Consider the following 49051-nt stretch of genomic DNA (forward strand, 5'->3'; position numbering starts at 1 on the left):
TTGTCAGAACAAAAAGTCATCACTTCTTTAATATGTCATGCGCCCATTGCTTTAACGTCTGCTAGACTCAGAATTGATGATAAAGGTAAACCGTATAATTATGACAAATCATTATACGAAGGCGCCCATATAACTACAGTACCTAAAATAGGTGAGTTGTTCATGTTAATATCTGGGTACCCTAAAATAAAAAATAAAAAGACGCGGTTACACTATTACGTAGATAAAAAGTTAATTTCCTATAATTTCAATGTTAAAACAACAAAAAACTTTACAAAATCGCTTGTTGTATATGATAAAACCAGAAAATTATTAACTGGTAATGGACCACAAGCTATAGATGATCAAACAGATAAACTGAAGGAAATTTTACCTAAATAATTAAAAGACCAGGTTTAGGAGTGGAAAAATGAAGAAAAGAGAAGTCAGCATGACAGAATTATTTTTCGATTTAATATTTGTTTATATTTTATCTACTATTAATCAGACTGCAGAAGGCATTTCACATAATTTAATGTCTTTAGAAGAACTAGGAAAAAGCTTCATGCTTTTTCTCGTCTTTTTCTCTATATGGGTTTACCGTACACTTTTAGTTAATAGGTTCTTCAATCAAAAATGGTATCAATACATCTTTGTGTTTATAGATATGTATTTAATCGTTATATTGTCTAAAGCTATAAATAGCGATTTTCAACAAACATTTCTTCCATTTGTTTTAATGTCAGCCTTGGTATATCTAAGTATTTTTATACAATACTTCATTAATTATAAATTTACCAATGCGAAAGTAGATATGAAATTGGTTAAAGTTTATATGATTGGTTTATTATTAACAATTATTCTTTCTATAATATCTATAATGTTGCCATCACCGATTAATTTTAGGGTGTATTTTATAGGAATTTTTATCGTAGCAGTCTTTCCGCTACTCTTTTATAAGACTTCATATCGTAACCCTATATTCTTTAACCATTTGACTGAACGATTAAGCTTATTAGTGATTTTATTATTTGGTGAAGGCCTAGTTTTATTAATACAAAATATTGAATTGACCCGCTTAAATATTTTATATGCATTATGTTTCGCCTTTATTACGTGTTTATTTGTTATATATGTTCATCACTATAAATCAACAGATAAAAACACAACAAACAAAACAGGATTCACAACAATTTATGTACATTTATTATTAATATTTTCATTAGATATGATGTTTTTAATTATGAATAAACTGTTATCTCATGAACATCTGAATACATCTGAAATATATGGATTCATACTATTCTTAGTTTTATTTATAGTCAGTATATTAACAAATATAGGCTTACATAAGGAGAAAGCATAAATTGCTCTTTACACTTTTCTTTTTATAGTTCTTTAACTTTATAGAAAAAAATTACGCGTGAGATATTATATTAAAATAAACTGCAAAAATCCTTCAGTTATAGCTGAAGGATTTTTACAATTTATTAGAGAAACTTTATGCAATAGAAAATGATATCCTCAATTTTATATTGAGAGATTTTGTATCACAAACAATCGTTTTAAAATTTGTATGAATTAAAGTCTTTAAATTAAAAATACCCCATAAATGAATGTGGAGTATTAAAATGAATTATCTTTCGTAGGTTTTATTCTAAATTAGCATGATTTTGTTGCATTGCTTCTTCATCAACTTTTAACTCAGTTATTAAGTCTAAAACAATACTATCTAAAAACACTTGTGATGCTTGTTCAAACAGGCTACCTAAGGGCTGTGCTGAACCTTCAGCATCATATTTCGTCCCTGCCGGTAATTCAATCACTGCATTTGCAAGTTCACCTATCGCTGAAGCCGGATTTGTCGACAATAATACAACTTCTGCACCTACAGCTTTAGCTTTATCTGCTAATAATCTTAAATGCTCTGTCGAACCTGACCCAGAGATAATAACAAACAAATCATTTTCAGTAATAGACGGGGTCGTAGACTCACCCACAACATGCGCGTATTTGCCTAATTGATTTAAACGCATTGCAAAACTATTTGCTACAAAACCAGAGCGACCTTTTCCCGCAACAAATATTTGATTCGCTTCAATCACTTGTGTTAAAAACGTTTTTGCTTCACTATCTTTAACGTGTGATAGTGTATGGTCTAATTCATCTAATATTAAGCGATAATTTGTAATTTCAGTCATATTATCTGCCTTCAATCGCATCTCTACATTGTTTAGCGGCTTCAACTGGATCGTCTGCGTTAGCAATACCACCACCAACTACAACCAAGTCTGGTTCTTCTGCTACAACTTCTTTAATTGTATCTGGTTTAATACCACCAATAACAGCTACTTTAGAATTAGAAATAACTGATTTAACTTTACGTAAACTTTCTAAAGGAGATTGACCTTCAGCTTGTAAGTCATAACCAGTATGCACAGCGATATAGTCTGCGCCTAAATCGTCTAATTCTTTAGCACGTTTTTCTAAATCTTGGACTGCAATCATATCTACTAACAGTTCTTTACCACTTTTATGTGCTTCTTCAACTGCCGCTTTAATTGATGCATCTTCAGCAACACCTAAAATTGTTATTACGTCTGCACCAAATTTAACTGCTTGGCTTACTTCATAGTCTGCAAGCATCCATAATTTTTAAGTCTGCAAGTACTTTTACGCCTTCTATATTATCATTTAAATGTTGAACCGCTGGTAAACCTTCATTAATAACGATTGGTGTACCAATTTCTACGATATCTACATAATCTTTAACTTTATTCGCAAGTTTTGTCGCTTCCTCTTTATTCAATAAATCAATTGCTAGTTGTAATTCCATATGTTATTACCTCCTATATATTATGTATTCATTATGGTATAATAAATTCGAAAATACAATACTGACAAATATGTCACTGAGGAGAAGAAATTGTTAATAGAATACAATAATAAATTATTTTACACTTCTAAAGATTTAGCTTTATCAGTAATTGGTGGTAGGTGGAAAATCCCTATTATTTACCATTTATTACAATCAGAAGTACTTAGGTTGAGTGAATTAGAAAAAAAATTACCAGATATTAATCAAAGAATGTTAATTAGACAATTAAGAGAGCTTGAAAAGGATATGATAATAAAAAGAACTATATATCCAGTAGTCCCTCCAAAAGTTGAATATCGATTAACTAGTGTTGGTTTGTCTCTCGACAATGTGGTCTATGGTATTTGTGAATGGGGAGATGAATATTTGAAATTAATTAACAATGAAAATTAGTTAATTTTTTTAAAAGAAGAAAAATTGAACCGAACTTTATATAATCTCTTTCAGGAATATTGATATGTTTTTATATGGACTAGTAGATCGATATAAATAGAGAACGACTCAAAGACATAGAAATACGCTCTAAACATACAAAATATTTTTTCTGATATTAATAGTGTATATAGGGTCATTAGATTCTATATTTAAAAAAGCGAAGTATAATTAATAATTATACTTCGCTTTAAGTTAATCTTAATAATGATTACTTATATTTTTGTCAAACCATGCTTTTGCAAGCAGTTTAACTGCTGCTTTTATTTGTTCTATGGACAGTACTGCAAAGCCAAGGAGGACGGTTTGGCCATCATTTTCCCCGTATTCAGAAACAGAATTTACTTTTATACCAAATTTTGTCTGCTTGATCAATAGCCTCTTGTTCCGTCATACCATTATTTAAACGTAGGGTTAAATGCAAACCAGAGTCTTGGCCTATAACTTCAACACTTTCTGGGAAATATTTTGAAATAGCTGTAATTAAAACATCTCTTTTTTTCGATAAACCACTTTCATTTTTTGAATATGTTTTTCCCAATGTCCTCTATTTAAAAATTCTTTTAAGATATTTTGGTCTATGCGAGAGACTGTTTGAGCATAAAAGAAAAAGTCTTCTTGATAAATCTTGATTAGAGAAATTGGTAAAACCATATAACTAATACGCAGAGAAGGTAATAGCAATTTGGAGAAAGTACCCATATAAATCACATTTTCTCCGGTATCTAACCCTTGAAGCGCAGGTACTGGTTTACCACTATATCGAAATTCACTATCATAATCATCTTCAATAATATAACGGTCTTTTTGCTCTTTTGCCCATTTCAATATTTGTAAGCGTTTTGAAACCGGCATAATCATACCACTAGGAAACTGATGGGACGGCGTCACAATCGCTACATCTGCATCAGATTTACTTAAATGGGAAACAAGCATACCTTCTGAATCGATTGGAACCAATTCTACTTGATTTGCTTCTTTTTCAAACAACATCATTTTCCTATGATAGCCAGGGTCTTCAACAGCAAATTTGCTCCTTGGTAATAATAGAAAAAGTATCTTCATTAAAGTTTGTGTGCCAGATCCGATAACAATTTGACTTGGATAACATTTTACTCCTCTTGCTTCGTAAATATAATCCGCAATCGCTCTTCGTAAATATAGCTCTCCTTGAGGATGGCCTAACTGTAATATTTGTTTGTTATCACTTTGAAATATTTCATTTATCAACTTTCTATAAAGGTTAAAAGGAAAAGATTCTGTATCAACACCAGTATATGCAAAATCATAGATATAACCATCGTTTTTATTTATTTTTTCCTCCACATACTGGGGATTTTGATGATTTATATTAAAATTCTCTTCCTCAATATCGCAAACATAATATCCTTTTCTAGGAAGTGACTTTAAGTAGCCTTCAGCAACTAATTGTCCATAGGCAGATTCAACAGTATTCTGACTAACGCAAAGATGCTTGGGAAAGTTTTCGTTTTGAAGGCAACTTCATTCCAGGTAATAGACTCCCTTTTTTTATCTCCTGTTTAATATACGAATATAATTGGATATAAATCGGATCTTTGCCTTGAATATCAAAACTCGGTGTTAACTGCAACATTAAATCTGGCCCCCTCTACTAATAAAATACTGGCACTTATAAAAGAGTCAGATATTCACTATAATACCTCAATAGTACAGTTTTTACATCATAGAAATATAAAGCAACAACTATGGAGGGTTAAAATGAATCAACAAAATCAACATATAGGATTTATTATGATTATTAGCGGAGCAACTCTTTGGGGCCTATCGGGTCCTATGATACAGTGGCTTTTTCAACATTCCACCATTTCATCCATAGATTTTCTTGTTTTTCGCTTACTATTAGCTGGAATTTTTCTTCTCTTGTATCTTTCCTTTTCAAAAAAACAAATCTTTGAAATTTGGAAGTACTCAGGTCATAGAATTCAACTCATATTATTTGGCGCTATTGGTATGCTCGGTGCTCAATACTTTTTTATCGAGGCAATCAATGTAAGCAATGCTGTCACGGCTATGTTGTTTCAGTTTTTTGCTCCAATCCTTATTACAATTTATGTATCTATACAAATCAAACAGCTACCGACTGCCAGACAATTTATTTCTATAATTATAGCTTTAATAGGGCTCTATTTTTTAATCACAAATGGTTCATATCAAAACATTCTTCTAACCAAACAGGGTATTATCTTTGGAATTCTTACAATGTTAGGTTTTACATTTTATACTATACAACCGGTTTCTTTAATCAAAAAATGGGGCGTCATTCTTGTGGTTGGATGGGGAATGTTAATCGCAGGTGTACTTTCCTTTTTACTAAATTTAAATTTTAGTATTCAAAGTTTTATTGAAGACTTAACAATCACAACAACTATTATGTTATTGGGTGTGATTATAAGTGGAACTCTTTCATTTCTTCTTTATATCGGAAGTTTAAAGTATTTATCCCCATCTGAAACAAGCATTTTATCCAGTATAGAACCTCTCGTTGCCATTATCATTTCAATTACTTGGTTGAATGAATCCTTTGGATACTATCAACTAGTAGGCGGACTATTTATTATTATAGCTGTCGTTGCTTTAACTACACCGAAAAAAGTAAATATGAAAATTAAACAAATTTTTCAAAAATTTTAAGCTATAAAGTAGTATAAAAAAGACACTTCTTTAAAAGAAGTGTCTTAATCATTTCAAAACATGCTCGTTAACGAACGTTTTATATTCCTGGTTAAATTATTAGTTAGATATAAACGATGGTTATTTAGACAATATTTAATCTAACGTCTGATAGGCATGGATTATATAATTATATTTCTTAACTTTATAAAAATAATAATTGACATAACTATTCGTATTTTGGATGAGTTACTTTTAATAATTCAATAATATCCTCTGCAGGTATTCCCATATTATAAAAAATGTACGCTTTATGTAACTGAAGAACATAGTTCATTTGATAACATTTGTATTTTCTTTATGGATTATTATCTCGTAAAGGAAATAAACAAAGAATAAAAATATTTCTACATTGTCTTTTAATTAAACTTTTCAAATTTAATTTTTGTCTCAATATCGATTTTGAATAGGTCGTTATCAGAACCTAAATGAACATCTTCTGTTATATGATTTTTATGTATTAATTTATTCACTTAATTTATAGTTATAAAGAGATGAATTAAAAAGACTCCTTTTAAATAAGGAGTCTTTTAACTGATATAAAATAACAGTTATCTAAATCAAAAAAATCGGTTTTCAATCACTACTTAAATTTCGATTTCTACCATGGTTTAAGTAGAATATTATAACCTAATTTATTCGTTTCTTAAAATTGCAATATCAATATGTCGTATCACATTTTATTTATTAATATAGCCCTTTTAACTCGTTACTTGTATCAATAAATATATTTTTAACTTGTTGATAATTACTTAAGGCTTCTTTATATGTTTCTCGGCCAATACCTGATTTTTTATAACCACCAAACGGCGCGCCTTCTGGTACTTGGTTATATGTGTTAATCCAAATGCGACCTGTTTTTACAGCTTTCGCAATATTCAACGCACGTGTAATATCTTGAGAGAATACGCCTCCTGCTAAACCATACTCAGAATCATTAGCAATTTTAATTGCTTCTTCGTCATCTTTTACTTTTATAATTGTTAAAACAGGACCAAAAATTTCTTCTTGCGCTAATTTATCAGCATTATCTTTAACAGCGATTAATGTTGGTTCTAGAAAGTAACCACTTTCTAAACCATCGTTAGTAATACGTTTACCTCCTGTGAGAATTTCAGCATTAGATTGTTCTGCATAAGTAATATAAGATTGGATTTTTTCCATCTGTTCTTGGCTTGTTTGACTACCCATTTGTGTGTTTTCATCCAATGGATCGCCTACTTTAATATTTGAAAAGGCTTCTTTTAGACGTGAAATTAACTTACTCTAGTAGTACTTTTTTAAAAATGTCTTTTCAAAATTCATGAGCTGATACATAAATTTTTCAAAATCTTCTCTAACAAAACAACTTAACAAAAGTAACTTTATTTCTTTTGTTAAGTTTATTTTCATTTCTTTTAATAAGCGTTCTCCATTATGCGTCAAACTCACTAATTTAGTACGTTTATCATTCGAATAAACTCGTTGCACATAACCTTTGCTTTCTAACTTCTTAACACGTTTTGATGCGACTGTCTTATAAGTACGTTGCTTATTTGCTAAGTAGTTAATCGATACTTTTTCATTATGCTGAATAAAATACATTGTTTCTATTTGTTCATAAGATAAGTAACGACCTGGTTCCAATTCTTTAACCATGTTAGTAATTGCTTTATTAATATTCGCTGTAGCATCATAGAATTGGTTAATTATTATTTCTAAGTTTCCCTCTTTATGCTCCATATTAACCTTCCTTACTAAACTATCGTTTTTCAACCATCATTTATTTTTTAAAAATTAAATATTACTTATTATAAGCATAATAACTTTATTCCATTACATCACTTTCTTCAGCTTTTTCAGTTGCTTTTCTCATCAGTGGATCAGTAATTGGTTTAAAGATAACACCAATTAATAAAAATCCTATACCAAATAATGAAAGTATCACTAATTTTTTAGTTAAAATTTCAGGTACAGGTCCTCCAACTGCTTCTCTTAAAGCATCTATTGAATAAGAGAAAGGTAAATAAGGGTGAATGACTTGGAAGAACTCTGGTGTAACTTGGATAGGGAAGGTTCCTCCACCACCTGCTATTTGTAGTACAAGGAAGATGATTGCAATTGCTTTCCCTGGATTTCCTAACAATGACACTAAAGTATATACAATTGAAATAAATACAAGTGATGAGAATACTGATATAGCAATAAACCATACAACAGATTCAACTTGCGCTTTCAGTATCACTATATCTCCAATTGATACGATGAGTGCTTGGATAATACCCAACGTGTAGAACAACCCACTCTTTCCTAGATAAATTTCTCTTGTCGTTAGATGTGGCTCTAATGATTTATGTTTATTATCTGTCGTTAATAAACTTACCAGTAATAAAGCTCCTACCCATATTGCTAATGCTGTGTAAAATGGTGTGCTTGCTGAACCGTAGTCTTTCACAGGAAATATGTCTTTTTGATCTATATTAATTGGATTTGCGATTACATTAGCTTGTTTTTTCAAATCATTTTTCAATAGGTCTACCATTTTATCCACTGCATCGTCGTCTTCAATCTCATCAAATAGTTTGTTCGCTTTAGCCAAATCTTTTTCAACATCTGGTAATTGATTACGTGCAAAATCTGCCAAATTGTGCAAGCTTTCTTTTGCACGTGGTTGATTTGTATCTAAAATATCTACCAAATTATCATAGCGATTAAACAGTGTAGGTATTGTATTGTTCACAGTTGCTGTTGTATCAGATAATTGTTGTTCTAAACCTGGCAAGTCATTTTCAATAAATGATGCTTGCGTTAGAAACACTTTGTTTAAATTGTGGATAATAATTTTGAGCAATAGACATTGCATCCATATATCTTTGTTCAATGACTGGTAGTGCACTTTGAATCGTCTCAATTCTATCCTTACCAGTAGTTAAAATACTTTCTCCTGAATTTATAACTTGATCAATTGTGTTTAATTTCGATTGAACAGTTGATAGTTTTATATCGCCGTCATCTAATAATGACATCACATCATTAGATACATCTAATAATTTTTGGTTTAGTTCTGACTTAATATAGTTTCTTAAATCATCTAAGCTACTATTCACGCGTGGAATTTCTTTAAGTAATTCTACTGCTTCTTCTTTACCAGAACTTCCATTCGAAAGTGCTTCACTAAGTTGATTTTGTGTCTTAATTAAATTATTAATTCTATTATTTGCTGATTCTAATTCCTTAATCTCATCAGAAAGATCTACATTTTCTCTATCTTCAAGCTCTGATAATATATCTATAAATTTTTGATTGGACTTACTTGTTACTTCAAGTCTAGATTTAATATTATCTAAAGTTTCTTTGAAATCTTTTGGCTTATCTGTAGATATAATACCGTAAGTGACATTTTTTAGCGCATTAATATCTTCTTGACTACTTTCCGCTTGTTTGTCGGTATAATTGGATAAAGATAATAATGATTTTGATAGTGAAGATTCCATTGCGCTTACATCTTCACTACTTATTGCTGTTCCATTTTGATTATTTCCAGCATTGTCGCTATTACCATTACTTATTTGCGAAGTTTTAATATTTGAATAACTATCTGACCCTTTAGAACTTTGTTGCTCAGTTTCAACATTTTCTTGTAATCGATTATTAGCATTTTGATTTGCTTCCTGTGCATTATCAACGACTTTTTGATAGCCTTCGACACGCTGTTGCACTGCAGGTAAATATCCTTGCGCTTCATTCAGGCTTTGTAGCCCTGCGTCAACCCCTGCGCTTGCAAGGTCTACACCACGATTAATTTTTGGAAAAGCTTCTGGTACATCATTAGATGCAACATTCAAGGCATTTTCAATATTTGGCATGTAGTCATTTAATGCCAATATCAATTTAGCTCGCTCATTTAATGTCGGAATGGCCGCATTAACTTGGTTTAATTTATCTGCAAGCATCTATAACTTCACCTTTATGATTTCCTAACGCTCTAAATTCATCAGCATAATTGTCAATTTCATCCTGATTTTCATCTAAATATATTATTTTATCAGCAAAATCATTAATTTTGGGTATAGAATCATTAGCTTTAGATACTGCATCTTCAATTTTATTTATGGTTGGAATTTCTTCCTCAAGTTTCACGCCAAGTCGATTTGCTTCATCTAATAATGCTTTTGTTACTGTCTCATTAAATTGTTCATTTGCTTTTTGAACAATGGCACTCGTCCCCGCATTTGTCATTTTAGGCGCAATCGCATTAAGTTTTTGATTCACTTTGTATTCTACGTCTGCTTGCTGTGGGTTTTTTCGAAGTGTGCCGGTAATTTGGTGTGTAAACTTCTCTGGTATGTAAATGGCCGCGTAATAATCGCCCATCTTCAAATCATGATCGGCTTTTTTTCGACTTACAAATTGCCAATCAAAGTTATCATCTTTCTTTAGTTTATTGGTAATTTTATTGCCCACGTTCACATTTTTATCTTTAACTGTATCTCCCTTATCCTCATTTACAACAGCCACTTTAATATTTTTAGTATTACCGTATGGATCCCATGTCGCTTCTAAGTTAAACCAAGCATAAAAAGAAGGAAGAAGTGCTAAACCTCCTAAAATCACTAAAACAGCAGGCGTCTTAGCAATCTTTTTCAAATCCATTATAAATAATTTTATTGCGTTCTTCATTTATACACCTCTAAAACTGTATCTATTGATTTTTCTTACATAAATTTAAAATTACTATTTGTTAATTTCATATAAGTTGATATACTGAATGCATTAACGAAGTCTATCCATTTTTAGTTGATACGTATCAACCAAATCTAAGTCTGTTTATAGTGTACCAAGACAAACCATAGTTTGTACATAGCAAAGTAATATATTTTAGAAAAGAGGTATTTTCATGAAGCAACAAAAATTATTAGTCTGTTTGCTTTCAACTTCTTTACTTATTCCATCATTTTCTATCAACGATGTTAGTGCCGAATCTTTAGAAAAAAGTGCCACAACTTCTGAATCAAATGACGTGTATAAGGAAAAAGATGAGGAGCAAGCTAAGCAATCACATTCATCAAAAAATGGAAATGATGAAAAGAATAAATCTAGTGATGAAAAGGAAAATAGTGAACGCAAGAGTAAGTTAAATAGTACAAAAGATGAAAGGACTACAGAAGATATTAATAATAAAAGACATAAAACTTCTGATAATGAATCATCCAACGAAAAAATACTGAGTTCATTTGAAAATTCATTTAATGATTCATCGTCTTATGATAGTTTGAATGTTTTCAAGCGAGAACCTTTTAAGAGTGACAATGATGGGCTATCTGAATTACTAAATCAACTGTTCTCTAATAATAAAACGAAACAAACTTCTACTATAGAGAATAACGATGTACAAAACGAGGAGAATGACAGTCAAAATGATGATACATCTATAGATCAAATAAATCCAAATACGACATATTCGGATGATAGTGACGAATCAAATACTAACAATTTAGAAAAAAATAGTGATAAGGGTTCAGATAAGGGTTCACTACAAGATGACATTGATGATGTACAGTCATCTGAGAAGTCAGAGAACGATGATATAGATAATAAGACTGAATCAAACAAACTTCCAGTTGATAAAAATCAAAAAAAGATGATGGTGAGTCAAAACAATCCTCCCAACAAGATCGATCTTATGAAGAAGCAAATAATGATGCTCGATGATCTAGACAACAAAGATAATGACACACCTGCTACTGAAAACGATAATGCCAACAGCGATAACGAAAATGCTGATAAATCAGATACAAAATCTGACGATAAAGTATTAGATGCAATTTTAGACGAGTATAGTGAAGATGCTAAAAATAATAAAAAACAATATGATGCTCAAAAAGATGATTTATCAAATGGAAATAGTAAAAGTAGGGAAAATAATTCTGAGAAACAGGCGTCGAATACAAATGCTAACCCTCAATTACCTTCTGAATCACAATTAGCTAAAAAAGAAAAGCCAGCTCAATCATTTGAAAACGACATAAACCAATCAAACATCAGATCTACTGCAACTTTCCAACAATTGCCAAATTTATCGGATGATAATAACAATTCTAACGATATAACAATTACTGAAAGTAAAAATACACGAGATTTTATTAAAACAGTTGCACAAGACGCTCACGACATAGGTCAAGATGAAGATATTTATGCATCTGTTATGATTGCCCAAGCCATATTAGAATCTGACTCAGGCACTAGTGATCTTGCTAGTTCACCACATTTCAATTTATTTGGAATAAAAGGAGCTTATGAAGGTCAGTCGGCTACATTTAATACACTCGAAGATAATGGCAACCATACGTTCCAAATTTCAGCAAACTTCCGCGACTATCCAAGCAAAAAAGAATCATTGGAAGATTATGCCAATTTAATCAAACATGGCATCGATGGTAACCAGGACATTTATAAACCAACATGGAAAAGTGAAGCTTATAGTTACCGTTCAGCAACAATGCATTTGGCTACCACATACGCGACTGATTCACAATACGCCGACAAATTAAATAGTATTATCAACCACTATGACTTAACACAGTTTGATAATAAAAAAATGCCTGATTTAGATAACTACAAAGCGAACAACGATGATTATGATTCAGCTTTCAAACCATTTTCAGAAACAACAAATGACTCTCCTTATCCTCATGGGCAATGTACATGGTATGTTTATAATCGCATGGCACAGTTCGACAAATATGTGAGTGGTGATTTAGGCGACGCACGAAACTGGAATAATCGAGCAGAAAGAAAAGATTATGCTGTTTCTTCAACACCAAAAGCTCACACTGCCGTTGTATTTGAGGCAGGTCAACAAGGGGCAGACCAGATCTACGGTCATGTAGCTTTTGTAGAAAAAGTTAACGATGATGGTTCTATCGTTATATCAGAATCAAACATTAAAGGACTTGGTATCGTTTCTTATAGAACAATTGATGCAGATGCTCGCAACTGAATTGAGTTACATTACAGGTAATAACTAGTAAATTTAAATATTCCCTTTATTTTATTTATTAAAGTGTTTAATTTAGCTTTTAATCATTCAAAATACAAATGCTCCATTCAAAGTTCCACTTACTAGTGTTCACTTTGAATGGAGCATTTTAAATATACTATATGAATTAACTCGTACTAAAATACGTTATAATTTAATATTTACAATTTTTCGATTTATTTCGTTTGGTGAACCATATTAATCCACCACCTATAATGAAAAGTAGAATCCCTAATGGAATTGTTGATTTTTTTACTACTGTTCCTGTATCAGGTAAAGAAAAATCACCATTATTGTCAAATAAACCACTTAAAAAGCTACCCGAGGAATCACCTAGAGATAAAGCACGACCAGGCGAAGGATTAGATATATCCTTAATTCCATCTAATATACTGTTTCTATTGAATAAATCGTCAAATAGACTTGGTGTACCAAGTAATTTTGAATTTCCACTTAATTTTCGCATCTGTTCACCTCTGTCTAACAAACTCCCATCAAATTTATTTGATAAACTTGGCGTATATTTTAATGGTTCAAACAAACCATGCATATCATCTTTAAATTTACTTATATCTTTATCAGCCTTTAATAAATCATTCAACTCATTATTAATTCCCGATTTCATTAGATTTAATAAGCTATGCTTAGAATCTTCTTTTTTGGCAATAACGTCGGCAAGCACTTTAGCTTTAGCATCATTTAATTTCGTAGCTAGCATTGTTTCTAAAGCTTTACGTTTATCATGAGATTGGTCCAATATATTTTCTAAAATATCATCGCTTGTAACATTGTCACCAAAATGATGTTTGATTAAAGCTACAATTTGTTCGTTACTCGGATTTTTACGCATTATTTCACCAACGATTTTTGATGTATCTATATGATCAAATTTAGTTAATAGTATCGTTTTAATAAGTTCTTGCTTATCAGATGTTTTATCAAACATAGATTTTAAAATATCATCACTCGTAGTAGTAGATAAGTTATCTAACTCACTAACAACTTGATTCGCGATTTGTTGATCTGTTTTACCTTTTGTATCTATACGTTCTAAAATAGATTGTGCACTCTTTTCATCAAAAGTACCACTAACAATATCTTTTACAGCTTGTTCTTTATTATTTACAGATTGTAAATGATTTAATACAACGTCATTTTGTTTCTTTAGACTTTGTTGCGTTTTTTCTATTTCTTTTTTCAATTTTTCTTTGTTTTTAGCAGATATGGAGTCTCGTTCAGAAAGCTTTGAATCCAATATCTTTAAATTATTTTCTTTATTTTCGACATAATAATCTAAATTATCTTTTACTTTTGAATGGTTTGTCGTAACTTTATCAATGTCTTTTTTAATTTCATCTGGTTGTTGTATTTGATTGCTCTCAGTATTAGATGTATCTTTAAATGTTAAACCGTCTTGGTTATTTTCTTTAACATCACTTTTTTTATTTAGTTTACCCCTATCAACTAAATTGGAAAAATCATCACTATCATCAAACAAATGAGCTATATTTTTCTTTGTATCTCTTTGATTTAAATTAGCATCAAACGTATTATCTTGCAGACCTTCTTGATCGAACAATTCATTACTATCTTGTTCTTCAATATGGTTAGAATTTTCTTTAACAGAAGAAGTTATATTTTTTTGGTCATCTAACTCACTTTTTACACTTTTCTTGTCTTCAGATACTTCCTTTTTGTCATTTTCAATTAAATGACTCGCACTTTATTCTGTTCAATGATTTTATTATCAACCTTTTTTGCTTTCTTCAATATTTCTTCAACTTCTTCTGTACTTTTAGCTTTTATAATTTCTTTAATAGAAGCATCTTTCTGACTATCTTTAATGTTTTTTAGCTTATCAATGTTCTCTTTACCTTCTTGAATGCGTTTTTCTAGCGTATTTTCACTATTCGAATGTGTCTCAATATTTAAATCAGCCTTATCTTTTGCTTCTACTGATGGCGTTGAAATCACACTATATCCCATTAAAGAAGTGCTAATAATAAGTGCCACACTAGAAAATTTAAAATGATGATTTAATCTGGTTTTATTATTTAAATTATTATACCTTAACTTTTTCATTAAATTCACCTTTCTTCTAATTATTCTTCCTCATTATATAGGTTATATAACTTTATTCAAATAGCAATATTGAAATACTATATCATTAAAAAATAAATATTATGTTCAAATTTATTGATAAATTAACTTAAATTTAAAATGAAAATGATTTTCACTATTGATTTATTAACATAATCCATGGTTTATCAGAAGTTCAATCTACATAAAGAGGCACGACAAGTTTATGACTTGTCGTGCCTCTTTAATTACAGTTAGTTACCAAATAAACGACTCCAAAACCCCTTTTTAGGTGGTTCCTCTTCCCTATCATCAGGTTCACTTTTGATTTCTTCAGATAGTTTATCATCTTTTGGTAATTCATCTTCTTTTATACTTTCACCTTTTTTCTCTTCAGGGATATCTTTATGTTCCACTTCAGTTTCTGATGGTTGATTTTCTTCTTGTTGTTGGTTGATATTTGGAGTTTCTTCAGTAAAAGTTACTTCTTGCGCATTAACGTTTTGTCTATCATTAGTCGTCTGTATCAAAAGAATAGTTAAGATGTCTTTCTTCTTCTAATTGATTTTCTAGCTTTTGAATTTTTTTATTACTCTCCAAAGCTAAAATTTGTTGATTTTCTAAAAGTCTATTAAGTGTATTTATTTGCTCTTTATCTCTATTTGATTGTTCTTTATATATATCTAACTGGTTATATAAATGTTTTATTGTCTCATCTTTCACCAGATTATCATTATTAGGTCTAGCTTCTTCTTCTTCTTTTTTTCATTTTCAAAATTATCATGTTTATTTTGATTTTTTCTTATTCGGTTTACCACTATAATTTCATCTTCGCTTGCTAAATAATTTACATTATCAACCTTTTGGAATTTTACATTTGCTTTTTTAGCATTATTATAAACAGTCATTTTTGTAACGTTTAACTCATCGGCAATTTCCTTCATACTCTTCATATAATGCCCTCCGTATAGTTATATATATAACATCCATATCATTATATAGTTATTATACTTGTTAATGCAACCCTATTCATATAAATATATAGGGTTATATATATAAATATACGTATATCTATATACCACAACTTATATAGGGTTATATACCTGCTATACTTATTGTATAGGCACTTATACAGCGTTATACGACTTATCCGTATAAGTTCATTATACGAAGTTTTAACCTTCTTTGAAAATGCATACATACAAATGTATATAAACAATTTAACAAAACTTTTAAAAGTGTTAATATAAGTATATATAAAAGAAACCCGACTACGGGAATAGTCAGGTTTCTTCGGTAATAAAACAAGTGGTTTGTCTGTTTATATAGTTGTTATATTCTTATTATATATATTAAGAATTATTAGTGCAAGTCGAATACATATAAACTTACTTATAGCTTATTTATTACCTCTTTTAAAATTCATATATGAAAGAGGTTTTTGTATGTCCAACTTTAATATTAAAGAAATCCAAAAAGAAAAATTTTACCAACTACCTAAAGTGTTTTTTACGAATCCTAAGTATACTAAATTGTCTAATGACGCAAAAATCACTTGGTCGATACTAAGGGATCGTTTAGATTTATCTATACGGAATAATTGGGTAGATAAAAACGGAGATATATTTTTTATTTATACCAATGAAAAGCTTAAGTCTATTTTAAACATTAGCAGTCCCAATAAGTTATCTAAAATAAAAAAAGAATTAACTCAAGCTGATTTATTTAATCAAATACGAGTAGGGTTAAATAAACCTAATAAATTATATATTAAAAAACCGGAAGTAACAGAAGCTGATGTATATCATATTTCACAACAAGAAAACGACATAGAACAGCGAGATAACACGGACGTATCATTATCATATATCCAGAAGTATGATAATGATACGTCAAGAGATATTAATAACATACGTCATGACGTATCAAAAGAATACACAAATGATACTGACTTAAGTAATACTGACTATATTGAGACTGAGAATAATGATACGAATGACTTGAATGATACATATACCAATTCAATAAAAAGTAATCATCCGGATCATACAAATCATCAACAAACCGAATTTAATAATGACGCACTTAAGTTCCAAGTTCTCGAAGAATTGCCTCAACAACTTCAAGACTATTTAAGTAAATTTGAAATTAGAGAAATTCGGATTATTAAAAGTGTGTTACTCAAAGGTAAGAAATCATTTAATAATGCACATGATACCTATTACCGTTTAGAAGATGTTGAGTTTGAAATTGTAAGTGTCTTGAAACGTTTTAAAGCGATGTTGCTACAAAAGAATGAAAGCGTTGAAGCTATGCAAGGGTATTTAATGCAATCCATTAAAGCTGAATTCGAAGAAACACATGCGCTTTATATGCGACGTCAAAACATGAAACAACATAATATCTTTAATCAATAATCAAAAAAATATCAAAATACTCAGTATCTCATCTGACTATTTAACAATCAGTGTCTTAAAAGAATGAAACGGATTTTGGTCAATTTCATAAACATAAAATTAGACTATACTTATTTGGTCCACATTTGCGTTTTAAGGAGGCATATAATATTTTTGGTATAAATCTATCTGTATAACGCTTAATTCTTCAAGACCCCTTTTAAAATCCAAATAAATGCATATAAAAATAGATATCTAACCCAGATAAAACGAAAGAGCTTTTTATTCTTAACAAGGACTGCTTTCTGTATTACTTTTTAAAAGGTATAGTAGCAATATTTATACTAATTAAATTCTATGTGTTTTTCTTCATCATTAGGCTTAATTTGAATACAGCAAAAATCTTTTAATCACTTTTAATTTTGAGTTACTCATATCTTTTGAGAATAAAGGAGGTTGTAAATGAAACTTGTATATGGTGTACATTTGAAGAATATATTAATTGCGACAATTGGGTCTTTTTTTACGGCCTTTGGTGTTAATTGTTTTGTTATTAGTTCTAATTTGGGGGATGGGGGGACCGTTGGTCTATCCTTACTTTTAAAGTATTCTTTAAATTTATCCCAGCGCTTACATCTTTAATTATTAATTTAATTGTTATAATGATTGGATGGAAATATTTAAGTAAAAAAACAGCTGTTTATACGTTGTTAACAATAATTACTACCTCGATATTTTTGGATCTTACGGAATCGTTATCTTTAAATTTAAATGATTCTATGGTTAATGCGATATTTGCAGGTGTTTTTATTGGTTTAGGTTCTGGGATGATTATTATTTCTGGTAGCACGATGGGTGGGCCATCAGTTATAGCTAAAATAATTAACAAGTATTTGAATATAAGAACAGCTCAGGCAATTTTTATATTAGATAGTATTATCGTATTATCATTTTTAAGTGTTCTACCAGTTATTAATATTTTGTTCACTATAATTATGCTGTTTGTTATAGAGAGAGTTTCAGCGTTTATTATTGAGGGGCTTAATCCCCAAAAAGCACTTACTATTATTTCAAATAAAAATGCTGTAATTAGTAGCAAAATAAATGAATTGACTGGTAGAGGTGCTACATTATTTAAAGCTACAGGTAGTTATGAACAGAAAGGTATAGCTGTTTTATATGTTGTTTTATCACAATCTCAAATAACTAAAGCGAAAAAAATTGTTTTAGCAGAAGATGAAAATGCTTTTTTGGCTATTCATGATGTAAGGGATGTTTTAGGTCGCGGATTTTTGAATTTATCATGATTTTATTTTGAGAATAATATTATGATAAATCGAGGTTCTTTTTTTGGTGTTTTGAAACGATTTTCTTCTTTCTTTGTTACTGTATAAAGACAATTATATTTTAAAATATAATTATTAATTAAAGGCATTTCTCAAAGAGAAATGCCTTTAATCGCTCCTTAAGAATGTTAATTTTCAAATAATCTTAAAAGCCATAAACAAGCCAACAAAATTAAAACAAAGAGTATATAAGGGACGATATAAGCTATATACCATAAGTAGCCCCATGCGGACTGTGTATGTGTAATCGTATGATGTAACGTACTGTACATGCTATCAATACCTAAAACGTGTCCAATCGGACCGGTCACAATGGAAACTAAGGCCATTAATAAAATAACGAAGTATAGGGCGCCGATACCATGCGTCATACTTTTGATACTCGATTTAAAAGTACTATTCAACTTTTGATTTTCTTTTAAACTGTTGTTCAATGCTTCATGCTGTTCTCGGTTGGCCATTCGAATACCTTTGAGATCCTCATACATCCCATCTTTTTCTTGTCTAAACGCCTTTGCGATATCCTCAGTCATATGCTTTGTATCAATTTTTGATAACATTTGATTGGAAATTTTAATTACTTTGGTTTCTGTTTTATCTAAGTAGTTTTTAAAGTTCGAGGTCGAAGCCTTTAGTTCGCTTACTAATTGTTGGTTCTGATTCAATCTGTTTTGCTCTCGTCGCTCGAGCTCGATCATCCTGTTCCCGAGCTTCGCGTTCTGCTCTTTCAGCTCGTTCACGACGTTTCCGTTCGTTGCGTTGGTCGTCGGTCGATTGTCCGAATCCTTCCCAATCAAACTCTGTTCCAGACGAACTATGCGTTGATTGATCTTTTGGAGTTCGTTCAGAAGTTGTTCGTTCTGATTCGTATTGGATGCGTCTGCGTTGTTTCTCGGACTCAAAGCCATCCATAATGCCTCCTTTATCATAATTATTACCTAATTTGCTGCCTCTTACTTTTTTATCTGCCTCAATGTGTCTATACGTAATGGTTTTGTCAGTTACACGTTCAATCGTAATCCCTTTGGGACGTAATTGTTCTTTTAAGCTGTCCATATCTGTCGCTTGTATTTCATCAATCGCAAGTCGAATTTCGTTTTTCCATGACCTTTTCTTTTTATCTATAATATTTTGTTCAGCTAACGTATAACGGTTTTCTGATGTGGGTTCTGGGATGGACAAACCATGTTTTAAACAGACGTCATCGTTTGCCTGTCTGACGTCTTTGAGTGCTTGTTTGTTGTTATTAAACTTTTTACCAGTTTCTAAGTTCACAGCATTAATCACAATGTGGTTGTGTATATGTTCTGTATCATCATGTGTATAAACGGCTACTTGATGGTTAGGCGCTATTTTTTCAGCAAGTTCTAAACCGAGTTTATTACATTGTTCGGGTGTGATTTCACCGGGTTTAAAAGACTGAATGATCACATGGCCTTGATTGCCACCTGTTTTACCGTAAACTTCGCGAGAAACTTTAAACGCACTTTTTGCATACTCGACATCACAATTTAAACCACTTTTTTCTTCTGCACGTTTTTCGGCATAGTTAATGGCCCGTGATGTTGATTTGGTAGAGCTTATTTTAGTTGTTGCCATATGTGATTCAACTCCTTGCGCATGATGGCGATATCTTTTTGCATCAATTCGATATTTGCGCGTTCGCCATACGTATTTAAAGCTTTAGCGATTTGGTTTAAGTTGTCGCCCAACTTACCCATATCTTTGGCCATCGATTGGCGCGTGACTTTGTCTAATTTGGGCGCCACTAATCGAGCCCCTTGTGCCTTGTTTTTAACAAACGAAGGCACACTCGTATTCAAAGTTTCAGCCGATGCCTGTAACTTTGAATATTCGGATTCGCTCACACGAAAACTAATTTGTTTCGGTTCCTTGCGGTCGGGGGTTTGGTTTTTCCCGACAGCTTCGTTCCCTTCAGTCATTGTTTTACGTTCGCTCATAATCCCACCTCGCTTTCTAACGAAAGACACGTTGTTCCGTTGATTGTATTATAACATAATACAATCTTCCTCACATCGTTATAGAGGTTTGGCAAGCAGTGGGAATGCTAGCCACTTCGTGCCTAGATACCCTGCTTGTTGGTGGATAAATCCCCCAAGCCCCCTGTGGTTTTTTTCTGCGAAAAAATAGCAAATACTACTGAGTATTTGCTTAGGACATACGCTCGAAAATGTGAGCGTAAATATGAGTAATTACTAATTGTATAAATGGTATTTATAATTAGCAATTACTCATTAAATATCCCCTCGTATGTTAGAATAATAACTAAGCAATCACTCAATAAAATACCTTATATTTTTTTGAGTATTTACTTAGTTATGGAGGGGATATCAATGCCAGATCAAAATCATAAAAAATCTAAAACAATCAATATCAATTTAACTGAAGACGAGTATGAAAAAGTAAAGCAACTTGCGGAAATAAGGGATTTAAATCCAACGGCATATACACGACTTACTGCATTAGGCAATCGAATTAAACCGACGATTGTATATCCTGCTGATGAACGCATTGATGCACTTGAAAAAGAAAATGAAGATCTTAAAATGAAACTTATGGCAGGTTATGGTCAATATGAAGTTTCAAAAGAAGATTTTGAGAACTTAGAAGAGCAATATTATCAGTATGCAAGTTATGTGAATACATTTAAATACTTCTTAAAGTATGTGCAAAACGATGCGGAATATATCAATTTAAATGGCTATAAGAATGATGAAAAATTAAAAGAAGAGATTAGGGATGCTATTAAAGAATTGAAAGATTGAATAAGGTAGCATTAAGGTTTAAATTAAATTTAAGGTGATTTAAACCTTAATGTTTGTAGTATCTTCTGTTAATAAAGTGAATTTTATGAAAGGATGATCTGAATGGATTTGGTTTCAAAATTAATTCAAGAAGATATAACTAGTAATCCAGAGGCAAAAGTATTATATGAGAAATATGATGAAAACTTAGATTTTGCAATAACGCTTGTTAATTTAAGAGAAAATTTGGGATGGTCTCAAAAAGATTTAGCAATATCATTAAATAAACCTCAATCAGCAATTGCCCGAATAGAAAACGGTGAAATAAAGCCTAGCTTAGATATAATGGAAGAAATTTATCGTGTAACCAAAAAGTAACCATTTAGTATATGCTTTGGAGAGTAACTAGAGGTTATTTTAATCGTATTTTTAATATGATCATTAGGGGGACGCGTTAGTGTATATTATCATCTTCTATGCATTTAAATTAATCACACTCACGTGCATACAATATACATGTATAACGTATGCACGTATATTGTATGCAAATAGGTATATAAATAATTACAGAGCAAAAGTTGCGTTGCTTTTGTTAAAAGAAGTTTAAACATTTTAGCCTTGAACTGACATAATTCAACTTATCTTAAGTGCATATGCTTCAAAAGATACAGATGGTATAATAGTGGAGTCGCCTTAACTTCCGGCGGTATTTTCGGCGGAAGGAGGTGAGCATCTGTGGACTTTTTATTCGTAACGGTTATTGCACCTGTGATAACTGGATGTATTGTAGCTTGGTTTACCTATTGGTTAAATCAACGCAATAAATAGGCGACTATCCATATCACATAAAGAGCCCCAACCTACGGCAATAGGTTGGGGCTCGGTGTATATCTATGGACTTTCTATTCGTTATTTGTATTATAACATCATAGTGGAGAGGAATGCAAAATAAGAACAAATATACATAGTTTAAATAAAAATCAATTTACTTGGTTTTACCCCACCTAATTCATTCACTACTAGTATAGCTTGCGCTATGTCTTCAGCAGTGAATTCATCACTTAAATTAGAAAAAGTATTGTTAGTATCTTTTGCTAATTCTTCTACTTTTATTAAGTTCTTAAAAGAAGCGTCGTGTAAACACATATTACTTAAACTTGTGATCGTTTCTAAGAATTTATCACTAATATCGCTAGATTTAAAACTCTCATTTATGTCTTTGTGTGTCAATGAAAATTTTTGGTATAATTAAGAAAAATGAAGTAGCACGTCGTTTTAAAAATAGGCGGATTTAATTTATAACTTATACATCTGTTAATTTGTATGAAGTTATTTTCTACGTAATTTACATTATAATTTTAAAAACATTTTTAATAAGGGAGACAACATGAATTATAAAAAAGAGATAGAAAAGATGGGCTGGAATGAAGAAGAAATAACCAAAAGGATGAACAGTTTAGCAGATGACGACCCATATTTTAATACAAATGATATAACTCTAAACGCAGAGGATTTGAAGAAACGTTATAAGAATTTCATTGAAACAAATGAAGAGCAAGAATTAGCAGATGTTTTTTTTAATCAAGAAGACAAATGACATGAGTATGTAAAAAGCACCTAAAAGGGTGTTTAAAACAAGGTGTATTCCTCTTGTCCATGTTTATCTTTTTTAGCAAGGGGCAGGGGTTGCAGTCAAAAGATAGGTAATAATAAAATCTTGTTAATGGGTACTATAATCAAAGAATTGACGCTAATGTGAGAAATTTCTGGATATTATTATAAATATTACGTTTTGGCTAAACAACCGCAATAAGTAAGGCGACAGAGCCTTACTATTAAAAGCCCCCCATTCACCGACCATAGATTGAGGGTCCGGTGATTGATAAGTCTAATATTCATCTCTATTTTAGCTGTTTTATTACTTGTATTATTATTTGGTTTTGTATATGAAGGATATTATCAACATTATTCGTATTTATATAGAAATAGTATGTAAATTTAAAGGCTTGGGCTATGAAATTAAAAAAGATCTTATTAGTATAACTGTTAAAGTATTAACCATTATTACTATAATGTTGACAGGTATAAAGGGGTTTATAGATTAGTCATTTAATAAGGATGAGCTTTCTGGATACGTCTTTATTGCCTTTAGTATTTAAAATTATTGAGTTTGCTTTGCTTTATAAAAACAAACTTATAGGCATTTTTCCGAAGAAGAGTGTTCAATAAAATTGGGAATTTACTATATACATATGATTATAATAATGTTTATTTTGTTTTTAGTTATGCTAAAAAGAGCGATAACTTGAAGTTTTAAATTCGTTAGATGAAACTAGTGACATACTCTAATTAAAGAGATATTAAAATATATTGCAATTTAAAATAATGTATCTTAAGGGGTTACTTTAATCATATAATAATTTAGAAACACTATATAAAAAGGTTAGTTTATTTGAAAGTAATTTTTAAGAGGAGTACTATTAAATTAATTAAAAGAAGGAGGTTTTATCAATGAAAGCAACAGTTTGGTATAGCCAAAAAGATGTACGAGTTGAAGACCGGGAATCTAAAGAGTTACAAGAGAACGAAGTGAAAGTTAAAGTGTCTTGGGCTGGCATTTGTGGTACAGACTTACATGAATACTTAGAGGGCCCCATATTTATTTCAACAGATAAACCAGACCCTTTTCTTGGTCAAAAAGCGCCTGTTACATTAGGCCATGAATTTGCGGGCGTAGTGGATGATATTGGTTCTAAGGTTACACAGTTTAATAAAGGCGATCGTGTTGTCATTAATCCTACAGTTTCAAATCGTAAAAAAGAAGAAAATATTGATCTTTATGATGGTTATTCATTTATAGGCTTAGGTTCTGATGGTGGATTTGCAGAATTTACGAATGCCCCAGAAGAGAACGTTTATAAGTTACCAGATAACGTTTCTGATAAAGAAGGCGCCCTTGTAGAGCCAACCGCTGTTGCAGTTCAAGCAATTAAAGAAGGTAAAGTTCTATTTGGAGATACAGTTGCTATTTTTGGTGCAGGGCCAATCGGTTTATTAACAGTAATAGCCGCCAAAGCTGCAGGTGCAAGTAAGATATTTGTTTTTGATTTATCGGAAGAAAGATTGAAGAAAGCTAAAGCAATAGGTGCTACTCATACTATAAATTCTGGTGAATCAAACCCAAGTGATGTTATTAATAAACATACAGATAATGGAGTTGATGTAGCATTTGAAGTAGTTGGTGTAGCACCAACACTTAAATCTGCTATAGACGTTACTAGAGCAAGAGGTACTGTTGTTATAGTGTCTATATTTGGTCATCCTATTGAATGGAACCCAATGCAATTAACTAATACAGGTGTAAAACTTACTTCAACGATTGCTTATACACCTACTACATTTCAACAAACAATAGATTTAATTAATGAAGGTAATTTAAAAGTGAAAGATGTTATTACTGATGAGATAGAGCTAGATGATATTGTGGAGTCAGGATTTGAAAAACTCGTAAACGATAAATCACAAGCAAAAATTCTCGTTAAGTTATAAAAGCTAATAAAAGAGTCACTCTAAATCAGAGTGGCTCTTTTATTAGCTAAAATATAGTTTCATTTAGTCAAATAATTTGTGAATTTTTATAATTTGTTAGTCTAAGCATTCTTAATGAATTTATTATTTATTATTTAATAATTGTATTATTAAATACAAAACCAGGTTCGGCATCTAAAATGATAAGAAATATTTGTGAGTAGTCCACATTTTGGAATTTTAATATCATATCTTTAAAAAACACAAAATTAGTATCTTTTTTAACTTTTGCAACTTCTTGTTCATATAATTTTAAAACAGATTCTCTTATTAAAGTTGGTCTCTCATTTTGAATATTTTCACGGTTATCTGAAAACATAAGTACTCCTAAATATTTATAATGGATACTTAATTGTCTTGTCAAACTAGCTATATATTCTAACTTTTCATACATACTAGGAAATTCGTTTCTTAGTTTTTTCAAATCTAACTTAATTTGGTTTAATTCTTCCATTTCATTAATCATTTTATCACTACTCCAATTCCCATGGCTTATTGATATCAAGAGAGTCAATTATATTTTTAGTTTGTGATCGTTTAATTTTTCGCATTTTAGCTCTTTCTTCGCCATCCATAAATAATAATTTTTCTTCTTTGGACTGAGGAGAGATTTTGGGTATTTTAATTGGTTTTTTATTTTCATCTAAAGCTACAAAAGTAAGAAAAGCTACAGCGGCAATTTTTCTTTCTGCAGTAATCATATCTTCTGAAATGACTTTACAAAATATTTCCATAGATTTTTCTCCTGTATAAACTACATAAGATTCTATACAAACGGAATCAGATTGGGTGATTGGATATAAAAATTCTACTGAATCTGTAGAAGCTGTAACACATTCTTTAACTCTTGCATGTCTTCTAGCTGATAGCGTTGCGTTATTATCAATTTTTTTCATTAATACCCCCCAAATAGTGTATTATAATTGTTTAAATCATTAATTAATACTTGATCCGTACTGACAATTTTACTATCTCTAGGAAATTTATAATTTTCCATAAAAAACTCCCGTTTCTATAATATTTTACGTTCTAATTATAGAGCGAGAGTGTATAAATATAAAATATCCTTTTTTTATATAGCTATAAATTTCTCAAATGCTTTTATATTTAATAGTTAATTAAGAAGTTTTCTTGGAGAAATTTAATCCAATTTTTTGTTAAAGAATCAACTATAATACCTTTTCTCCAAATAATACCAAGTTCCCATTTCATGGAAGGTTCATTAATATCGATGGCTTGTAAATTATTATCTAATAAGACTAGTATTCCTTCGGGTAATATACATATCCCTAGATTATTTAATAACATTTCTTCTATGAAGCTCCATTGGGTGGTTTCAAAAATTATATTAGGATTAAAGCCATAATTTCTACATGTATTTTTGATTTTATCGTTTAAATAGAAATCAGAATTAAATAAAATAAATTCTTGTTCTTGTAAATCTTCAATATCAATCTTTGTTTTTTTAGATAATTCATGATTTTTATGAACGACCAGTTTTAATTTTTCTTCTAAAAAAGAGAATATATCAAAGTTTTTATTATTTGTAGGAAGTACAGTAATTCCCATGTCCAAATCGCCATAATATACATCGTTTTCAATTTTTTTACTACCATTTTCAAAAAGTTGAAAAGTTATATTAGGATACATTTCATGAAATTCTGAAATTAAGCCAATTAATATCCTTATATTAATAATAGTAGGGATTCCAATTTTCAAATGTCCCTTTTTTAATTCTAATAAATTACTTAACTCATTAGGGATATTATCATACATTTTAAGCATTTCTTTACATTGGAAAAAGAAAGCTTCTCCTGCGTCAGTTAAGTATATTTGGTTTTTATACCTATTAAATAAATTTACATCTAATTCTTCTTCTAATAATTTAATTGTATTACTAATTGTGGGTTGTGTGATAAAAAGATTAGATGCTCGCTTTGGTCATACTTTTTTGCTTTACGACTTCTACAAAATACTGCATATGTCTAAGTTCCAATAAATTTCCTTCCTTTTTATTATTTCTTCACGTTACCAGTTTTTTAAACTAATTATTTTTTATTATTCTGTATACCGTTGAACGACTAACATCTGTCTGTTTAGCAATCTCTTCACCTGTAAGCTTTTGTTCATCATATAAGAATTTAATCTCACGTTTTTAGTGGTCAGGTAATGAAGGCCGTCCACCTTTGCGTCCTCTTGCTCTCGCAGACTTCTAAGCCTTTTTTAGTACGCTCACTTAATAAGTTAGCTTCCAGCTCTGCAAATGCACTCATCATGGTAAAAAACATCTTGCCCATAGCATCTTTGGTCGATACATTCATATCAATAATATGTAAATCAATGCTGTTTTCATCGAAGATTTACAAGAAAATAATTGGAATATTGTCCAAAGTAATGGTAATTCAGGTGAAGCAGATTTCGCTGATGACACCGTTATATTTTCTTCTTCTAATATTTTATCAATAACAACAGCTTATCAATATACATTAAATGAAGAAGAAACAGAAATAACATTTACACTTAATAAACCTAGTTATACTGGAAATAAATCAGAAGAAGTAGTTATGAAATATACTATTGAGAAAAAAGATAATGAATATTTACTTACTTTAATTAGTGATAGTTCAGAATATTTTGAAAAGGGGTTTACAATTATATTAATCCCTCAAGAATTAGAAAGTACAAGTTAAAAACAATAATAAAAAGAAAACGGCTAGCATTGCGACTGCTAGCCGTTTAGAGAATAAGCTTAAGATGAATGAGCATTTGAGCTATAAAAAGGAATTAAATGCTAACAAAAATTATATGAAAGAGTAAATAGTCAATAATAAAAATAATTAGGTCATGAGTATATGTCCTAGTTATTTATATATATCTATCTGTTTAAGCCTAAATATTATTCGCTATATTTATTAGATAAGATTGATATAGGTCAAGTTTATATTTCTTAAAAACGAATACACTATGGTTAAACTAAAGTGTAGGAGAGGTTTATATGCAACAGACTATTTTGAAACATAAAAATCATATTACTGTTATTAGTGGTTTACTTATTATTATAGGTTTTATTGCACATTTTATCTTTAGTAATATGGTTATCTTTAATAGTGCTTTTATAATTGCTTCTATATTGGGTGTTATACCAATCGCAATACAGGCTTATCAGGCTATGAAAGTAAAAGTAGTGAGTATTGATGTTTTAGTAACTATAGCGGTTATTGGTGCTTTCTTTATTCAAAATTACGAAGAGTCAGCTATTGTTACTTTCTTATTTTTATTTGGATCATATTTAGAACAGCGTACACTTAAGCAAACACGGTCTGCTATTAAAGAGTTGACGGAAATGGCTCCAGAGACTGCTTTTAAGCAATTGTACGACGGACAATTTGAAGAAGTAGATATTGATGAAGTAGAGGAAGGAGATATTCTCTTAGTAAAAACTGGGGCTAAGATTCCAGTAGATGGTAGGGTAACTACTGGAAAAGGACATGTAAATGAGGCTAATATCACCGGTGAATCTTTACCTCTAAAGAAAGAGAAAGGTGATGAAGTATTTGCCGGTACCATTATGGATAATGGGACTATTCAAATAGTTGCTGATAGAATTGGGGAAGATTCTACATTTGGTCGAATTATTGAGTTAGTAGAAGAAGCACAAGATTCTAAATCGGAAGCTGAACGATTTATTGACCAGTTCTCTCGTTGGTATACACCTGTAGTACTTATCATTGGGCTATTAGTTTGGGTATTAACTAAAGATACAGCACTTGCAGTTACTGTATTAGTACTTGGTTGCCCAGGGGCCTTGGTCATTGGTGTACCTGTTTCAAATGTCGCGGGTATAGGAAATGGTGCAAAGAATGGTATTTTGTTTAAAGGTTCTGAAGTGATTAGTCATTTTGCGAATGTAGATACAGTCCTATTTGATAAAACAGGTACCTTAACTGAAGGAAAGCCTGAAGTTAGCGAATTCGTTTACTATGGAAATAATCAAGAGGAGGATTTATCTTTATTATACTCGATTGAAAGGGAATCTGACCATCCCTTAGCTGTCGCTATTACAAATAAATTAGCGCAATATAAACTAAGACCTGTAGAGAGTACACAGGTTATAAAAGGTGGGGGTATAATTGCTCACGTTGACGGACACATTGTTGCAGTAGGGAATAAAACTTTAATGGAACAAGAAAGTATTCCACTATCTAATGATGTTCTTAAAGAATTAGATAAATTAGAAAGAGCCGGTAGTTCAATTGTATTAACGGCAGTTGATCGTCAGTTAATCATTTTAATGGAAATCCGTGACCAAGTTCGACCAAGCGTTAAACAAGACCTACAAAAATTAAAATCACTTGGTGTTAAAAATCTCATTGTATTATCAGGGGATAATCAAGGTACAGTTAATTTAGTTAAAAAGGAGCTAGGATTAACCGAGGCCCATGGCGATATGCTACCAGAGGACAAGCAAGCATTTTTAAAAGAAAGACAGTCTACTGGTGAAATTGTTGCTTTTATTGGTGATGGTGTGAATGATAGCCCTTCTCTAGCTATTGCAGAAGTAGGGATAGCTATGGGAAATGGGACAGATGTGGCTATTGAAAGTTCAGATATTGTTCTAATGAATTCCAATTTTAATCGTCTCCCCCATGCTTTAGGTTTAGCTAAAGGGACATACGCGAATATGCAACAAAATATTCTCATTGCTGTTGGTGTGGTGATAATATTATTGGGTAGTTTAATATTTAGTGAATGGATGTCTATGTCAATTGGTATGTTAGTTCATGAGGCAAGTATTTTGGTCGTTATTTTAAATGCAATGAGATTAAGAAGTTATCAATTAAGATAATTGATCCGTGTCAATTATTTTTAAAAAATACCTTATATAATTTATTTAAAGGAGTGATAGATATGACTAAAGCAACATTAAAATTAGAAACATTAACTTGTCCATCATGTTTACAAAAAATTGAAAGTGGTTTAAAACAGACTGCTGGTGTAGAAAAAGATTCTGTAAAAGTGCTGTTCAATGCAAGTAAGGTAAAAGTGGATTTTGATGAAGAACAAGTCAATTTGAATACAATTGAAAAAGCTATTGAAAACTTAGGATATTCCGTTATTAGTTCAAAAGTAAAGGAAGGCGTATAAAATGACAACAGTAAATGAAAGACAAGAAAAATTAGCTGCTGAACAAGCCTATAAAGAACACATTCATCATACTAAGATTAATGCAGCAGCTGTTACAGATCATGTACTGGCTAATATTCATACCTTGCATGTAAAATTACACCAATATCATTGGTATGTAAAAGGCACAAATTTTTATTCATTGCATGAGGTATTTGAAAAACTATATAATGAAAATGAAACATGGTTTGATAAAATTGCAGAACGTTTACTAGCTTCAGGATTTAAGCCAAGCATCAACAACTACCGAATTCCAAAAATTTACAACGATTTCTGAAAATCTGTCTGAAAAATATTATTCTGCTGAAGAAATGGTCTTACAGTTAGTAGAGGATTTTAGATCTAACCGTGAATTTACCATTCGTGCAATGCGTTTAGCCCAAGAAGAAGCAGATGATGCGTTAGAGGATTTACTAATTAGTTATAAAGATTATTTAGATGTAAATATTTGGCAACTTCAAGCCTTTGTTAACAAGGATGCGCTAGAAGACGATGACTATATAGATAATGATTAATTAGGAGGAAAGTTGTATGGCACACCATCATCACCATAGTCATGTAGATTGTATACGTTTAGTTCCGATTTTTAACCACCTAAATGAAGAACAAATGAGTTTAATTGCACAATCAGCGCATGAAGTACATTATGAAAAGAATGCGTTGTTATTTGGAAGTGGTGATAAAGATGACACACTATATATCGTAAATAATGGGCGTGTACGTATTTATAACTTAAATGAATCCGGTCGTGAACAAACTGTACGCATACTAAATCCTGGTGATTTTATGGGAGAAGTGGCTATTTTTCAAACTGAAAGTTACCATTCTAATTATGCTGAAGCAATATCAGAAGTAAGTATATGTAGAATTCATAAAAAGGATATGAATGACTATTTAGATGCTTACCCAGAAATTATGAGAAGAATCCTATCAGACGTTACGAAACGTTTACAGGTATCAGAAAAGCAAACGATGCAGGTTGGTATGGAGCAAGTAGAGTCTCGTATTATTGATTTTCTATCAGAATACGTTGAGAATGAAGAAAATCATACTTATGTGACCTTACCAATGTCAAAGAAGGATCTAGCTTCTTATTTGGGTACAACTCCTGAAACAATAAGTCGAAAGTTTTCAGCATTGGAAGAAAAAGGTTTAATTAAACAACATACGCATAAATATATTGAGATATTTGATTTAGATGAATTATTATTTTCATCAAGTTAAAGTGCCGAAAAAACCGTAAGAGGATAATACTCTCACGGTTTTTTGGGTATACAAAAAGGCCATGAAATCCTAAAATAAAGTAAATTACCACAATATACTTGAAAGCAGGAAACATTATAGAGGATCGAAAACAGCAGTCGTTAATTCGGTATTTCCATCGCTATTCTAAAGAAGCACGAGCCGCAGTAAAGACGATTTCAATGAACTTATATTCTCCATATATAAGTGTTGTTAAGGCTTTTTTCCCTAATGCAAAAATTGTTATTGATCGTTTTCATATCGTACAATTACTAAATAATACAATTAACTCAATGTGGATTGCAGTCATGAATGAAATCAAAAAAAGTCGCCCTACAGATTATCGAAAACTAAAAAATCAATAGAGATTGATATTAAAAAATGCTGATTATCTCGATTTTTCAAACTATTATTATCATCGCCTATACCATGAAAAGATGACTGAGCAACGTATGGTAGATTATTTATTAAGTCTTTCTCCGAAATTACAACAAGCTTACCAAGTGATGAATGACCTTAAATTTGCGACAGAAACTAGAGACTACAGTTACCTATTAGCCACTTTACAAGATTTAAAGAAAGTCAGATTAAATAAAAAGGTAAGAAAAACGATTAATACACTGGAAAGATTCTTACCATATGTCGAAAATGCTTTAATTTATCGTGTTTCTAACGGTCCTACCGAAGGTATGAATAACAAGATTAAGTTAATCAAACGTACAGGATATGGCTACGCAAGCTTTAGAAATTTCAGAGCCAGAATTCTATTACAATTTAAACTGATCTTTAAACCATCTAATCCACTACACTGCGACTTTCCAACCAGTTGCGGCTTAAATATTAGACGATGACACTTGTTAGCTTTCATTATTAATTATCCAACTCTTGATCCGACTTTCTCGCCTAAGGGCGAGAAAAGGGTCATGCTTATCTTGAAAATAAACATGGCCTTTCAGTTATTAAAAATTTCATTTAAATCTTAACTGTGATTATTTACTTTTGGTCCCCAACACTATTTGACACAGAACCTTTCTAATTAATTATCATTTACGGTTTTAATTTCAACAATATCAGATAAAATTTGTATTCTATCTTCTTGCGTTAATACATTCATTATCTATCCCACCTTTAATAAAATTCCCCTATAACGGCCTTATAAAAATATTATTATATTAAAAAATAAAATAATATTTTATTACTATTTTATATACTTATAAACCTTTAAATTTTACAATGTAAAATTTAAGTTTGGTCAGCTTGTCGGTGAATATTCCCAATTCCTTTAGGATTTTTCTAAAGAAAAAATAGAGACTTAATAAAATTTGGATCAATTATAAGAGAACATAGAATGAATTTATCTTTAAAAAAAGATACAAGGAGTTATTTCTTAGATGATCGAGTAAGACAAGGATTAATAGAATATGAAGATCTATCTGTAAAGACTTTAACTAATATTGAAAATGGATATAATTTACCTAGTTTATCAACTTTGAAAATATTATCAACTGCTCTAGAAATTGACTTCTTTCAAATATTAGCAGAGGTGTATGACTATATTCCAAGGCAATGAAATGTGATTATACTCAATTATATTTCATTGCCTTTCTATTTTTTTGATTTCATTTGTTTTTGAATGAAGGGATCATAAAGATAAAAGCTATTAATGGACTCTACTTTATCGTATAGAAAATAAATATATTAACTTCGAGAAGTTTATCTATTTAAGGTACACCCTAATCATACAAATGAAGTTGTTGAATTTATAGCAACTTGTCAATTTACTTGCTATATGAGAATTTTTTAACTTTATAAATAAGAAAGAGAAGTACAAATATTAGTTGTACTTCTCTTTCTTATTTATAAAACAATTTGAATAATCGCAATAATAATTAAAATACTGATGATCCACTTTTGTACAAAACTAGGGACTTTTTTACCTAATTTTAAACCTAACGGAGCGAAAATAATACTCCCTATTATTAAAAATAACGCATCTTCTAAAGGAATGTAACCTTGTATAAGTTTAATGATAAAGGCGCCAATTGAAGATATAAAAGCAATTACTATACTATTAGCAACCACCGTATTCATTGGTAATTTGAATAAAACTAATAATATAGGAATAATAATAAAGGCGCCGCCTGCTCCAACTATACCCGAAATGATGCCAACGAAAAGACCCACAATAACCAGTAAAGGCTTATTAAAGGAAGATTGGTCTGAACTAGGTTTTACGTTAATAAACATTAATATTAATGCAAGTAAAGCAATGATAATATACACCATATTTACAAATGTAGCATCAAATAAATTTGCTAGCAAAGCCCCTAACATGCTCCCTATAATCATACCTCCTCCCATATAAAGGACCAACTGGGGTGAGAATTCTGGTTTTTTTCTTGCTTTCAAAGAGCCACTTAAGGTACTGAAAAAGACTTGGCTAGAAGTAAGTCCTGATGCGATATACGCGCTATATGCAGGAGCCCCAAATAGTGGCGGTAACAATAAAATGGCTGGGTAAATAATAATAGCGCCACCTATACCTACTAGACCAGATATAAATCCTCCGAACACTCCGATGAGCAACATAATGATAATATTTATAATATCCATTATTTACTTTTCACTAATAAGTTAACAGCTTCATTAATGATTTCTTGTGAATCTTCATTGTTGTCATCAGCTGAATTGACGCATTCAATTAAATTTTCGCTAATAATAATCCCCATTAATCTTTGTAATGAACTTTTTGAAGCACTAAGTTGCGTAATCACATCTTTACAATGCTTTTCTTCTTCCATCATTTTTACAACGCCATTTAATTGCCCTTGTACTCTATTAATACGATTGATCATGTTTTTATCATAATTCATAGTAATTTCCTCCACTTTTAATTGAATACAGTCATAATAATAAATTAAAACAAGTTTGTCAAATACGTGCGGGGGTATTTGACAAAAAGAGTTATATCTTTTAACATACCCTTATAGGTATTTAACAGGAGGTTATTATGAAACAATATAATGAAAAACATATTAATGATTTAAGTAAATCAGAATTAGAAAAATTAACTTCTCAAGGTCAATTGATTGATGTAAGAACACAAGAAGAATATGAATTGGGGCACATCAATGGTTCCACACTGCATCCTGTAGATGAGATTGAGTCGTTCAATAAAGACAAAAATAAAACCTATTATGTACACTGTAAAAGTGGTAACAGAAGTGCTAAAGCTAGTAAATATTTAGCTGAACAAGGTTATGACGTTGTAAATTTAGACGGCGGCTATAAAGCTTATGAAGAAAAAAACGTCAGCGATGATACAAAAGAAGAAAACACAAATGTAGAAATTAAAGCAGAGCGTAAACAATTAAACTATAGTGGTCTTCAATGTCCAGGCCCTATTGTAAATATCAGTAAAGAAGTAAAAAATATTCAAGAAGGTGACCAAATTGAGGTTACAGTCACAGATCCAGGATTCGCAAGTGATATTAAAAGCTGGGCGAAACAAACGGGACACACATTAGTAAAACTTGATGGGGGTGACAATGAAATTAAAGCGATTATTCAAAAAGAACAACCCAAAGATTTAGAAGTGAGTCATACGTCTAAAGGCACTACAATTGTACTATTTAGTGGAGAATTAGATAAAGCAGTGGCGGCAATGATTATTGCGAATGGTGCTAAAGCTGCAGGAAGAGATGTAACCATCTTTTTCACTTTCTGGGGACTTAACGCGTTGAAAAAAGCGCAAACAGCTAACGTTAAAAAGAAAGGTATCGCAAAAATGTTTGATTTTATGTTGCCAAAAACACCCTTGAAAATGCCACTCTCTAAAATGAATATGTTCGGTTTAGGTAATATCATGATGCGCTACGTAATGAAAAAGAAAAATGTTGATTCATTACCATCACTTATCGACCAAGCAATCGACCAAGATATCAAATTAATCGCATGTACGATGAGCATGGATGTCATGGGCATTAAGAAAGAAGAATTAAGAGACGAAGTTGAGTACGGCGGTGTAGGCACTTATATAGGTGATACTGAAAACGCGAGTCATAATTTATTTATTTAATTAAATCTATTAAAATAAGGAGTTCTTTATATGTTTTTTAAACAATTTTACGATAACAATTTATCTCAAGCATCTTATTTAGTTGGCTGTCAACGCACAGGAGAGGCAATAATAATTGACCCTGTACGTGACTTAACAAAATATATGGAAGTTGCAGATAGCGAAGGTTTTACAATTACACAAGCTGCAGAAACCCATATCCACGCTGATTTTGCTTCAGGCATTAGAGATGTGGCAGAACAATTAAATGCAAACGTATATGTATCTGGCGAAGGTGACGATGAATTAAGTTATCGTAATATGCCAGAACAAACACATTTTGTTAAACATCAAGATATTATTCATGTAGGTAACATTAAATTAGAAGTATTGCATACACCTGGTCATACCCCAGAGAGTATTAGTTTCTTACTCACGGATGAAGGTGGCGGCTCAAGTGTTCCAATGGGTTTATTTAGTGGTGACTTTATTTTTGTTGGTGATATCGGTAGACCCGATTTACTAGAAAAATCAGTTCAAGTCGAAGGTTCTACAGAAGTTAGTGCGAAACAAATGTATCAATCTATAGAAAGTGTTAAAGATTTACCAGATTATATTCAAATTTGGCCAGGCCACGGTGCTGGAAGTCCTTGTGGTAAAGCATTAGGCGCCGTACCAATGTCTACGCTAGGTTATGAAAAAATAAATAATTGGGCATTTAGTGAAACTGATGAAATTAAATTCATTGAAACATTAACATCAAATCAACCAGCGCCACCACATCATTTTACACAAATGAAAAAAATTAACCAATTTGGTATGGAATTATATCAACCATACAATGTTTATCCTAGTTTAAGCAATGAAAGAATAGCATTTGATCTTCGTAGCAAAGAAGCCTTTCATGGTGGTCATACTAAAGGGACAATCAATATTCCTTACAACAAAAACTTTATTAACCAAATCGGTTGGTATTTAGACTATGAAAATAGTATAGATTTAATTGGTGATAAATCTACCGTTGAACAAGCAACGCATACTTTACAATTAATTGGATTTGATAATGTAGCAGGTTATCGTTTACCAAAATCAGAAATTTTAACCCAATCCATCCATAGCGTTGATATGACTGGTAAAGAAGAATATATACTTGACGTACGTAATGAAGAAGAGTGGAATAATGGGCACTTAGATCAAGCAGTCAATATTCCGCATGGTAAATTATTAAATGAAAATATTCCATTTAATAAAGAGGATAAAATATACGTACATTGTCAGTCAGGTGTTAGAAGTTCAATCGCCGTGGGTATCTTAGAAAACAAAGGATTTGAAAATGTCGTAAATATTAGAGAAGGCTATCAAGATTTTCCAGAATCATTAAAATAATTTAAGAGTGTACAGAAAATAACTGTTTTCTGTACACTCTTTCTTCATAATCCAAAATCTATGAATATCAGTATATAATATGTTCAAAAACTCAACATAAAATCAATGTTCATAAAATGATTTAGATACACCTATAAGAGCCTTAAGTAATATATTTTTTCATAGAGTTTAATCTTTAAGCATCCTATATACTGTAGAACGACTTACACCTGTTTGTTTAGCAATATCTTCGCCAGTAAGTTTTTGCTCATCATATAAGAATTTAATCTCTCTTTTTTTATGATCTGGTAATGATGGTCTTCCACCTTTTCTCCCTCTAGCTCTTGTCGCTTCTAATCCTTTTTTCGTACGTTCGCTTAATAAGTTAGCTTCAAGTTCAGCAAATGCACTCATCATAGTAAAGAACATCTTGCCCATCGCATCTTTGGTTGATACGTTCATATCTATAATATGTAAATCAATACTATTATCATCTAACCATTGAGATAACTCAATTAATTGCTTGGTTGTTCGGCCAAGACGATCTAGTTTATAGATAACTAAAATATCGCCTTCACGTAAATAATCTAAGCATTTATCAAGTTCCGTTCGTTTCGTTTTGCGACCACTCGCTTTCTCGCTAAAGATACGTTCACAACCATATTCCTCAAGTGTATCAATCTGTCCATCAAGACTTTGATCTTGTGTTGATACACGTGCATAACCAATTTTAGCCATTTGAATACCACCTCTTTTAATCGTTTTATGAGTACTTACTAATGAAATCTAGTTCTCGATGCAAATAAACGCGTCTCTCATCGTCTAAAAACTCATGATTTTTGATATTTATGATACATTGATTATAACACAAGTTTATAGACTTAAATATCCAAGAAAAACCTCTTAATATTAAGTTAAGAGGTTTTGTGTCAAAAACGAACATTTTTAGTACTCTAATCATACATACAGAAATACTGTTTTGCTAGCATCGATAATGGTTCGATTAGGGTAGGCTCTAAATACACAAAAACACAATTTTAATTTAATGCATTTGATATGTTTGTGACTTTACTTGCTATATGAGAATAACGTTATCTAATAAATGAGAAAAACAAATAAAACAGTTTGAGTTACTAGATATATAAAATTGATGGCTATCAAAAGATATACTAAAAGGCACTTCTTTTGAAAAGAAGTGCCTTTAGTGTTTCAAAATCAAATTTCGTTTTAATAACAATTATTTTATGAAACATCGCAAGATGATCCCATTTATATTAAAGGTATTATATAGCTTTATGTCAGTTACTACTTTATTTTGTAGTACTTTGACTTAATAAATTTCTAAAATAGTATTTTCTCAATAATTATATGAACTACTTTTCATTTTTTCTATGGTTTAATACATTTACCACATCTTTAATATAAGCACCTTTTAGATTATAACTGAATTTATAAATAATATAACTTGCAATAACGCTTATAATCGGTAATGCAATCATCACAAAACGCAATCCATTCTTAGTGTAATCACTTTGTATCTGGCCAGGTTGATAGCCAAAAATTTCTAACCCCCAACCTGTCAATAAAGCGGCAACTGCCATAGCTGTTTTCATTAAAAAGGTTTGTGTAGATGTAATCACACTTTCGTTTCTTTGGCCAAATTTCATTTCACTATAATCTATAACATCTGCTATAGACACAGTTATAACCCCCATGATAAATCCTGTACCTATTTTAACAAAAGCAGTCCCGATAATTACAGGGATTGCGGCAGTAGGAGCTACATAGCTCGCAAATAAAAGTATGATTAATCCTACTGATAATGATATAGTCGCGATTGGGAAAACGTGTTCTCTCGTTAGCCATTTTGAAACTTTAGGGAATAGTAATAATGCGATAATTTCCATGAAACCCATTCCGTTATAAAGAGCAAATAAAGCTTTAGATTCAGCAACATAACTAAAATAATATATAGCTACATTACCTAAAATTTGAATACTCAAGAAAAATGTAACTAGAACACCGATGTATGCCAGTAACTCTTTGTTTGTAAATAAAATTCTCCAAATATCTTTAAAACGTAATGTAATACCTGTTTCTATGTTAGTAGGAGCTTCATATACATTTCTTACAGTAATAGATATTGCAATTATAAATATGACTGCAATAATAACTGTCATTATGAAGAAACCAGCCGATTGATCCCCATTGCCAAACATATTGTCGAAATATAAGACGGCAGTTAATCCAAGGGTTCCAACAAGTAGGTTAGCGAAACTTGCAAATACTCTAGGGATAATAGAAACTTCTTCTCGTTCGATAGGATCATTTGTTAAGTTCGGTAACCATGACCAATAAGGCACATCCATCATTGTATATGTCATCCCCCATAAGATATATAAGACTGACACAAATACATACAAGCTCGTTCCGGTTAAACCAAAATTTGTGAATATGATAATAGTTATAATAGCGTTTAATAATGTTCCAATAACTAACCAAGGCCTGAACTTTCCCCATTTAGTTTTGGTTTTATCTACAATCATCCCCATCACAGGATCATTTACAGCATCCCATATACGGGCAGCGAAAAATAATGTACCTACAAAACTAGGCGCAATGCCTAATACGTCCGTGAAATAAAACATTAAAAATGTACCTGTTAGCCCAACAACTAAATCTTTACCGAACGCACCAATACCGAAAGAGTATTTTGCTTTACGGGTTACCTGTCTTTTCAAAAAAAGTCCCCCTTAATTTACCACAATATTTAAAGCGCTTACAAAATAGTGTGATAAATTTTTTTGTTAATTATTTTGACTTATACTTTATTCATAGGTAGGTAACCAATCTCCATGTGCTTCAATTAAATCATCACATAATGAGATTATATCTTCTATAGATAATTCGGAAGCCGTATGTGGATCTAACATTGTCGCTTGATAAATTTTATCTTTCTTTTGAGTCAATGCGGCTTCAATAGTTAATAATTGGGTGTTAATATTTGTACGATTAAGCGCGACAAGTTGCTCTGGTAGTTCACCAATGTAAGTTGGGGCAATACCACTAGCATCAACCAAACAAGGAACTTCTACCACTGAATTTTCTGGTAAATTACTAATTAATCTTCCCGTGTTCAAAACATTCCCACCAATTTTATACGGTTTATTTGTTTCCATAGCTTCGATGATATATGAACCATATTCGTGGGAACGCTCATGTGTTAAATTCTGATCGTTTACAATATCATCACGCATGTCTTGCCACTCTTCTATTTGATTTACACAACGTCTTGGATATTCATCTAGGGGAATATTATACTTTTCAATTAATTCAGGGTACTGGCTTTTAATGAAATATGGATGATACTCAGCATTATGTTCTGATGACTCTGTGACGTAATAACCAAATTTATTAAGTAATTCAAAGCGTACCATATCATTGTGTGTTGCTTTTTGCTTTTCTTTTGCACGAGCTTTAATTTCTGGATATAAATCTTTTCCATCACGAGTAATTTCTAGTAACCATGCCATATGATTGATACCAGCAATTTTTGATTGTATACGATCTGTCGGAAGTTCCAATGACTCTAACAGATCACTCGCACAAACTTGAACACTATGACAAAGGCCGACGGTTTTTATACCTTCTTTTAACATGATATTTGTTAATACAGCCATAGGATTTGTATAATTTAAAAACCAAGCATCTGGGCAAACTTCTTTCATATCTTTTGCGAAAGCTTGCATCACAGGTATTGTTCTCAAATTACGGAAAATACCACCAATCCCGAGCGTGTCTGCAATCGTTTGACGTAAGCCATAATTTTTCGGAATTTCGAAGTCAGTAATTGTTGCTGGATCATAACCTCCAACTTGTATAGCATTTATGACATATTTTGCTCCTCTTAATGCTTCTTTACGATTGCGATATGAACGTACTTTAACGGTAGCATTCATACCTTTTTTTAGATTGTTTAACATCATTTCAGAATCTTTCAAACGTTCTTCATCTATATCAAATAATGCAAATTCAAAATCTTGTAAAGCATCTACTGTCATACAATCACCTAAAACATTCTTAGCAAAAACAGTGCTGCCAACACCTAAAAATGTGATTTTGTTCATCATATATACTCCTCCTAAATAGATAGTTTTTAGAGATTTATAAAACCATTAAACTGGCTATAGCTTATATTTAGATTAGTTATAATTCTCTAAACATTCAATCGTAAATATTTCTGAAAAGAGTAATATATTGCTATTTTAGTCAGTAAATATTTTATTAACTGGCATCATTGTTGTATCTTTTCTATATCTATTAGGTGATACACCAATAATTTTTTTGAATACTTTACTAAAATAATTACTAGATTGAAAACCGACTTCTTGAGCAATCCATTCAACACTTTTAGTATTTTTACATAGAAAAGGAAGTGAATTATTAATTCTTATATTAGTTAAATAACTGATTGGCGTTTCTTTAACGTATTTTCTAAATTGCCTAGTGAAATGGTATTTAGATAAATTAGAAACCTCAACGATATCATCCAAAGTAATATCCTCTTTATATTTTCCTTCAATAAATTGAATTGCTTTAACAATAGGAAGTGGGTAATTGTTAGATTGTTGATAACCATGTTCAAAGTGTTCCAAACATTTCATGATAAAAGTATAGGCATAAGCAGAAGCGCTATACCCATGGTTAATACCAAGTGTTTCTATTTTTTCAAGTGTTTCTAATATGTATTGAATAGGTTCTGCATGTAAAGCAATTTTGAAAATGTGACCATGTGCATCTGTAATTTGATGAAATAATTGATTAGCAACATCACCATATATAGTAAAATATAGAAACTCCCATTCAGTTGAATCCTGAGGTAAATAATATTTATGATGACTTGGGACGTGTACAAAGAAAGCATCACCAGATTCTAAATAAGTGATTTGATTTTCAACTCTAATAGCGCCACGTCCTTTCAATGTATATTGGAAAATAAAAATATCTTTTTCTCCTCTATTTAGACCGTTCCACTGATAATCGTGGGTCTGTTGAAGTTCATAGCCAATGGCATTTAGTCCTACAATACTATTTTGATACTCACCTTTAAACATAAAGCCATAAGAATTATAGTCAAATGTTTTTTCCATAAATATTCCTCCATTTTTTAAAATATTTTCCTATAAATAAGTTAATAAACATTATAAATAGGGTCCAATGATTAACATAACCGATGATTACCAAAAGACATATTAAAAGAGACTTCTTTTTCAATAAGGAGCCTCTTAATCGTTTCAAAATCAAATTTTGTATCAATTACGAACATTAAAAAAGCAAGTGAAATTTATATGAATTTCACTTGCTTTTTATTTTCTAATTCAATTTAGGATAGAACTAGAAAGTTATTATTAATGAAACACTACTCTAACACAAAGAAATAAAATATCAAATTAATCTTTCTCTGCCTTTTCTGCTTTCCTTGCTTCTTCGCGTTGACTTTGAACGTATTCTTCCATTCTATGTTTATTAGGCGTAAGAGATAATCCTAATAGTTTCCGCTCTTTATTAGCATCTTTGTAAAAGCTTATCATCATAAAGATAATAATTACTGAGAATGGTAACGCAGTCATAATCGCCATGTTCTGAAGTGCATTCAAACCATTGTCCCCACCAGAGAAAAGCAAAACAAATGCTATTAAAGCTTGTGCAATACCCCAAATAACTTTAACCACTGCGGATGGATTTAAAGAACCATACGTTGTTTGCATTCCTAAAACAAATGTAGCTGAGTCTGCAGATGTAATAAAGAAGGTCGCAATTAGGAAAAGTGTAATAATAGACATTACAGTTCCTAAAGGCATTTCATTAAATACACCAAACAAAGCTGTTTCTGGTGGCATATTGAAGATTTGAGGATGATCTTTAGCAGTTTCGATACCTAATACACCAAAAGCCGCAAACCATACCAAACTTACTAAAACTGGAACAAGCATTACGCCTGAAACAAATTCTCTAATTGAGCGTCCTTTTGAAACGCGAGCAATAAATATACCAACAAAAGGACTCCAACTAATCCACCATGCTAATTGGAAAAATGTCCATGACGTCATCCATTCATTCTTTTGTGGATTTAACGGTGCAGTATCAAACATATTAAACAATAATGTGTTTAAGTATTCGCCAGTAGAACTTGTAAGCATGTTTAAAATTAAAAGCGTAGGTCCTACAATTAAGACAAATAGTAAAATGAGCCCCGCTAGTCCCATATTAGCATTACTTAAATATTGGATACCTCTACTTAAGCCTGACCAAGCACTAGCAAGAAATAGGATAGTTACAATAATAATAATAATACCTTGTGTGAGAATATTATTTGGGATATCAAATAAATAATTTAATCCACCGACTATTTGCATTGCTCCTAAACCTAAAGAAACAGCTACGCCGCCTACAGTAGCAAAAACCGATATTACATCGATAACTGTACCTAATGATCCATCTACTTTATTACCAAATATTGGACGTAAAGTTCTTGAGATAAGCGCTGGTTCGCCTTTTCTAAACTGAAAATATGCCAAACCCAATGCAACTACAGCATAAACCGCCCATGCATGGAATCCCCATTGCATGAAAGCACCTCTTAAAGCTTCAGTAAAAGCGTGTGCTGTCTTAGGATCTCCTGTTGGAGGTGAAGCAAAATGACTAATTGGTTCAGCGACTCCCCAGAAAACTAAACCAATTCCCATGCCCGCACTAAATAACATTGCAAACCATGACACAGTATTAAATTCAGGTTTATCATCAGGTTTTCCTAATTTCAATTTCCCAATAGGACTAAACATTAAGAAAACACAGAAAAATATCATCATGGCAACAATTACCATGTAATACCAACCGAAATACTTTGTAATCCATCCCGTGATATTTGTACCAATCGTATTGAATTGATTAGGAAATAGTGCTCCTAATAAAACTACAATCGCTATAAGAATAATACTATAAGTGAAAACAGAAGAAAGTTTATTTCCACTAAATTTTTGTTCTTTAGATTCCAAATTAAAACCTCCCTATGTATTTTCAAACATTTAAACAGAATAACAAAGCTTATTACATAATACAACTTGATATAGCTATCATAAGGCCTTTTTTGCCTGAAAAATTAGGTGTTTTATTAATATTTTAAAATCAATAAAAAGTTAATATTGCAAATATTTGATTTAAATATAAAAAATATAGTTAAGTATTTTACACTCCAAGATCTAATTATATAATTTTATTATTCAGATAATCTATGGTTATCAAAAGGCATGTAAAAAGAGACACCTTATTGAAAAAAGGAGTCTCTTAATCGTTTCATAATCAAATTTCGTCTCAATAAAGAACGTTTTTAACTTTAAAGACTTTATCTATTTTTTATTCGTCTGTATAATAACAGATAAAATTATGGTTAAAATAAATATCAGTATAGTTGTAAAAATAATAATTTTATTATTAGGATTTTTATCTTCTTGCTCATCATATTCTTCTAATTCTTTAATTCTTTGCTCGTCTATTTCAACTTCTTCTCTTGAGCCTAGCTCATTATCTAAGATATAGGGTTGTTGGTCTTTTACTTTCATAAATTTTTTCTCCTTATTATTAGAATAGCAAAGACACCTAAATCTTTAGGTGTCTCAGTTTTTTAAATTTCATTTTTATTACATTCGGCTAAGCAGTTCTTTTTTTATAATAATCAAAGCATGGTTACCTTTTGAGTTGATGTTTTCCTGAGCATTTAGTATTAATAGATCAATTAAATCGTCGTTATCTTTTTGACTTATTTCGTCTTTGAATTGATCAATATTTTCTATTAAAATTTTTTGATTGGGTTGTTGCTTGTCTATAGTGTAATACTGGTCAGCGCCCAAACCACCCTCTTCAATCATTTTCGATATTTCATTAGATCGTGTTTCATTTGTTTTGCTTATTTCTATTTCTTTTTTATCAGAGTTAACCATTACTATCCCCCCTATATGCCCATCATACACAGTGTAATAATACATATTTAAAATAACAATAACTCTGCTCACTAACAATTTACTGAGGGTTTAATAAATGACATTATTGGTATCGCTTACATAGATGGTTATTATTAGAATTCATATCAAAGAGGCACCATTGGTTGACCAAGGTGCCTCTTAATCGTTTCAAAAACAAATTTCATCTTAATAAGGATTGTTTATGAAAGTCTGACGAACATCAAATTTTTTAATTTTAATGAATTTTTATAAAAACTCATTAAATGTTTCTATAATTAGATATATATTCAATATACTTAATATGATTGTTAAAATCCAAGCAATAATATTAACCCATGTTTTATTTGTAAATTCTTTTCCCATTATTTTAGGGTTATTGGTTGCTAACGTTAAAGGAATAATACTAAAGGGTAATGCAATACTTAAAAACACTTGTGTGAAAATTAATAGATCCTCAATTTTAGAAGTACTTGAACCATATAACCATAAACAGATGAATACAGGAACCACAGCGATTAGTCTAGTGACTAATCTTCTTGCCCATTGAGGAATTCTTATATTTAAAAACCCTTCCATGACAATTTGTCCTGATAATGTGCCCGTAATGGTTGAATTTTGCCCTGAAGCTAGCAAAGCTATGGCAAATAATGTACTCATAACAGCACCACCTATAGCTCCTGCAAAATCCGATTCTCGTAAAGCATTATATAAATCATAAAATCGTCCTAAGTCTTCACCATTACCAAAGAATAGAGCGGCACCTAATATTAAAATCAAACAATTAATAATAAACGCAATTGAAAGTTGTATATGTGAATCAATAATAGCGTATTTAATAGCCTCTTTTTTCTTAGCTTTACTTTCACGTATGTAGTTACGTGATTGAACAATTGAAGAATGCAAATACAAATTATGAGGCATGATTGTCGCACCAATGATACCTAAAGCTATGTATAACACACCATTGTTAGTAGCTATTTCTGTACTTGGAATAAAGCCACCTAAAACAGCACTCCATTCTGGAGAAGCAAAGTAAACTTCAAATACAAAGATAAAAAGAACTGTAAAAATTAATACACCTACGATAGCTTCAATCTTTCTAAAGCCAAATTTAATAATTACTAGTAAAAGTAAAACATCTAATACAGTAATAGTTACTCCCACTACTAAAGGTATATCAAAAAGTAGATTTAATGCTATCGCACTACCAATGACCTCTGCAATATCTGTAGCCATAATTGCTAACTCTGTAACAATCCAAGTCGCTATCGACAACGGCTTATTACTTATGTGTTTAGTTACTTGAGCTAAGTCCATACCACTCGCAATACCTAAACGAGCGCACATACTTTGAAGTAACATGGCTGATAAGCTCGATAATAATATTATAAATAATAATGTATATCCAAATTGTGCTCCTCCTGCCATTGAAGTAATCCAATTACCTGGATCCATATAGCCTACGGCAACAAGAAGGCCAGGGCCTAGATACATTATTAGTTTCTTGATACCATTTGCTTCGCTATCAAAAGAAACTTTTCCATTTATTTCTTCTAAACTTTTCTTCACTTTAAAAATCTCCTCATTGAACATTAAATTTATCAATGAATATTATAGCATAAATTAGGTCAACCTAAAAATTATTTTTCTTATACTTAAACTTTTAGTTGTTTAATTTCTGATGATTTTAATTAATCTTTGCCTATTATTTTTAAACGACCTTTTATATTAGACTTCTTATTACCTTTCAGAAAATAAGTTGCTATTGAACCCGTTATCATTCCAACTAAACCAATACCAAAAAACATCAGATAAACACTTGCTTGATATCGCGGTCTAAGGTTTATGATTGAAATATATTCAAAGGAGGTTATATAATATGGGTAAATTTAATAGTTTAGAAGACAAAGTTGTAGTTATTGCTGGTGGTGCTAAGAACCTTGGCGGCTTATTAAGTACTACTTACGCTAAAGATGGGGCTAAATTAGTAATCCATTATCATGATGAAAAGTCTTTAGATGATGCTAAAGCTACACTTTCAAAAGTTGAAGAGTTAGGTGGAGAAGGTACATTATTTTCTGGTGATTTAACTAAGGTTAGTAATGTCCAAGCTTTATTTCAACATGCTGAAGAGACGTTTGGAAAAGTTGATATTGCAATAAATACAGTAGGAAAAGTACTTAAAAAACCTATTTCAGAAACGACTGAAGAAGAGTTTGATAGTATGGCAGACATCAATGCAAAGTCAGCTTATTTCTTTATTAAATATGCTGAAAAGGCTATGAATGATAATGGCAAAATCATCACTCTAGCCACTGCATTGCTTGCCGCTTATACAGGATTTTATTCAACTTACGCTGGAGGAAAAGCTCCCGTCGAGCATTATACACGCGCAAGCATCATCAGAGTTTATGGATAGAGGGATTTCAGTTAATGCAGTGGCTCCTGGACCAATGGATACACCTTTCTTTTATCCTCAAGAAGGCGAAGATGCTGTGGCATTCCATAAATCCCAAGCACTTCATAATCAACTTACAAATATAGAAGACATCGCGCCGATTATTACTTTCTTAACTTTAGATGGTTGGTGGATAAATGGACAAACATTATTTGCAAATGGCGGTTATACGACACGCTAGTTAACTTTAAAGAATAAGGAGGTCATTTTGATATGTATTACTTTTTAGCAATATTTAAAGAAAATGAAACAGATATTAAGATTATTACGGAAGAAAAGGTCATAGATGATAAGAACGTATCTTTGCCAAGTAATAATTACGTTAAATCTTTAGCTGAAGAAATAATTGAGCTATCTCATCAAAATAATTTATTCCATAATGACATTAAACGAATTGGTTTAAAAATAGATGATCCTGAACTTATTGGTTATAACACTGTGGAGTCATTAAAGAGTGATATGGTATCAACATTTGGGTTTGAAGCTATTATCCATAATGACTATGAAGATTTACTAGTTCAACTTATTAAATAGACCAAAAAGGTGACTTTATAAAGTCACCTTTTTTAGGAGGTAAATTATGCAAGTAAAGCAAGTAGCCGATAATTTAGGCATCAGTGAACATACTATTCGATACTATGACAAAGCGGGGCTTTTTCCATTTGTTACCAGAAATAAGAATGGCTATAGAGATTTTTCAGTAGAAGACCTATATTGGATTGAATTTATAAAATGTATGCGTCAGACACATATGCCTGTATCAAAGTTAAAAGAAATTGCTGAATTGTATCATCAAGGAAGTTCTACCAAAATGAAACGAAAAGACATATTTTTAGAACATCAAAAAAATTTAATAGAACAAAAAAGACTTATAGATGAAGGTCTTAAAGTATTAGAAGAAAAATTCAAATTATTGGAAAACGAATAAGAGAATCGAGGTATACTATGAAAAAACAAGCTTTAATAATTATATCATCAGCAAATGAACTACCATTAAATAATCCCACTAAACAAAAAATAGACACAGGATTCTTTTTAGTTGAAATGGGAAAAATATTGGACACTTTTAAAGACGATTATGAATTTATTTTCGCTACGCCAAATGGCGAAAAACCGACATTAGATATTAATGGGGAATCTTTAAGTATGCAAGCTCGGAGAAAAGCTAGGCATTGCGTCTGTGAAAGATAAATTTTATAAAGATCCCACTAATTATCGTCAAAAGAATACCAAACTTGTCGACCGCAGAGAAAAGGAATTAAACACTTTATACGATTTACTTGGAAAACTGCCTGTATCGCAAAATTTGAGTAACACAGATGAAGAGACGAAAGAATTTAGAAAACAGATTGTTAGAAAAATGGATGACTTAGAAGAAAAGAAATTTTATTCTTTAAAAGAATTATTGGAAAACAATGCTGATAATAACAATGATTTTAGTTTTGAAAATTTATCATTCGTGCACCTACCTGGAGGGCATGCGCCTATGGTAGATTTCTTAGATAACCCAGAATTAGGCGAAGTGTTAAATCAA

40 protein-coding genes and 13 pseudogenes are annotated in these 49051 nt (G+C 31.1%); 26 read left to right on the plus strand and 27 right to left on the minus strand.

Going from position 1 to position 49051, the window contains the following annotated elements:
- Both ABLV90_RS00110 and ABLV90_RS00115 read left to right on the plus strand, forming a co-directional pair.
- Positions 1–381, plus strand: a 381-nt coding sequence (locus ABLV90_RS00110; RefSeq protein WP_460871908.1) for a hypothetical protein, incomplete at its 5' end; no start/stop codon positions are given.
- Between the two features lie 28 nt (positions 382–409).
- Positions 410–1345, plus strand: coding sequence for a low temperature requirement protein A (locus ABLV90_RS00115; protein ID WP_057511682.1), 936 nt, complete (start codon positions 410–412; stop codon positions 1343–1345).
- Between the two features lie 286 nt (positions 1346–1631).
- Here the strand turns inward: ABLV90_RS00115 and hxlB are convergent, their stop codons facing one another.
- Together hxlB and hxlA are read right to left on the minus strand one after the other, a co-directional pair.
- On the minus strand, positions 1632–2180 hold the full coding sequence (gene hxlB, locus ABLV90_RS00120; protein ID WP_107523618.1) for a 6-phospho-3-hexuloisomerase: 549 nt from the start codon (positions 2178–2180) through the stop codon (positions 1632–1634).
- 1 nt (position 2181) lies between these two features.
- A pseudogene (gene hxlA / locus ABLV90_RS00125) lies at positions 2182–2815 on the minus strand (3-hexulose-6-phosphate synthase).
- 90 nt (positions 2816–2905) lie between these two features.
- Between hxlA and ABLV90_RS00130 the strand changes: the two are divergent.
- On the plus strand, positions 2906–3250 hold the full coding sequence (locus ABLV90_RS00130) for a winged helix-turn-helix transcriptional regulator (protein ID WP_002508649.1): 345 nt from the start codon (positions 2906–2908) through the stop codon (positions 3248–3250).
- Between the two features lie 240 nt (positions 3251–3490).
- On the opposite strand, the pseudogene ABLV90_RS00135 reads toward ABLV90_RS00130, so the two are convergent.
- A pseudogene (locus tag ABLV90_RS00135) lies at positions 3491–4904 on the minus strand (PLP-dependent aminotransferase family protein).
- A 125-nt stretch (positions 4905–5029) separates the two neighbouring features.
- Between ABLV90_RS00135 and ABLV90_RS00140 the strand changes: the two are divergent.
- Positions 5030–5962: a DMT family transporter gene (locus ABLV90_RS00140; RefSeq protein WP_460871909.1), complete on the plus strand. Its 933-nt coding sequence runs from the start codon at positions 5030–5032 to the stop codon at positions 5960–5962.
- Positions 5963–6688: 726 nt separating this feature from the next.
- Here the strand turns inward: ABLV90_RS00140 and ABLV90_RS00145 are convergent.
- The 3 genes and pseudogenes from ABLV90_RS00145 to ABLV90_RS00155 all read right to left on the minus strand — a co-directional run.
- Positions 6689–7264, minus strand: a pseudogene (locus ABLV90_RS00145) (aldehyde dehydrogenase family protein); the annotation flags it as partial.
- Positions 7265–7267: 3 nt separating this feature from the next.
- Entirely contained in the window at positions 7268–7723 is a 456-nt protein-coding gene (locus tag ABLV90_RS00150) for a MarR family winged helix-turn-helix transcriptional regulator (protein ID WP_460871910.1), read from the minus strand.
- Between the two features lie 85 nt (positions 7724–7808).
- Positions 7809–10660: pseudogene (locus tag ABLV90_RS00155) on the minus strand (YhgE/Pip family protein).
- 217 nt (positions 10661–10877) lie between these two features.
- Between ABLV90_RS00155 and ABLV90_RS00160 the strand changes: the two are divergent.
- On the plus strand, positions 10878–12980 hold the full coding sequence (locus tag ABLV90_RS00160) for an amidase domain-containing protein (RefSeq protein ID WP_460871911.1): 2103 nt from the start codon (positions 10878–10880) through the stop codon (positions 12978–12980).
- Between the two features lie 193 nt (positions 12981–13173).
- On the opposite strand, the gene ABLV90_RS00165 is transcribed toward ABLV90_RS00160, so the two are convergent.
- The 3 genes and pseudogenes from ABLV90_RS00165 to ABLV90_RS00175 all read right to left on the minus strand — a co-directional run bounded on the left by ABLV90_RS00165 (position 13174) and on the right by ABLV90_RS00175 (position 16051).
- Positions 13174–14598, minus strand: a complete 1425-nt coding sequence (locus tag ABLV90_RS00165) for a hypothetical protein (protein ID WP_460871912.1) — start codon at positions 14596–14598, stop codon at positions 13174–13176.
- A gap of 128 nt (positions 14599–14726) precedes the next feature.
- Positions 14727–15101 (minus strand): GA module-containing protein, encoded by a 375-nt coding sequence (locus ABLV90_RS00170; RefSeq protein WP_460871913.1) that lies wholly within the window; start codon positions 15099–15101, stop codon positions 14727–14729.
- 251 nt (positions 15102–15352) lie between these two features.
- Positions 15353–16051, minus strand: a pseudogene (locus ABLV90_RS00175) (DUF536 domain-containing protein).
- A gap of 492 nt (positions 16052–16543) precedes the next feature.
- On the opposite strand from ABLV90_RS00175, the gene ABLV90_RS00180 reads away from it, so the two are divergent.
- Complete coding sequence (locus tag ABLV90_RS00180) at positions 16544–17515, plus strand: replication initiator protein A (RefSeq protein WP_427707108.1); 972 nt, start codon at positions 16544–16546, stop codon at positions 17513–17515.
- A gap of 441 nt (positions 17516–17956) precedes the next feature.
- A pseudogene (locus ABLV90_RS00185) lies at positions 17957–18801 on the plus strand (YitT family protein).
- Between the two features lie 167 nt (positions 18802–18968).
- Here ABLV90_RS00185 and ABLV90_RS00190 read toward each other — a convergent pair.
- From ABLV90_RS00190 to ABLV90_RS00200, 3 genes are read right to left on the minus strand one after another with little or no spacing between them, the layout of a single operon-like run.
- Positions 18969–19505, minus strand: coding sequence for a DUF334 domain-containing protein (locus tag ABLV90_RS00190; RefSeq protein ID WP_460871914.1), 537 nt, complete (start codon positions 19503–19505; stop codon positions 18969–18971).
- Positions 19450–20439, minus strand: coding sequence for a relaxase/mobilization nuclease domain-containing protein (locus ABLV90_RS00195; RefSeq protein ID WP_460871915.1), 990 nt, complete (start codon positions 20437–20439; stop codon positions 19450–19452). The genes ABLV90_RS00190 and ABLV90_RS00195 overlap by 56 nt, the downstream gene beginning before the upstream one ends.
- On the minus strand, positions 20421–20801 hold the full coding sequence (locus ABLV90_RS00200) for a plasmid mobilization protein (protein WP_460871916.1): 381 nt from the start codon (positions 20799–20801) through the stop codon (positions 20421–20423). Before ABLV90_RS00200 ends, ABLV90_RS00195 begins: the two co-directional genes overlap by 19 nt.
- A 393-nt stretch (positions 20802–21194) precedes the next feature.
- On the opposite strand from ABLV90_RS00200, the gene ABLV90_RS00205 reads away from it, so the two are divergent.
- The 3 genes from ABLV90_RS00205 to ABLV90_RS00215 all read left to right on the plus strand — a co-directional run bounded on the left by ABLV90_RS00205 (position 21195) and on the right by ABLV90_RS00215 (position 22433).
- Complete coding sequence (locus tag ABLV90_RS00205; RefSeq protein ID WP_427708378.1) at positions 21195–21626, plus strand: plasmid mobilization protein; 432 nt, start codon at positions 21195–21197, stop codon at positions 21624–21626.
- Positions 21627–21728: 102 nt separating this feature from the next.
- On the plus strand, positions 21729–21983 hold the full coding sequence (locus ABLV90_RS00210) for a helix-turn-helix domain-containing protein (RefSeq protein WP_258862958.1): 255 nt from the start codon (positions 21729–21731) through the stop codon (positions 21981–21983).
- A gap of 357 nt (positions 21984–22340) precedes the next feature.
- Complete coding sequence (locus tag ABLV90_RS00215) at positions 22341–22433, plus strand: type I toxin-antitoxin system Fst family toxin (protein ID WP_107513893.1); 93 nt, start codon at positions 22341–22343, stop codon at positions 22431–22433.
- Between the two features lie 141 nt (positions 22434–22574).
- Here ABLV90_RS00215 and ABLV90_RS00220 read toward each other — a convergent pair whose 3' ends face one another.
- Positions 22575–22835: a hypothetical protein gene (locus tag ABLV90_RS00220; protein ID WP_427708375.1), complete on the minus strand. Its 261-nt coding sequence runs from the start codon at positions 22833–22835 to the stop codon at positions 22575–22577.
- A 157-nt stretch (positions 22836–22992) separates the two neighbouring features.
- Here ABLV90_RS00220 and ABLV90_RS00225 point away from each other — a divergent pair, with 157 nt between their 5' ends.
- The gene (locus ABLV90_RS00225) at positions 22993–23202 is read left to right on the plus strand and encodes a hypothetical protein (protein WP_210146078.1); all 210 of its coding nucleotides are present in this window, start codon (positions 22993–22995) and stop codon (positions 23200–23202) included.
- A gap of 914 nt (positions 23203–24116) precedes the next feature.
- Positions 24117–25154: a 2,3-butanediol dehydrogenase gene (locus ABLV90_RS00230; protein WP_460871917.1), complete on the plus strand. Its 1038-nt coding sequence runs from the start codon at positions 24117–24119 to the stop codon at positions 25152–25154.
- A 130-nt stretch (positions 25155–25284) separates the two neighbouring features.
- Here ABLV90_RS00230 and ABLV90_RS00235 read toward each other — a convergent pair whose 3' ends face one another.
- From ABLV90_RS00235 to ABLV90_RS00250, 4 genes and pseudogenes are all read right to left on the minus strand, one after another.
- On the minus strand, positions 25285–25659 hold the full coding sequence (locus ABLV90_RS00235) for a hypothetical protein (RefSeq protein WP_046466199.1): 375 nt from the start codon (positions 25657–25659) through the stop codon (positions 25285–25287).
- A gap of 7 nt (positions 25660–25666) precedes the next feature.
- Positions 25667–26190: pseudogene (locus ABLV90_RS00240) on the minus strand (acyl-CoA thioesterase).
- 110 nt (positions 26191–26300) lie between these two features.
- Positions 26301–27189 (minus strand): annotated as a pseudogene (cidR, locus tag ABLV90_RS00245) (cidABC operon transcriptional activator CidR).
- A gap of 48 nt (positions 27190–27237) precedes the next feature.
- Positions 27238–27547 (minus strand): annotated as a pseudogene (locus ABLV90_RS00250) (recombinase family protein); the annotation flags it as partial.
- Positions 27548–27757: 210 nt separating this feature from the next.
- Here ABLV90_RS00250 and ABLV90_RS00255 point away from each other — a divergent pair.
- From ABLV90_RS00255 to ABLV90_RS00285, 7 genes and pseudogenes are all read left to right on the plus strand, one after another.
- On the plus strand, positions 27758–27883 hold the full coding sequence (locus tag ABLV90_RS00255; protein ID WP_011867727.1) for a hypothetical protein: 126 nt from the start codon (positions 27758–27760) through the stop codon (positions 27881–27883).
- 305 nt (positions 27884–28188) lie between these two features.
- The gene (locus ABLV90_RS00260) at positions 28189–30039 is read left to right on the plus strand and encodes a heavy metal translocating P-type ATPase (RefSeq protein WP_107521003.1); all 1851 of its coding nucleotides are present in this window, start codon (positions 28189–28191) and stop codon (positions 30037–30039) included.
- A gap of 62 nt (positions 30040–30101) precedes the next feature.
- Positions 30102–30338: a heavy-metal-associated domain-containing protein gene (locus ABLV90_RS00265; RefSeq protein ID WP_011867729.1), complete on the plus strand. Its 237-nt coding sequence runs from the start codon at positions 30102–30104 to the stop codon at positions 30336–30338.
- A 1-nt stretch (position 30339) separates the two neighbouring features.
- Positions 30340–30892 (plus strand): annotated as a pseudogene (locus ABLV90_RS00270) (Dps family protein).
- Positions 30893–30908: 16 nt separating this feature from the next.
- Positions 30909–31601 (plus strand): Crp/Fnr family transcriptional regulator, encoded by a 693-nt coding sequence (locus ABLV90_RS00275; RefSeq protein WP_011867731.1) that lies wholly within the window; start codon positions 30909–30911, stop codon positions 31599–31601.
- 98 nt (positions 31602–31699) lie between these two features.
- A pseudogene (locus tag ABLV90_RS00280) lies at positions 31700–32470 on the plus strand (ISL3 family transposase).
- Positions 32471–32967: 497 nt separating this feature from the next.
- Entirely contained in the window at positions 32968–33189 is a 222-nt protein-coding gene (locus ABLV90_RS00285) for a helix-turn-helix domain-containing protein (RefSeq protein ID WP_015387309.1), read from the plus strand.
- 287 nt (positions 33190–33476) lie between these two features.
- Here the strand turns inward: ABLV90_RS00285 and ABLV90_RS00290 are convergent, their stop codons facing one another.
- Together ABLV90_RS00290 and cstR are read right to left on the minus strand one after the other, a co-directional pair.
- Entirely contained in the window at positions 33477–34232 is a 756-nt protein-coding gene (locus ABLV90_RS00290) for a sulfite exporter TauE/SafE family protein (protein WP_031863945.1), read from the minus strand.
- Positions 34232–34492, minus strand: a complete 261-nt coding sequence (gene cstR, locus ABLV90_RS00295; protein WP_031863946.1) for a persulfide-sensing transcriptional repressor CstR — start codon at positions 34490–34492, stop codon at positions 34232–34234. Before cstR ends, ABLV90_RS00290 begins: the two co-directional genes overlap by 1 nt.
- A gap of 137 nt (positions 34493–34629) precedes the next feature.
- On the opposite strand from cstR, the gene cstA reads away from it, so the two are divergent.
- Positions 34630–35697 carry a persulfide response sulfurtransferase CstA gene (gene cstA, locus ABLV90_RS00300; RefSeq protein WP_012816716.1) on the plus strand — a complete coding sequence of 356 codons (1068 nt, stop codon included), beginning with the start codon at positions 34630–34632 and terminating at the stop codon, positions 35695–35697.
- Positions 35698–35727: 30 nt separating this feature from the next.
- A complete protein-coding gene (gene cstB / locus ABLV90_RS00305) occupies positions 35728–37062 on the plus strand; it encodes a persulfide dioxygenase-sulfurtransferase CstB (RefSeq protein WP_460871918.1) in 1335 nt (444 codons plus the stop codon).
- Between the two features lie 168 nt (positions 37063–37230).
- Here the strand turns inward: cstB and ABLV90_RS00310 are convergent, their stop codons facing one another.
- The 8 genes from ABLV90_RS00310 to ABLV90_RS00345 all read right to left on the minus strand — a co-directional run bounded on the left by ABLV90_RS00310 (position 37231) and on the right by ABLV90_RS00345 (position 46652).
- Positions 37231–37779 (minus strand): recombinase family protein, encoded by a 549-nt coding sequence (locus ABLV90_RS00310; RefSeq protein ID WP_460871919.1) that lies wholly within the window; start codon positions 37777–37779, stop codon positions 37231–37233.
- Positions 37780–38414: 635 nt separating this feature from the next.
- Positions 38415–39782 (minus strand): melibiose:sodium transporter MelB, encoded by a 1368-nt coding sequence (gene melB / locus ABLV90_RS00315; RefSeq protein WP_460871920.1) that lies wholly within the window; start codon positions 39780–39782, stop codon positions 38415–38417.
- A gap of 87 nt (positions 39783–39869) precedes the next feature.
- Complete coding sequence (locus ABLV90_RS00320; RefSeq protein ID WP_460871923.1) at positions 39870–41168, minus strand: alpha-glucosidase/alpha-galactosidase; 1299 nt, start codon at positions 41166–41168, stop codon at positions 39870–39872.
- 138 nt (positions 41169–41306) lie between these two features.
- The gene (locus tag ABLV90_RS00325; RefSeq protein WP_427707125.1) at positions 41307–42191 is read right to left on the minus strand and encodes a helix-turn-helix transcriptional regulator; all 885 of its coding nucleotides are present in this window, start codon (positions 42189–42191) and stop codon (positions 41307–41309) included.
- A gap of 300 nt (positions 42192–42491) precedes the next feature.
- Positions 42492–44096 (minus strand): BCCT family transporter, encoded by a 1605-nt coding sequence (locus ABLV90_RS00330; RefSeq protein WP_460871921.1) that lies wholly within the window; start codon positions 44094–44096, stop codon positions 42492–42494.
- A gap of 351 nt (positions 44097–44447) precedes the next feature.
- The gene (locus tag ABLV90_RS00335) at positions 44448–44660 is read right to left on the minus strand and encodes a hypothetical protein (protein ID WP_002508713.1); all 213 of its coding nucleotides are present in this window, start codon (positions 44658–44660) and stop codon (positions 44448–44450) included.
- 78 nt (positions 44661–44738) lie between these two features.
- Complete coding sequence (locus ABLV90_RS00340) at positions 44739–45038, minus strand: hypothetical protein (protein WP_002508712.1); 300 nt, start codon at positions 45036–45038, stop codon at positions 44739–44741.
- 267 nt (positions 45039–45305) lie between these two features.
- A complete protein-coding gene (locus ABLV90_RS00345) occupies positions 45306–46652 on the minus strand; it encodes an Nramp family divalent metal transporter (RefSeq protein WP_460871924.1) in 1347 nt (448 codons plus the stop codon).
- Between the two features lie 286 nt (positions 46653–46938).
- On the opposite strand from ABLV90_RS00345, the pseudogene ABLV90_RS00350 reads away from it, so the two are divergent.
- The 5 genes and pseudogenes from ABLV90_RS00350 to ABLV90_RS00370 form a co-directional block, all read left to right on the plus strand.
- Positions 46939–47698 (plus strand): annotated as a pseudogene (locus ABLV90_RS00350) (SDR family oxidoreductase).
- Positions 47699–47730: 32 nt separating this feature from the next.
- On the plus strand, positions 47731–48051 hold the full coding sequence (locus tag ABLV90_RS00355; RefSeq protein WP_002508641.1) for a hypothetical protein: 321 nt from the start codon (positions 47731–47733) through the stop codon (positions 48049–48051).
- A gap of 46 nt (positions 48052–48097) precedes the next feature.
- Positions 48098–48445 (plus strand): MerR family transcriptional regulator, encoded by a 348-nt coding sequence (locus ABLV90_RS00360; protein ID WP_057511680.1) that lies wholly within the window; start codon positions 48098–48100, stop codon positions 48443–48445.
- A gap of 17 nt (positions 48446–48462) precedes the next feature.
- Positions 48463–48708, plus strand: a complete 246-nt coding sequence (locus ABLV90_RS00365) for a hypothetical protein (RefSeq protein ID WP_460871922.1) — start codon at positions 48463–48465, stop codon at positions 48706–48708.
- Positions 48698–49051 (plus strand): annotated as a pseudogene (locus tag ABLV90_RS00370) (hypothetical protein); the annotation flags it as partial. The gene ABLV90_RS00365 and the pseudogene ABLV90_RS00370, both read left to right, overlap by 11 nt.

Origin of the sequence: Staphylococcus sp. 2S1 (assembly GCF_046721335.1) — a bacterium.
GTDB lineage: Bacteria > Bacillota > Bacilli > Staphylococcales > Staphylococcaceae > Staphylococcus > Staphylococcus equorum_A.

Bases quoted from the DNA above. Each gene is read 5' to 3' on its own strand.
- ABLV90_RS00205 (WP_427708378.1), top strand. From the start codon at position 21,195: ATGCCAGATCAAAATCATAAAAAATCTAAAACAATCAATATCAATTTA.
- ABLV90_RS00335 (WP_002508713.1), bottom strand. From the start codon at position 44,660: ATGAAAGTAAAAGACCAACAACCCTATATCTTAGATAATGAGCTAGGC.
- ABLV90_RS00345 (WP_460871924.1), bottom strand. From the start codon at position 46,652: ATGTTCAATGAGGAGATTTTTAAAGTGAAGAAAAGTTTAGAAGAAATA.
- ABLV90_RS00195 (WP_460871915.1), bottom strand. From the start codon at position 20,439: ATGGCAACAACTAAAATAAGCTCTACCAAATCAACATCACGGGCCATT.
- ABLV90_RS00325 (WP_427707125.1), bottom strand. From the start codon at position 42,191: ATGGAAAAAACATTTGACTATAATTCTTATGGCTTTATGTTTAAAGGT.
- ABLV90_RS00310 (WP_460871919.1), bottom strand. From the start codon at position 37,779: ATGGCTAAAATTGGTTATGCACGTGTATCAACACAAGATCAAAGTCTT.
- ABLV90_RS00265 (WP_011867729.1), top strand. From the start codon at position 30,102: ATGACTAAAGCAACATTAAAATTAGAAACATTAACTTGTCCATCATGT.
- ABLV90_RS00180 (WP_427707108.1), top strand. From the start codon at position 16,544: ATGTCCAACTTTAATATTAAAGAAATCCAAAAAGAAAAATTTTACCAA.
- ABLV90_RS00355 (WP_002508641.1), top strand. From the start codon at position 47,731: ATGTATTACTTTTTAGCAATATTTAAAGAAAATGAAACAGATATTAAG.
- ABLV90_RS00275 (WP_011867731.1), top strand. From the start codon at position 30,909: ATGGCACACCATCATCACCATAGTCATGTAGATTGTATACGTTTAGTT.
- ABLV90_RS00150 (WP_460871910.1), bottom strand. From the start codon at position 7,723: ATGGAGCATAAAGAGGGAAACTTAGAAATAATAATTAACCAATTCTAT.
- ABLV90_RS00115 (WP_057511682.1), top strand. From the start codon at position 410: ATGAAGAAAAGAGAAGTCAGCATGACAGAATTATTTTTCGATTTAATA.
- ABLV90_RS00360 (WP_057511680.1), top strand. From the start codon at position 48,098: ATGCAAGTAAAGCAAGTAGCCGATAATTTAGGCATCAGTGAACATACT.
- hxlB (WP_107523618.1), bottom strand. From the start codon at position 2,180: ATGACTGAAATTACAAATTATCGCTTAATATTAGATGAATTAGACCAT.
- ABLV90_RS00320 (WP_460871923.1), bottom strand. From the start codon at position 41,168: ATGAACAAAATCACATTTTTAGGTGTTGGCAGCACTGTTTTTGCTAAG.
- ABLV90_RS00260 (WP_107521003.1), top strand. From the start codon at position 28,189: ATGCAACAGACTATTTTGAAACATAAAAATCATATTACTGTTATTAGT.
- ABLV90_RS00170 (WP_460871913.1), bottom strand. From the start codon at position 15,101: ATGAAAAAGTTAAGGTATAATAATTTAAATAATAAAACCAGATTAAAT.
- cstB (WP_460871918.1), top strand. From the start codon at position 35,728: ATGTTTTTTAAACAATTTTACGATAACAATTTATCTCAAGCATCTTAT.
- ABLV90_RS00230 (WP_460871917.1), top strand. From the start codon at position 24,117: ATGAAAGCAACAGTTTGGTATAGCCAAAAAGATGTACGAGTTGAAGAC.
- ABLV90_RS00255 (WP_011867727.1), top strand. From the start codon at position 27,758: ATGAAATATACTATTGAGAAAAAAGATAATGAATATTTACTTACTTTA.
- ABLV90_RS00160 (WP_460871911.1), top strand. From the start codon at position 10,878: ATGAAGCAACAAAAATTATTAGTCTGTTTGCTTTCAACTTCTTTACTT.
- ABLV90_RS00200 (WP_460871916.1), bottom strand. From the start codon at position 20,801: ATGAGCGAACGTAAAACAATGACTGAAGGGAACGAAGCTGTCGGGAAA.
- ABLV90_RS00140 (WP_460871909.1), top strand. From the start codon at position 5,030: ATGAATCAACAAAATCAACATATAGGATTTATTATGATTATTAGCGGA.
- ABLV90_RS00340 (WP_002508712.1), bottom strand. From the start codon at position 45,038: ATGGTTAACTCTGATAAAAAAGAAATAGAAATAAGCAAAACAAATGAA.
- ABLV90_RS00235 (WP_046466199.1), bottom strand. From the start codon at position 25,659: ATGATTAATGAAATGGAAGAATTAAACCAAATTAAGTTAGATTTGAAA.
- cstR (WP_031863946.1), bottom strand. From the start codon at position 34,492: ATGAATTATGATAAAAACATGATCAATCGTATTAATAGAGTACAAGGG.
- ABLV90_RS00210 (WP_258862958.1), top strand. From the start codon at position 21,729: ATGGATTTGGTTTCAAAATTAATTCAAGAAGATATAACTAGTAATCCA.
- ABLV90_RS00365 (WP_460871922.1), top strand. From the start codon at position 48,463: ATGAAAAAACAAGCTTTAATAATTATATCATCAGCAAATGAACTACCA.
- ABLV90_RS00290 (WP_031863945.1), bottom strand. From the start codon at position 34,232: ATGGATATTATAAATATTATCATTATGTTGCTCATCGGAGTGTTCGGA.
- ABLV90_RS00285 (WP_015387309.1), top strand. From the start codon at position 32,968: ATGAATTTATCTTTAAAAAAAGATACAAGGAGTTATTTCTTAGATGAT.
- cstA (WP_012816716.1), top strand. From the start codon at position 34,630: ATGAAACAATATAATGAAAAACATATTAATGATTTAAGTAAATCAGAA.
- ABLV90_RS00225 (WP_210146078.1), top strand. From the start codon at position 22,993: ATGAATTATAAAAAAGAGATAGAAAAGATGGGCTGGAATGAAGAAGAA.